The organism is Curtobacterium poinsettiae, from assembly GCF_047226435.1.
In the GTDB taxonomy this organism is placed as follows: domain Bacteria; phylum Actinomycetota; class Actinomycetes; order Actinomycetales; family Microbacteriaceae; genus Curtobacterium; species Curtobacterium poinsettiae.
Genome location: NZ_CP178434.1, coordinates 622,176 through 679,456, shown reverse-complemented (window position 1 = coordinate 679,456; position 57,281 = coordinate 622,176). Strand labels below are relative to the sequence as shown.

Genomic DNA, 57,281 nt, shown 5'->3' with positions numbered 1-57,281 from the left:
GCGCGACCAGCCGTCGGACGGGAGGCCCGTGGCGGCCCCGCCCCGCGCCTCCCGTCCGCAGTCCCCACCACCACGGCCACGCAGGACGCCGTCGTGTCGGCAACACGCCCCCTGGCGCGCGAGACGCCGCCGCATTCGGCGGCGTCTCGACGACACGACGGCGTCTTCCGGCACCCGCACCCGCGACACGAACGCACCCTGTCCCCCGTACTGGGGACCCGGCCGGCACCGAACGCGCGGAACGACCAGGACCCGGCAGTTTCCTGTACCCCGCGGCGCATCGTCGTGTTGTGTCGAGGACATGCCAGGACAGACCCGTCGATCCGACCGACCGCACCGAATGACGGACATGACTGTCGACGTGATCCTGCCGTGCCTCGACGAGGCGGACGCCCTGCCGAAGGTCATCGCACGACTCCCCACGGGCTACCGGGCCATCGTCGTCGACAACGGATCGACAGACGGATCGGCCGACGTCGCCCGCGCCCACGGGGCCCTCGTCGTGACCGAACCCGTCAAGGGGTTCGGTTCGGCCTGCGCCGCCGGCGTCGCCGCGGCGACCGCCGACTTCGTCGCGTTCTGCGACGCCGACGCCTCGATGGACCCCGCCGAACTCCCGCCCCTGGTCGACCGCGTGGCCAGCGGCCGCGTCGACCTGGCACTCGGCCGCCGCGTCCCGACGGGCCGCGGTGCGTGGGCTCCGCACGCACGCTTCGCGAACCGCGTCCTCGCCGTCCTCATGCACCGCGCGACCGGTTACCGCCTGCGCGACCTCGGCCCGATGCGCGTGATGCGCCGCGAGGACCTCGTCTCCCTCGACCTGCGCGACCGTCGCAGCGGCTACCCGCTCGAGATGGTCCTGGCCGCCCACGCGGCCGGCTGGCGCGTCGACGAGTCCGACATCGGGTACGCGCAGCGCATCGGCGACAGCAAGGTGACCGGCACGCTCCGCGGCACCGTCAACGCGGTGCGGGACATGTCCCGCCTGCTCCGTGCGTACCGCCGGGAGGCCCGTGTCCGGGTCGTCGCACCGGGACCGCTCCGGCAGGCGGCCGAGTCCGCCCCCGTGGCCGAGGAGGCCCGCTCGTGACCGCCGCCGACGCCCACGGCACCGACGCTGCGCGCGCCGACGTGACCGTCGCCGTCGTGGCGAAGGAGTGCCTGCCCGGCAAGGTGAAGACCCGGCTGACCCCGGCGCTCTCCCCCGAGGGCGCCGCACGTGTCGCGTCCGCGAGCCTCGGCGACACGCTGGCGACCGTCCGGGCCCTGCCCGCGGCGCGTCGTGTCCTGTTCTTCGACGGCGACGTCGTGCCGGCGTCGGCCGACGGCTTCGAGGTGCTGCACCAGCCCGGTGGCGGTCTGGACGAGCGCCTCGGGTTCCTCTTCGACGCCGTCGACGGCCCGCTGCTGCTCGTCGGCATGGACACCCCGCAGGTGTCCACCGCGGACCTCGCGCCCGTGTTCGACGATGCTGCCCGCGATGCCTGGTTCGGCCCGGCCGAGGACGGCGGCTTCTGGTCGCTGTACCTGCGACAGCCCACCGGCGACCTGCTGCGCGGCGTGCCGATGTCGCGCGACGACACCGGAGCCGTGCAGCTGGCACGACTGACCGACGCCGGCCTCGACGTGGGCGTGCTCGGCGAGCTGCTCGACGTCGACACCATGCCGGACGCCGAGCGGGTCGCCGACCTCGCACCCGACTCCGACTTCACCCGGGCACTCCGTGCCGAGACCGTGGGGAGCACCCGATGACCATGCACGCACCCGTCTCGTTCGGTGCCGGCGGCGGCGAGCCGTACGCCCGTGCCCTGCGCACCGACGGCCACCTGCGCCTCACCGACGCCGACCGTCCCGACGCCGTCACCACGATGGACGTCGGCCGCTGGAGCGCCGCCGCCGACCGCGTCGACCGCTCGCTGCTCGACGACGTCGACGGCGGGGTCATCGACATCGGCTGCGGTCCGGGCCGGATGCTCGTCGCCGCACGGTCCCGGGGCATCCCGGCGCTCGGCGTGGACGTCTCCGCCGAGGCCGTCGCCATAGCGCAGCGCTCCGGCGGCACGGCCCTGCAGGGCTCCGTGTTCGACGCCGTACCCGACGAGGGCCACTGGGACACCGCGCTCGTGATCGACGGCAACATCGGCATCGGGGGCGACCCCACGGCCCTGCTCGCCCGTTGCCGTGCGATCGTGCGCGCCGGCGGCCGGGTCATCGTCGAGACGAACCCCGAGGTCGCGGCCGACCGCGTGTACACCGCCCGGGTGGTCGACGCCGACGGCAACGAGAGCGCCGGGTTCCCGTGGGCCGAGGTCGGGCTCGACGCCCTGCACCGGCACGCAGCCGAAGCCGGACTGGTCGCGCGGCAGAGCTGGACGGCCGAGGGCCGGAACTTCTGCGAGCTGCTCGCCTGACCGGACCGTGGCACGATCGACCGTGACATCCGTCACGGTCGATCGTGACACCGGGGCACATCCGCTCCGCGCCCCGCGCCGTTTGACTGATCGGACCCGCCGTGCTGACCCCGCGCGGCCCGATCGAGACGAGCTCCGTGCGGAAGTCCCTACGCATCACCCTGATCACCCTCGGCGCACTGGTGGCGGTCCCGGTCCTCGCCCTGGCGACGACGACGGTCGTCAACGTCGTCGCGACCCACGTCGAGGCATCCGAGATCGACGACTACGGCGAGCGCGTGCCCGTCGACGGCAAGCAGATGAACGTCGTCGTCCGCGGCGCCGGCACCACGTCCGACACGGGGACGATCGTGCTCCTGCCGGGGCTCGGCACCGCCGCCCCCGGGCTCGACTTCGGGCCGCTCATCGACCAGCTCGCCCGCTCGCACCGGGTCGTCGCCGTCGAACCCTTCGGTACCGGGCTGAGCGACCAGACCGACGTCCCGCGGACCGCGGCGAACATCACCCACGAGGTCCACGAGGCCCTGCAGCACCTGCACGTCGACCGGTACGTGCTGATGGGCCACTCGGTCGCGGGCATCTACGCCCTGCCCTACACGGAGCGGTACCGCGACGAGGTGACCGCCTTCGTCGGCATCGACAGCAGTGTGCCGCGGCAGTCGAGCTGGGACGAGCCGATCCCGACCGGCACGATCGTCGCCCTCGATCGGCTCGGCCTGCTGCGCGCACTCGGCGGAGCGTCGTCGGACACGTACGGCGACGCCTACGACGACGGGACGAAGCGCCAGATGCAGCTGCTCTCGGCGAAGAACGGTGCCGCCCCGACGATCATCGACGAGATGCGGCACGCGCCGGAGAACTTCCGGTCCGTCGAGGACTCGCGGTTCCCCACCGACCTGCCGGTGCTGTTGTTCGTGCGGACCAACGACGACGACGTGCCGAACTGGGTCCGGCTGCACGAACGTCAGGCCGCGAGCGTGGAACACGGCCGGGTCATCGGACTGGTCGGCGACCACTACCTGCACCACACGTTGTCGGAACGGATCGCCAGGGACACCGACGCGACCCTCGCTACCCTGGGCGCGTGACGCAACCCGGGCAGGAGCGGCCCCGCGCCGACGCCGACGTCCGGGTCGTCCACTGGTCCTCGGTCGCGTCGCTGTGGCTCGTGGTGCTGGTGGGCTGCGGCGCGCAGGTCCTGATCGGCACAGACAGTCCGCCGACAGCGCGGACCCCCGTGCTCGTCGTGCTCACCGTCGCCGCGACGGTGGCGGCGCTCGCATCGATCCCGCTGCTGCTCCGTCCCGCCGGTGCGGCGTCGGCGCGCCACCCGGCCGTGCTCGCCCTGCTGGTGCTCGCGGTCGCCACGTGGGTGGTCTCGCTCGTCCCGTCGGCGACCGGCTCCGCGTGGTCGTTCACCCTGGCGATCGCGGGCGGCACGGTCGGCTGCCTGCTGCGGGGGTGGGCCCGGGTCACCGTGCTCGCCGGCACCGTCGTCCTGCTGGTCGGGGCAGCCGACGCCCGCGCCGAGCCCGCCGAACTCGTCCTGGTCGGGACCCTCGCGCTCTTCGCCTTGATGCCGCTCAGCGTCGTCTGGATCCACCGTGTCGTGCTCCGGCTCGAAGCCGCACGTCGCACCGCCTCCGACCTCGCCGTCGCCGAGGAACGACTCCGCTTCGCCACCGACCTGCACGACATCCAGGGCCACCACCTGCAGGTCATCGCGCTGAAGAGCGAGCTCGCCGAACGGCTGCTCGACGCCGACCCCGAGCGTGCCCGGGGTGAGCTGTCCGACATCCGGACCGTGGCGCGGGAAGCGCTCGAGGACACCCGGGCGCTCGTCGGCGGTTACCGCACCGTGACGGTGGCGGTCGAGGCCCGGAACGCCGCAGCTGTCCTGCGGTCGGCGGGGGTCGGCTGCCGCGTGCGACTCGAGACCGCCGGCATGCCCGACGCGGTCGGCGCCCTGTTCGCCGTCGCGATCCGCGAGGCCGCGACGAACACCATCCGGCACAGCCACGCCAGCACCGCGTCGATCGAGCTGCTGCGCGACGGCGACGCCTGGGCCCTCACGGTGGCGAACGACGCGCCGCGGTCGTCCGAACGGCCGGGCACGGGGACCGGGACCGGGACCGGGACCGGGACGGGCATCGACGGGCTCCGGCAGCGCGTCACGCCACACGGTGGGACGGTCCACGTCGACCGGCGTGCGGACCGCTTCACCCTGGTGGTCCGCATCCCGGCCCCCGCACGAGCGGTGGTGTCCACGTGATCAGGATCGTGATCGCCGATGACGAGGAGCTCATCCGCGGCGCACTCGTCGCCCTGCTCGGCCTGGAACCCGACCTCCAGGTCGTCGCCGACGTCCCCGACGGTGCCGCAGCGGTGGCCGCAGCCCGGAGACACCTGCCGGACGTCGTCCTGCTCGACCTCGAGATGCCCGTCCTCGACGGCATCGAGGCCGCTCGTGCACTGTCGGACACGATGCCCACGATGATCGTCACCCGCCACGCGCGGCCGGGAACCCTCCGACGTGCCCTCTCCGCCGGGGTCCGCGGCTTCGTCCCGAAGTCCACGCCGGCCGCCCGGCTGGCCGAGATCATCCGCGACGTGGCGGCGGGCGAGCGGTACATCGACGCCGGTCTCGCGGCGGCTGCGCTCAGCGAGGACGAGAGCCCGCTCACCCCGCGCGAGGCCGACGTCCTGCGCTGCACCCACGACGGACTCGCGACGAAGCAGATCGCCCGGGAGCTCTCGCTCGCGCACGGCACGGTCCGCAACCACCTGTCGTCGGCGATCGCGAAGCTGCACGTCGACAACCGCGTCGCAGCGGCAGCCGCGGCCTGGGACCGAGGGTGGATCTGACCGATCCGCCCTTCTTTTGCATCATGCAAGACAACGGGGTAGAGTGGTGGTCATCCAGCCGACGGCGTCGCGGTCGCCGGCTCGGTGACCCGCGGACCTCGGCACGACGACGAGGAGCACCCATGCAGAACCGTCAGAACCCCCTGGGCGGCGCCTACGTGACCGGCCTCGAATCCCGCGCCGAGCTCGGCGCCTTCACGGGCGACGCGACCCGCAGCCCCGTCGGCAGCTACACCGGCACCGGCATCGGCCGCGCACTCGGCCGCTTCGTCGACACGCAGTTCCGCCGTCCCGGCACCGCGACGTCCTCGTCGCGCACCGTGACCGGCTCGTTCCGCACGGCGACGGGTTCGTTCCGCACCGCCTGAGGCACCTGCCTCCACAGACTGCGAGCGGTCGTCCACCCCGGGGGTCCCCCCTCAACCCGGGTGGGGCGGCCGCTCGCTCGCGTCCTCGCCGGAGTCTCGCGCACTTCCCCCGAACGCGTCAGGGCCGCCGATGCCAGGATGGACGCATGAACGACCGCGCCGGCACCCCAGCGACCGCAGACGACCTCGTCGACCTGGACGAGCTCCTCGCCGCCTACCACGACCGAGTGCCCGACGTCTCGATCCCCGAGCAGAAGGTCGTGTTCGGCACGTCCGGACACCGCGGGTCGTCGCTCGACACCGCCTTCAACGACACCCACATCGCCGCCATCACGCAGGCGATCGTCGAGTACCGCCGCGAGCAGGGCACCGACGGCCCGCTCTTCATCGGCCGCGACACCCACGCGCTCTCCGCCCCCGCCGAGCAGACCGCTCTGCAGGTCCTGGCCGCCAACGGCGTGCGCGTGCTCGCCGACAGCGCGGACGGCTTCGTGCCGACGCCCGCGCTGAGCCACGCGATCATCCGCTACAACCGCGCCGACAACCCGGACACGGCGGACGGCATCGTCATCACGCCGAGCCACAACCCGCCCCGCGACGGCGGCTTCAAGTACAACCCGCCGCACGGTGGCCCCGCGGACAGCGACGCCACGAGCTGGATCGCGAACCGGGCGAACGCGATCATCGAGGGCGGCAACGCCGAGGTGCAGCGCACCGAGGACGCCGAGCCCGAGCGCTACGACTTCCTCAACACGTACGTGGCCGACCTCGAGAACATCATCGACATCGCGGCGATCAAGCAGGCCGGCGTGAAGATCGGCGCCGACCCGCTCGGTGGCGCCTCGCTGCCGTACTGGAACGCCATCCGCGACCACTACGGCCTCGACCTGACCGTCGTGAACCCCGAGGTCGACCCCACGTGGGCGTTCATGACCCTCGACTGGGACGGCAAGATCCGGATGGACCCGTCGAGCCCCTCGGCGATGGCCTCGGTGCTCGCCCGCAAGGACGACTTCGACGTGCTCACCGGCAACGATGCCGACTCCGACCGGCACGGCATCGTCACGCCCGACGGCGGGCTGATGAACCCGAACCACTACCTCGCGGTCGCGATCGAGTACCTCTACGCGCACCGACCCGAGTGGCGCGACGACGCCGCGATCGGCAAGACGCTGGTGTCGTCGAGCATCATCGACCGCGTCGCCGAGTCCCTGGGCCGTCGCCTGTGGGAGGTCCCGGTCGGCTTCAAGTGGTTCGTCCCCGGCCTGATCGACGGCTCCGTGGCCTTCGGCGGCGAAGAGTCCGCAGGTGCGTCCTTCCTGCGCACCGACGGCACCGCGTGGACGACGGACAAGGACGGCATCATCCTGGCGCTCCTGGCGTCCGAGATCGTCGCCGTCACCGGCAAGACCCCGTCGCAGCTCTACGCCGAGCTGACCGAACGCTTCGGCGCCCCGGTCTACCAGCGCGTCGACGCCGCGGCCTCGAAGGAGCAGAAGGCCCGCCTCGGCAAGCTCGACGGCGACGCCATCACCGCGGACACCCTGGCCGGCGACCGGATCACCGCGAAGCTGTCGAAGGCCCCGGGCAACGACGCGGCCGTCGGCGGCGTGAAGGTCGTCACCGACAAGGCCTGGTTCGCCGCGCGGCCGTCGGGCACCGAGGACGTCTACAAGATCTACGCCGAGAGCTTCGTCGGGCAGGAGCACCTCGAGCAGGTGCAGCGCGAAGCCAAGGAGATCGTCGACGCGGCACTGGGCGCCTGACGCCCTCGTCGGTCGGGCTGCGGGACTCGGTTCCCGCAGCCCGACCGCCGGAACCGAACCGGGCCTCCAGGCCGTGCGCCGCAGGGGTGAACCGGGCGTACCGTGACTGCCGATCCACTCAGGAAGCGGTCTCGGTGTGACCGAGCACTTGCGGCAGTTGTAACTTTGCAGGCAGCGCAAAAATCGTTCTGCCAGCGCATCGGTACCCGGGAGACCCTGCTCATGACCCAGACGGCGACCGCACCCGCGGCCCCCACCACGGCGTCCAACGTCGTGATGACGCACCGACAGATCCTGTTGGTGATCTACGGCCTGATGGCCGGCATGTTCCTCGGCGCCCTCGACCAGACCATCGTCGGCACCGCGATCCGCACCATCGGCGACGACCTGCACGGCCTCGACCAGCAGGCCTGGGTCACCACCGGGTACCTCATCGCCTCGACGGTGACGACCCCGATCTACGGCAAGCTCTCCGACATCTTCGGTCGCCGGCCGCTCTTCATCACCGCGATCGGCATCTTCATCGTCGGCTCGTTCGCCGCGTCGTTCTCGGACTCGATGCTCATGCTCGCCGGGTTCCGCGCGCTGCAGGGCCTGGGTGCCGGTGGCCTGATGTCCCTGCCGCTGGCGATCATGGGCGACATGCTCGCCCCACGCGAGCGGGCGAAGTACCAGGGCTACTTCCTGGCGGTCTTCGGCATCTCGTCGGTCATCGGGCCGCTCGTCGGTGGTGTCTTCGCCGGCGCCGACCAGCTGCTGTTCATCGCCGGCTGGCGCTGGGTCTTCCTGATCAACGTGCCGATCGGCGTCATCGCGCTGTTCATGGTGCTGACGTTCCTGCACCTGCCGAAGTTCGGCAACCGCGGCAAGCCGCGCATCGACTGGTGGGGCGCGACGCTCGTCATCGTCACCCTCGTGCCACTGCTGCTCATCGCCGAGCAGGGCCGCGAGTGGGGCTGGGACTCCCCCGCCGCGTTCGCCTGCTACGCCATCGGTGCCCTCGGCCTGATCGCGTTCATCATCGTCGAGCGGGCCATGGGCGACGACGCGATCCTGCCGATGAAGCTGTTCGGGTCACGGGTGTTCTCGATGTCCGCGATCCTGTCGGTGCTGGTCGGCTTCGGCATGTTCGGCGCGATGCTGACGATCCCGCTCTACCTGCAGATCGTGAAGGGCGTGACCCCGACCGAGTCCGGGTTCGCGATGCTGCCGATGGTGCTCGGACTGATGATCTCGTCGATCGCCTCCGGCCAGATCATCTCGAAGACCGGCAACTACCAGGTGTTCCCCGTCACCGGCACCGCGTTCACGGCCGTCGGCTTCACCGTCCTGACGTTCCTGACCGCCGACCGGCCGCTCTGGTTCCTGATGCTCGGCATGTTCCTGATCGGCCTCGGGCTCGGGCAGCTCATGCAGACGCTGACCCTCGCCGCGCAGAACTCGGTCTCCCCCCGGGACATCGGTGTCGCCACGAGCGCCGCGACGTTCTTCCGCCAGATCGGCGGCACCATGGGTACCGCCGTCCTGCTCTCCGTGCTGTTCACCCTGATGCCGACCAACATCAGCGCCGCCATGCAGAACGAGTCGGACCTGAAGAGCGCGCTCAACGCCGCGATGACCCCCTCGGTCGCGAACGCCTCGAAGAACCAGGGCGTGATGGACGAGATCTGGACGAAGATCGTCGACCCGGTGCAGCAGAACGTGCAGGACGGCCTCGACCAGGGCACCGCGCAGGCGAAGCAGGCAGCCGACGCCGCCGTGACGAAGCAGGTGACCGCAGCCGTGCAGCGGCAGGTCGCCGCGGGCACCGTCCCCGCAGCCGCCGCGGACACGATCATCGCCCAGCAGGTCGACGACGCGAAGCCCGCCGCCGAGCAGCAGGCGCTCGAGACCGCCGCCACGAAGGCGAACGCCTCGGTCGTCGACGGGAAGCTGCAGATCGACTACTCCGACCGGGCGCAGCGGGAGAACGTCGTCGACCAGGTCGCGCCGGCGCTCGTCAAGCAGCTCAAGAGCGGCGACTCGGCCGCGAACTCCTCCACCGACTCGGCGACGAGCGACACGTCGTTCCTGAACGGGGCCGACCCCCGTCTCAGCCGTCCGTTCCTGGTCGGGTTCAGCGACTCGGCCGTCCGCGTGTACTACGTCGGACTCGCGGTGATCCTGCTCGCGTTCGTGCTGACGTGGTTCTTCCGGGTGCCGCCGCTCCGCAAGACCTCGGCGTTGCAGGAGCAGGCCGACGCGGCACGGACCGCCGACGCCGCGGCTGCTGCTCCGGGCGCCGGGCCGGAGCCGACGGTGCCGGGTGCGTCCTCGCGCGACGTGCCGACCTCACCGGACGTGACGCCGCAGCCCCGGTCCGCTCGGGCGCCCGGAGCACCGGACGGTGCGGACGACACCCGCGCGCCGCTGCCGAACGCCACGACGCACGGTGCGCACTCAGCGGCTGCGCCGGTGGACAAGCCCCCGACGACGACCGGTGCCATCCGGACCCGGGCTGCGCACGCGGCGACGGCCGTGGAGCCGGACGCCCCCGGGGCCGCAGCCGATGCGGCGGAGGCGAGCCGGGCCTCCCGGCCGGACGCTGACGACGTGCACGCACACGGGCGGCACTCGGCCGAGTAGTCGGCGCGGGCGCCCGCCCGCTGATGCCGAACGACGAGGTCGCTGTCGCACGACAGCGACCTCGTCGCATCTGCGCGGGTGCACCCGTCGCGGCCGCGAGAGCGACTCCGTCGCCTCAGACCGCCGGCGCCGCGTCCCCCGCCGCTGCCGCCGGTGCTCCGGCAACCTCGAACGAGGCCCCCGGCAACCGCTTCCGCATCACGTCGATCGCCGACGGGTTGTCGTCCACCAGCACGTACCGCCGCCCGAGCGCCTGTGCCACCGCACCCGTGGTCCCGCTGCCTGCGAAGAAGTCGAGGACCCAGTCGCCCTCGCGTGAGGACGCCTGCACGATCCGCCGCAGCACCCCCTCGGGCTTCTGCGTCGGGTAGCCGGTCTTCTCACGGCCGGTCGGCGAGACGATCGTGTGCCACCACACGTCGGTGGGCAGCTTGCCGCGCTCGCGCTTCTCAGGGGTGACGAGCCCCGGTGCCATGTACGGCTCGCGGTCGACGGCCTCGGAGTCGAACCAGTACCGTGCCGGGTCCTTCACGTAGACCAGGATCGTGTCGTGCTTCGTGGGCCACCGGGTCTTGGACTTGGCGCCGAAGTCGTAGGCCCAGACGATCTCGTTCAGGAACGATTCGCGGCCGAAGAGCGCGTCGAGCAGCACCTTGGCGTAGTGCGACTCGCGGTAGTCGAGGTGCAGGTACAGCGTGCCGTCGGCGGCGAGCAGGCGCCAGGCCTCGATGAGGCGGGGCTCGAGGAACGACCAGTAGTCCTCGAACCGGTCGTCGAAGCGCATCAGGTCGCCGCGCACCCGCTCGTAGGTCCGGCCGTGGAACCCCATCACGGGGCCGTCGGCCTTCGGCACGGCGGACGTCGCGTGCCGGCGCTGGTACCGGCCGGTGTTGAACGGCGGGTCGAGGTACACCAGCGTGAAGGAGCCGTCCGGGTACGCGGGGACCACATCGAGGGCGTCGCCGAGGACGACGCGGTCCGGGCCTCGGTCGTCTCCCCTGCGCACGGACCCATTGTCGCGCACCGAGCAGGCACGCGGCGCGCGGCGCAGGCCTCCAGCACAGAGCGCACGCCCAGGCCGCGGCGTACGGTCGACTGCATGGCAGCAGCACCCGAGGTCCGCAACGACACCGACAAGCAGCAGTACTCCCTGGTCGAGGACGGCGAGGTCATCGGCTTCGCGGCGTACGAGATCGACGGGGACGAGATCCGCTTCGTGCACACCGAGGTCGATCCCGAGCACCGCGGCGGCGGGCACGCGTCGATCCTGGTGCAGCACGCGCTCGACGACGTGCGTTCCGGGTCGTCGCGACGTGTCGTCGCGCAGTGCAGCTACGTGCACGCGCGGATCGAGCGGCACCCGGACTACCAGGAGCTCACGACCCGCTGAGCGAGCAGCACGACGCGCAGAAGCTCAGTACGACCGGTCGTGCGTCCCCGCGCGTGCCTCGTGTCGCCCGGCGCTCCGCACCGTCGGCACCCGGATGAGCACGTTGCCGCTGAGCAGGTCGTGGTCATCGTCCGCCGGTGACGGTGCCTGTTTCGGCAGGCGCGCCTGCCGTTCGTACTCGGCTTGCGTCTCGTGCCGGGTCGGTGCGAACACCTCGTCCAGCATCCCGACCATGCCTCCGGATCCGCCGCTCCGCTGAGATTTGTTCGACAGGTCGATCCACCCCAAGCGATCGGCGATCCACACCACGACGGCCACAGCGGCCACCGCCCCCATGAAGATCAACCAGTTCACGGCAGCGACGCTACGTGGGCCGGGCGACGAGCGGATCAGCCGCGCGGGGGATTCCCATCATCCACACGTCTGGTTCATGAGATCGAGGCGCACACTCGAGGCAGCGGCGGCCGGGACGTCCCCCCTCAGCTCCGGCCGCCGCGTCACCGGACACATCGGCGTGACATGATGACGCCGTGCTCGACGACGCAGACCGGGACCTCATGCGGGCGTTCGCCCGTTACATCGACCACGCGAACGAACTCGCGGGGACTGAGCAACGTGCGGTCCTGACGCCGATCGGCGAACGGGTCCGCGACCACCTGGGTGTCGATCCGCAGTCGATCCCGGTGGTCACCGAGGAACTCCCCGACCACCGCCTGGTCGACGCGGACATCGCGCTCGAAGCCCTCACCGGCGCGCGCCCGGATGCGCTGATCGGCATCGCGGGCGACGACTCCCGGTTCCACAGCTCCGTCAGCGAGTTCCTCGCGAACCAGCACATGCAGTGGGCACCGGGGCCGGTCAGCTACACCGACCGCGCCACCGGCCCGGACACCACGCGCCGAGTGGTGTCCCTGGGCCTCCGCATGCTCGTCTTCGACGGATCACCCGTGGCGGTCGTCCAGCGTGCGGCCAACCCGGAGTACGGCCGGGCACGTGCGACGCTCGAGGTCATCGCGGCCGACCAGGACGCCGCCGCGGCGTTCCTGCGGCGCCTCCGCGCACTCATGATCGAGCGCAGCGTCCTCCGCGGCCAGGTCCTGTCGTTCGTGCGCTCCGAGTACGGCGCCGACGCCGGCGCGACGTTCCTGCGGCGCCCCGACATCGCCGCCGACGACGTCGTGCTGGCCGACGGCGTCCTGGACGAGGTGGTCGACCACGTCGTCGGGATCGGCGACCAGCGCGAGGCGCTCCTCGCTGCCGGGCAGCACCTCAAGCGTGGTGTCCTGCTGTACGGCCCGCCCGGTACCGGCAAGACCCTGACGATCCGACACCTGCTCACCCGGACCGAGGGCGTGACGGCGGTCCTGCTCACCGGTTCGAGCATCGCGGCGATCGGGGCGGCGGCGGAGATCGCGCGGACCTTCCAACCGTCGATCGTCGTGCTCGAGGACATCGACCTGGTCGCGATGGAACGGCACGCGTCGCCGCAACCGCTCTTGTTCGAGGTGCTCGACGCGCTCGACGGCCTGGACGGGGATGCCGACGTCGCCTTCGTCATGACCACGAACCGCGTGTCCGTCCTCGAACGTGCCCTGGCCGACCGGCCCGGACGTGTCGACCTCGCCGTGGAGATCCCCCTGCCGGGTCTGCCGGAGCGCCGGCGGCTGTTCCGTCGGTACGCCGGCGCGCTGCCGTTCTCGGACGAAGCCCTGGCCGGTGCCGCCGAGCGCGCCGAGGGGACGACCGGCTCGTTCGCGAAGGAGCTCATGCGTCGGAGCGTCCTCGGCGCGGCCCTGCGCGGAGCCGAACCGGAGGACGGCGACCTGGTCGCCGCGCTCGACTCGCTCCTGACCGAACGGTCGGCACTCACCCGGAAGCTGCTCGGCGTCCGAGGCGAAGCGGACGACCACGAAGCGGACCACGAATCGGACGACGACGAGGCGGACGACGAAGCGGATGACGACGAGGCTGGCGATCCGGACGACGACGACGACGGCTCCGCCGACACCGGCCGGTGGGTGGCCTACGCCCCGCTCGCCCGCCACAGCTTCCGCCCGGGACCGGTCGACGGCCGGGTCGACCTCACACTGCGGTCCGACGACGAGGACGACGAGCGCTGAGGCTCACGGCACCCGCTCGAGCCACTCCTTCGTCGCGAACTTCGTCCGCACCAGTTCCTGCGCCCGCTCGCGCTCGGCCTCGGTCACGTGTCCCTCGGTCGCCCCGTACAGCCGGGTGAAGGTGCCGATCAACCGTTCGATGATCTCGGCGCGGGACAGCCCGGTCTGTGACCGCAGCGGGTCGACGCGCTTGGCGGCACTGGTGGTGCCCTTGTCGCTCATCTTCTCGCGCCCGATCCGCAGCACCTGCACCATCTTCTCGCCGTCCATGTCGTAGCTCATGGTGGCGTGGTGCAGCAGCGACCCGGTGCCGAGACGCTTCTGAGCGGCCCCGCCGATCTTGCCCTTGGTCGAGGTGATGTCGTTGAGGGGCTGGTAGTACGCCTCGATGCCGAGCGACTTGAGCGCCTCGATCACCCATTCGTCGAGGAACGCGTACGAGTCGGCGAAGGTCATGCCCTGCACCAGGTCGGACGGCACGTAGAGCGAGTACGAGATGACCGCACCGGCGTCCATGAACATCGCGCCGCCGCCGGAGATGCGTCGGACCACCTGCACGCCGTACTTCTCGGCGCCGGCCGGGTCGACCTCGTTCTTCAGCGACTGGAACGAGCCGATCACGACGGCCGGCTGGTCCCACTCCCAGATGCGCAGGGTCGGGCCACGGCGTCCGGCGCCGACCTCTTCCGTGAGCACCTGGTCGAGCGCGAGGTGCTCGTTCGGGCTGATCGGCCCCTCGTGCACGATCTGCCAGTCGTGGTCGCGCCAGGTCGAGGCCCGCGAGAGCGCACGGCGCACCGCGACACCGACGGACTCGGGCGTGAAGCCGAGCAGCACCGCATCGGTCGGCAGGGCCGCCCGCACGGCTGCGGCGATGCCCGCGGCGTCGGTGGTGACGGGGAGCCCGTTCACGGCCGCGTCGATGAGCGGCAGCGCGTCGTCGGGTTCCAGGAAGAAGTCACCCGCCAGGCGGAACTGCTGGATCGTGCCGTCGACGGCCTCGAGGTCGACGACGACCAGCTTGCCTCCGGGGACCTTGTACTCACCGTGCATGCCGCAACCCTATTCCGGACGGCCGACGGCCCGGCAGTGGGCCTGCCTGGTGACGGCCTGGAGGCGCGTGGCGGCGCCGCCACGGGCCTCCAGTCCGTCGCCGGCCGCGTCGCAGGACCCGGCGAGCGCCGTCAGCGCAGCAGCTTCTCGAGGTACTCCGACGATTCGCGTTCGGACACCTCGCGATCGTCATCATCAACGTAGGTGTACTCGTACTCCTCGACCTCTCCGGTCGCGACGTACCCCAAGCGCTCGTAGAGCCGGCGGGCAGAGGGGTTGTCGACGGCGACTCCGATGCGGAGTACTCCTCGGTCCTCCGCTGCGGCCTCGCTTGCCGCGATGATCGCTGTCCCGACACCCTGACCCCGGTACCGAGCATCGACTCGCAGGTTGCGGAGCTCGGGTCGGGGTCCCGCTGTCACCTCGCCAGAGCCGACCGGAACCCCGTCGACCCAGGCGACGAGCACCGACAGCGCGCCCCGCACCTGTTCGGTGTAAGCGCTCCGGACGTAGTTCCGGGTCGGCGGTTCGCGGGCTTCGATCGAAGCGAGCGACGCCTCGTCAAGGCGTCTGACAACGACTTCGCTCATGAGACCTTCTCTTCTGGACTCGATGCCCCTGCCTGCTCGACGTCAGGCGCATTCCTCGGCTGCGTCAGCGCGCGGTCACCCGGTCGAGCCATGCGACCAGGTCGCCGATGACCTCGGCGCGGTTCGTCTCGTTGTACACCTCGTGGCGCGCGCCCTCGTACACCTGCACGGTCACGTCGGACAGTCGGCCGCGTCGGCGGTACGCCTGCGCCAGACGCTCGATCGAGCGCGGACCCCCGAGGGTGTCGTCGGAGCCGACCTGCAACAGCATCGGGAGGTCGTGCGGGATCCCCCGCCGCGGCACGCCGAGCAGCCGGAGGGTGTCGGCGAGCCCGAACAGCCCGATGACGTCGGCCTCGACCGCCAGGGGGTCGACCGCCATCGCGTCGATGATCTTCCGGTCGCGGGTGAGCCACTCGTACTTGGTGGGCCCGGACCCCGCGTGCCGGGCGTTGAGGTCGCCGCTGTTCATCCAGCCGGGCAGCCGGTAGGCGCTCGCGGACAGGACGACGCCGTCGTAGCGGTCCGACGAGGTGTTCACGATCCGCTGGGCCATCAGCGACCCCCACGAGTGCCCGAGCAGCACGAGCGGCAGCCCGGGTTCGTCGGCCCGCGCGACCGCGCTCATCTGCTCCACTGCGGCGATCGCCGCGCGCAGCCCGCCGGGGCCGAGCCGACCGAGCTTGGCGTGGTCGCCGTCCCACTGGGCAAGGCCCGTGCGACCGTGCCCGCGGTGGTCGTTCGCGTGCACGGTGTAGCCGGCGCGCACCAGGTCCTGCGCGAGCGGCTCGTAGCGGAGCCCGTGCTCGCCGACGCCGTGGGCGATCTGCACGATCCCCTTCGGCCGCGCCGCACGCCAGGTCGAGTAGACGATCTCGACGCCGTGCGCGTCGGTGAACGAGGCGTCGCCGCGAGCGGCGGAGAAGGTGGGCACACTCGCATCCTTTCAGACACTGCCATCCTCGCAGACGCGCTCCATCCCGGACCTGTTCACCCGGCGTTCACGCAGGGGGTTCGAGGTGTGGCCTAGCGTCCTGCGCATGGACGTCATCGTCATCGTCACGCTCGTGATCGTCGTGGCCCTCGTGTTCGACTTCACGAACGGCTTCCACGACACCGCGAACGCCATGGCCACCTCGGTCGCTACCGGCGCGCTCAAGCCCCGGACGGCGGTGATCATCTCCGCCGTGCTCAACGTGGTCGGCGCGTTCCTGTCCACCGAGGTCGCCAAGACCGTCTCGCAGGGGATCATCCGCGAGGGGCAGGACGGCATCCACATCTCCCCCACGATGATCTTCGCGGGGCTGGTCGGCGCGGTGCTCTGGAACCTGGCGACCTGGTACGTCGGGCTGCCGTCGTCCTCCACGCACGCGCTGTTCGGCGGCCTCATCGGTGCCTCGATCATCGGCGCCGGGCTCAACTCGATCAGCTGGGCGACGGTGGTGTCGAAGGTCGTGCTGCCGGCGCTCCTCTCCCCGCTCATCGCCGCGGTGATCGCGCTGGTCGCGACCTACCTGGCCTACGTGCTCACGAAGAACGCGACGACCCACGGTGCGGCGACCGGCTTCCGGCACGGGCAGACGATCTCGGCGTCGCTGGTGTCGCTCGCGCACGGCACGAACGACGCGCAGAAGACGATGGGCGTCATCACGCTGACACTCATCGCCGCGAACTACCAGGCCGCGGGCACCGGTCCGGCGCTCTGGGTGATCCTGGCCTGCGGACTCGCGATCGGCCTCGGAACCTACATGGGCGGCTGGCGCATCATGCAGACCGTCGGCAAGAAGATCTCCGACGTGCAGTCGCCGCAGGGCTTCGCCGCCGAGACGAGTTCCGCCGCGACGATCCTCATCTCCTCGCACCTGGGCTTCGCGCTCTCGACGACCCACGTGACGAGCGGCGCGGTCGTCGGGTCGGGGCTCGGCAAGAAGCTCGCCGACGTGCACTGGTCGGTCGTCGGACGCATCGTCGCGGCCTGGGTCATCACGCTGCCCGCCGCCGCGGTGGTCGGAGCCCTCGCGACCTGGCTCGCGTCGACCTCGGCGTTCGGGCTGGTGCTCGTCGCGGTCCTCGCCCTGGCTGCTGGGCTCACCTTCTACGTGCTGGCGAAGCGCAAGCCGGTCTCGCACGAGGACATCACCGCCGACGCAGCCGGGCCGACCGAGCAGCCCGAGCCGCAGCCGACCGGCGCAGCGAACTGAGGGGAACGACGATGGACATCGACTTCACCGCGATCGGCACGGTCGCCGGCGTCGGCTTCGTGGCCGCTGTGGGCCTGGTGCTCGTGTACACGCTCGGCCTGCGGCTGCTCGGCACCGGGCAGCCGGACGACGCCGGCGGCGAGCGCACGCAGTACTCCGACGAGAGCCCCCGCTCCGGGCACACCCCGCCGGCGGCACTGGCCGGTGCCGTGCTGTGCTTCGCGCTGTGCATCGCCGCCGTGCTGGCGGGCATCTGGCTCACGATCCCCCAGTTCCACTGAGTTCGTTCCTTCCCAGAACACCCGCGATGACTGGTGGAACCGGGCGTACCTGGTCAGAACTCCCGACCAGGTACGCCCGATCCGACCAGGGACGCCCCGCCCCGCGCCAGCCCCACCTGGGATGATCGAGCGGTGACCAGCCACCGCCTCGACGCCACGGTCGACTCCGCCGTCGACGTCTTCACCGCCGAACGCCAGCCGGTCCTGACCGTGGAACCGGGCGACACGGTGACCGTCCGTACCCTCAGCGCCGCGGGCTACACGGGACGCCAGCCGGGCCCGGGCCTCGACGCCCCGACCCTGATCGACCCGCGCCGGGGGCACTGCCTGGTCGGGCCGATCGCCGTCGCAGGAGCACGTCCGGGGATGGTCCTGGCCGTGCGCTTCGACGAGCTGGTCCCCGACGACTGGGGGTACACGGCCTCGGGCGGGGTCGACTCCCCCGTCAACCGCGCGCTCGGCCTGACCGACCCGGCGTCGCGCGGCCCGCTGCTCTGGGACATCGATGCCGCCGCTGGCGTCGCCGTGAACCAGCTCGGCCTCGGGGTCCGGACGGCACCGTTCCTCGGCGTCGTCGGGGTCCCGCCCGAGGCCACCGGCGAGCACTCGACGATCCCGCCCCGCACGGTCGGCGGCGGCAACGTCGACTGCCGTGAGCTGATCGCCGGCTCGACCCTGTACCTGCCCGTCACGGTGCCGGACGCTCTGCTCCAGGTCGGCGACGGGCACGCGGCCCAGGGCGACGGCGAGGTCTCCGGAACGGCGGTCGAGTGCGGCATGACGACGACGATGACCCTGACGCTCCTCGATGTTGCCCCGGTCGAGGGTGTGCACGCCGACACCCCCGCGGGACGCATCACCTTCGGCTTCGACGCCGACCTGAACGTCGCCACCGCCACGGCGCTCGACCACATGGTCGACTGGATCGCCGGGCTGCACGGGATCGGCCGCGCCCAGGCGCTCGCGATGGCGAGCGTCGCGGTGAGCATGCGCATCACGCAGGTCGCGAACCGCACCTGGGGCGTGCACGCGCTGCTCCCGCACGACGCGATCCTGACGGACGCACGGCGCTGAAGGCCGGGAGGCCCGCCCAGCGCGAGCCGACCGGCGCACGCTGGGTGGGCCTCCCGTCCGACGTTCCTTCCCATCGCACCCGCGCTGGGAAGCGGGAACGGGCGTCCCTGGCCGGGAGAACCGACCATGGACGCCCGTTTCGACCAGGTACACCCGAGAACCAGTTCGTTCGCTGAACTAATGAGCTAGGCTAACGACCGATGACCGACGCCACCGACCTCCGCATCGCGGTGAACCGGCTGTCCCGCACCCTCCGTGCCCAGAAGGCCGACTCGAGCGTCACCGACGCGCAGTTCTCCGCCCTCGCCCGCCTGCACCGCGACGGCGCCATGACCCTGGCCGACCTGAGCCGGCAGGACGGCGTGACCCCACCGTCGATGACCAAGACCATCGCGGTGCTGGTCGACCGGGGGCTGGTGTCGAAGGACGGGCACGGCGACGACCGCCGCAAGGTGCTGCTCGGTGCGACGCCCGCCGGAGCCGCCTTCGTCGAGGAGACCCGACGTCGTCGCGACGGCTGGCTCACCCCGCGACTCGCAGCACTCACCGCCGACGAGCGGACCACCCTCGCCGACGCCACCGAGATCATGAGGAGGCTGGCCCAGCAGTGACCGCCATGTTCCGCTCCCTCGCCGGACGCAACTACCGCATCTGGTTCGCCGGGGCCCTGGTGTCGAACGTCGGCACCTGGATGCAACGCACCGCCCAGGACTGGATCGTGCTGACCCAGCTCTCCGACAACAACGCCGTCGCGGTGGGCATCACGATGGCCCTGCAGTTCGGCCCGCAGCTGCTGCTCCTGCCCCTCACCGGCCTCGCCGCCGACCGGTTCGACCGCCGGAAGATGCTCATGCTCACCCAGGGCCTGATGGGGCTGCTCGGGCTGGGGCTCGGCGTCATGGTCCTCACGCACACCGCCACCCTGCTCGCGCTGTACGGCTTCGCACTGGCCCTCGGCATCGTCGCCGCGTTCGACGCCCCGATCCGGCAGGCCTTCGTCTCCGACGTCGTGCAGGGCGAGGACGTCTCGAACGCCGTCGCCCTGAACTCCGCGTCGTTCAACGCCGCACGCCTGATCGGCCCCGCGGTCGCCGGTGTGCTCATCGCGGCGATCGGCTCCGGCTGGGTGTTCGTCATCAACGCCGGGTCGTTCCTGGCCGTCCTCGTCGCGCTCCGCTTCGTCGATCCCGCACAGCTCGCCGAACGGGTCCGAGCCGGCCGTGGGAAGGGACAGATCGTCGCCGGCTTCCGGTACGTCCGCACCCGGCCGGACATCGTCGTGGTGCTCTGCATGATCTTCGTCGTCGGCACGTTCGGCGTGAACTTCCCGATCTTCACCTCGACCATGGCGCGGGTCGAGTTCCACCAGGGCGCCGGCGAGTTCGGGCTGCTCAACTCGGTGATGGCGGTCGGCTCGGTGCTCGGCGCGCTGCTGTCCGCCCGCCGGGACAAGCCGCGGATGCGCACCCTCGTGCTCGCCGCCGGCGGGTTCGGGCTCGCGTGCACCGCCGCCGCCCTCGCACCGACGTACTGGACCTTCGCGATCGTGCTGATGTTCGTCGGGCTCGCGTCGCTGACCTTCATGACGACCGCGAACGCCCTGGTGCAGACCACGACGAAGCCCGCGATGCGCGGCCGCGTGATGGCCCTGTACATGGCGATCTTCGCGGGCGGCACCCCCATCGGCGCCCCGCTCGTCGGTGCCGTCGCCGACGCCTTCGGGCCCCGCTGGGCGATCGTGGTGGGCGCGGCATCGGGCTTCGTGGCGCTCGCGATCGCACTCGTGTGGCTCGTCCGGTACCAGCGGGTCCGGTTGCGCTACGACGCCGACTCGCGGCTGCACCTGGCGATCACGCACGCCGTGCCGGTGGTCGGCTCGCGTGCCGCGCTCCGCCGCGAGCTGGAACGCGACGAGACGCTCGCCGACCGCTCCAGCGCCGTCTGACGGACCGGCTGACGACCTGCGCGTCGGCCAGCGGTCCGCGACGCCACCGACCGTCGGACGGGAGGCCCGTGCCGGCGCCGCCACGGGCCTCCCGTCCGACGCGTCCCACGTCCACGGCCGCGGTCGCGGTCGCGACGCACTGACCGGCCCCGTTCCGTCGCGCGCGCGCCCGGTCGGGTCAGAGCACGGGCGCGGACGACGCGAACACGCGCTCGTCGAGTGCGGCGGCGACGCGGTCGGCCGCCGCCGCCAGGCGTTCCCCGACGTCCCCCGCCACGGCGAGCGCGGACTCCTCGGGGATCGCGTCGAGCAGCGCGCGGACCTCGTCGAACGCGGCGACCTCGTCCGCGACGCAGGACGGGGCGACGTCGGCCAGGCACTCGGCCGCGCGGTGCACCGTGAAGCGCAACGACCGCGGGCTGTGCACGTCGAGGAGCAGGAAGGCTGCGGCGTCGGACGGCACCGGCGCGTGGTCACGGCCGCGCAGGAACGCTTCGCCCGCGCCGCACGCCCGGAGCGCCGCCGTCCACGAGGTGACCGAGTCCGGTTCGAGCAGCCGGGACGCCAGGAGCCGTGCCGTGGAGGCGCAGCGGGTCAGTGACCGACCGAGGGTGAAGAACTCCCACACCTCATCCCGGCTGGCATCCCCCTCGACGACCCCGATGGCCAGGGCACTGCGCTCCCGCACCCAGCCCAGGAACTCGTGCGCGCGGTCGGGGGCGATCTTCCGGGGCATCCGCGACCGCGTGACGTCGAGGCAGTCCCAGAGCTCGCTCGAGACGACCTCGCGGGCACGGCGTGCGTGGTCGCGGGCGACGGCGACGGCGGCGGCGATGGACGCGGGTTCGTGCCGGTCGAGTGCCAGGGCGTCGACGGTGGCGGCGCGGTCCGGGTCGTTCGCGGGGCCCGTGGTGCCGATGATGCTGCGGAGCTCGGTGGACACGAGCCGGTCGTCGTCGAGGGTGCCTGGTTCCCGGCGGGCGACGTAGACGTCGAGCAACCGTGCGACGACGTCGGTGCGCTCCACCGCGCTCCCCACGTGGAAGACGTTCCCCGCGAGGCGGCTCAGCACGGCTGCTCCTGCATGTCGAGAACCTAACGAGCCGGCGTTGCCGGGGTGTTACGGAACCGCGTCACGGGTGTTGCAGGTGTCCCCTCTCCGCGCTCGCTAGACAATCTAACTAGAGCGTCTAGCATTGGTGCATGACGTCCGAGGTGATGACCAGCACCGCGGGGTACTGGTACGAGGACTCCGCGGTCTCCGCCGTGGACGTCCTCAACGCCCTGCGGCGGTACCGGACGGCCGAGAGCGCAGCGCAGCGCCGTGCGCGTGAAGCACTCGGGATCGGCGAGAACGCGCTGCTGGCGATCCGGTTCCTGATCGACGCCGAGCACGACGGCCGCACCGTCAACGCGAAGGACCTCGCCGAACGGCTCGAGATCACCGCGGCGTCGACGTCAGCGCTCGTCGACCGGCTCGTCCGCAGCGGTCACGTCGAACGGCACGCCGACCCGAACGACCGCCGTGGCGTGATCCTCACCGCCACCGGCACCTCGATGCGGCACGCGCTGCGCGTCATCGAGGAGCTCGACGCCCGCGCGCTCGAGGTCACCGAGCACCTGCCGAGCAACGAGATGGCCGTCGTCGTGGACTTCCTGGACGAGATGGTCCGGGTCGTGGACGAACTCGACGTCACGCCCGACCACTCCCGTCGCGCGTAACCTGGCCCGCATGGACCCTCGTGGCGAGCACCACCCCGAGGACGACATGCCGTTCGCCGAGCTCGATTCGCGCGCCCGTGCCGACGCCGCACTCCGGCGGATCCAGGCCGGCTCCGATCCGGCACGCGAAGCCTTCGACCTCGCCAACACCATGAACGACGAGGCCGTGGGGCGGCTCACGAAACGTCTGCGGCAGTTGTTCCGGCGGGGTTGATCCGACGGGGTTGATCCGGCGGGGTTGATCCTCGCCGGCTGACCGATCGGTCGTTCCACCTGCGCGCGTCTGTGCCTCAGAACGCGGTGCCGACCGCGGCGATGTCGTCACCCCCGTGCCCGGCCGCACTGGCGTCGGCGTACACGCGCCCGAGCGCCTCGAGCAGCGTCGTCGACACCCCTGCGGTCCGGGCGGCATCGGTGATGAGTCCGATGTCCTTCCGCAGCCCGTCGAGAGCGAACTGCGCGGGGAACTCCCGAGCGATCATCGCGGCACCCTTGGTGTGGGCGTAGGCGGAGTCGCTCGCGCTGCCCTCGATGGCCTGCAGGAAGAGCGCAGGGTCGAGGCCCAGGGCAGCCGCCAGGGCCAGGGACTGCCCGGTCGCCGCGGTGATCGAGGCGATCCAGGCGTTCGCGGCGAGCTTGAGCGCGGTGCCGTCGCCCACGTGGTCGCCAGCGCGGACGGTCTTCGCACCGATCGCGTCGAGCACGGGGTCGACACGGTCGAGCAGGTCCGCCGGGCCGGCCGCGAGCATCGTCAGCTTGCCCTGCTCGGCGGGGGCCTTCGTGCCGAGCATCATCGCCTCGACCAGGGTGATGCCGTACTTCTCCCCCAGCTGCACGACCGTCGCGGTGCCGTCGACCCCGATCGTCGAGGCCTGCACCCACACGGCGTCGGTCGGGGCCTCACCGGCGGCCTGCTCGAGGACGTCGACGACGGCATCGGTGTCGAACAGGGTGAGCAGGACGACCTCGGCGTGCTCGACGGCACTGCCCGGGTCGGTCGCCACCGTCGCGCCGTGGGCACCGAGGGGTGCGGCCTTGTCGGCGCTCCGGTTCCAGACCGTGACCTCGTGACCCTCGCGCAGCAGCGATCCCGCCACGCCGGCACCCATCGCACCCGTCCCCAACACCGTCACTCGCACGCGCGTCTCCGTCCTGGCGCGACACCGTGCCGCGACCGTCCCGACGCTACGCCCGACGCCGTCAGAGGAGCCCGCGAGCCTGCAGCCAGGCGGCGGGGTCGATCGGGATGCCGGCCACGATGACCTCGAAGTGCAGGTGGGCGCCGGTCGAGACACCCGTGTTGCCGACGGCCCCGAGGCGGTCCCCCGCGCCGAGGACCTGCCCGGGTGGGACGTCGATCGCCGACAGGTGCCCGTACCGGGTCGTGGTGCCGTCGGCGTGCTGCAGGAGGACCTGGTTGCCGTAGCCGCCGAGGGCCCCCGCGGAGACGACCCGGCCGGGCAGTGCGGCGACGACCGGGGTGCCGATGGGCGCGGCGAAGTCGACACCCTGGTGGTTCGACGAGCAGGCCGCGCAACCGGCGACCCAGCGGGGGCCGAAGCCGCCCGCGTCCGGGACCGAACCGATCGTGGGACGGACGGCACCGCCGGTGGGGTCCGGTCCACCCGGCACCCGGAGCGCCGCGGCAGCACGGCCGACCGAGAAGTCGTCGCGGTCGGCCGCCGGACCAGGGGCGCCGTCGGCGACGAAGTGCTGCATGCCGACCACCGCCGACGTCGCTGCCGACGGGGCCGGAGCGGCGACGACGATCTGCGGCGAGCCGACCGCCACGAACAAGCACGTGACGGCGGTCACCGCCCCGGCGGGCAGGGTCCGTCGGGCGCGGACCCGGATGGACACGAGGCTGCGAAGACGACGGGCAGGAGCAGCGGTCGGGGCGGGCTGGGTGTTCTGGGTTCTTCGGGTGTTCTGGGTTCTTCGGGTGGAAGCCGGGGTGACGGGAGGGGACACCGCCACCCCGGCGGCTCGGAGGGTGCCCCGGTGGGCACCGTGTCGTGCACGGCGCCGTGGGGACACCGTCGGTCGGGCTGCGGCGCGACGCTCGGCACCGCGGGGACGACCGGGCAGGCCGTCGTCGAGGGTCGTCATCGCGCGGGGGCCGACCCGGTCAGACGCGGACGACGCCGTCGCGGGCGATGCGGTCCAGCTCGCACACGACGGCGTCGACGATCGCACGGGTGATCGCGTCGGCGACGGTCTCGACCAGGACGAGGTGCTCAGGGCGGATCGTGACCTCGGTCACCAGGGCCGACGCCACCCGCACCGGGATCTCGTCGATCGCGGCGACGAGTGCCGCCGGGACCAGTGCGGAGTCACCGGGACGGACGGGCGCGGACATCGGCGAGGTCGGCACCGGGGTCACGACGGCGCGCGCCGGTACAGGAGTGGTGGACGGAACGTCGGCCTGATCGCGACGCTGGGCGATGGAGTCGAAGAGCGGGGTGGAGGACATGCTGCGGACGGTCCGATCTGATCTCGTGGCTGGTCGTTCTCGGGCGACCGGCGATGGGGACGTGCCGAGCGGCACGTCCCCATTCAACCATCGATATTTCAGATGTGCAATAGTGACCGGACAGTCGAGTGCTCAGTCGGGATCGACGGCGGCCGCGGTCGGGTCGTCGGGCTGCAGCGCTCGTCGCACCCGCTCGACGATCGTCGCGGGCGGGTTGTTGTAGGCGTTCGCCGGTTCCTGGCCGCTGAGCTCCTGGATCGCCGCCATCACCGCATCGGTCGCGTGACGCCGGGCACGACCGGACGATGCCTCGCCGAAGGACGACAGGTCGATCGGTCGGCCGAACTCGATCGTCACCCGGGCGAGCTTCGGCAACCGTGACCCGACCGGCTGCACGTCCTCGGTGCCACGCAGCGCGACGGGCACCACCGGGGCACCGCTCGTCAACGCCAGCCACGCGACCCCCGTGCGGCCCTTGTAGATCCGGCCGTCGAGCGACCGCGTGCCCTCGGGGTAGATTGCGAACGCCTCACCCTCCTGCAGCCGTGCGAGACCGAGGTCGAGGGCCTGCTGTGCCGCTGCACCCGCACCGCGCTCCACCCCGATGGCGCCGATGCCACCGAAGAACGCGCGGGACACCGCTCCCTTGAGGCCGGTCCCCGCGAAGTACTCCTGCTTCGCCAGGAACGACACCTTGCGCGGCGCCATCAACGTGATCGCCGGCGAATCGATGAAGGAGCGGTGGTTGCTCGCCAGGATCACCGCCCCGCGCTTCGGGACGTTCCGACGACCGATGATCTTCGGGCGCCACAGCATCCGGGCGAGCGGGGTCACGACCGCACGGCTGAGCACGGTGGCGAACTTCGTCGAACCGGACACCGGACCTCCTCGTGGTGACGAGCTACCGAGTGTAATGAGGCGCACGGCAGGCACATGCCCGGAACGGCATCCAGTGGCGGAAGGGGCTCAGTCGGCCGCGGCGACGACGTCGAGGACCGCGCGCCCGTACCGTTCGAGCTTCGCCGCACCGACCCCGGAGATCTCGCCGAGCTGATCGATGTCGGCCGGACGAACGGCGGAGATGCCCCGGAGCGTCGCGTCGTTGAACACCACGTACGCGGGGACGCCCTGCTCGCGTGCCTGGGCTGCACGCCAGGCACGCAGGGCCTCGAACAGGCCGACGGCTTCCTGCGGCATGTCGGTGACGACCGTCCGTCGGCTGCTGCGGCCGGCCCGCGGAGCCTTGACCGGGTCGCGACGCATGCGCACCTGCACCTTGCCGGTCAGGACGTCGGCGCTGGTGGGGCTGAGGACGACCGTGCCGAAGCCGTCGCCCGACACCGCGGCGTAGCCCTGGGCCAGCACCTGCCGTGCGACGGCACGCCACTCGCCCTCGGACAGATCGGCGCCGATGCCGAAGGTCGCCAGCGTGTCGTGTTGGAGTTCCTGCACGCGGGGCGACCGCTTGCCGATCAGGATGTCGACGAGGTGCGAGACGCCGTACCGCTGGCGGCGCTCACGCTCGAGCCGCACCACGGTGGACAGCAGCTTCTGCGCGGGGACGGTGCCGTCCCACGACTCCGGCGGCGCGATGCACGTGTCGCAGTTGCCGCACGCCGTGCTCTCCTGCCCGAAGTACGCGAGCAGCCGCACCCGGCGGCACTCGATCGTCTCGCACAGGCTGAGCATGGCGTCGAGGTGGGCGCTGAGCTGCCGGCGGTGTGCGGCGTCGCCCTCGGACTGGTCGATCATCCGCCGCTGCTGCACGACGTCGTTCAGGCCGTACGCGAGCCACGCGGTGGCCGGCAGCCCGTCACGACCCGCACGGCCGGTCTCCTGGTAGTAGCCCTCGACCGACTTCGGCAGGTCGAGGTGCGCCACGAACCGGACGTCGGGCTTGTCGATGCCCATGCCGAACGCGATCGTCGCCACCATGACGACGCCGTCCTCGCGCAGGAACGTCGACTGGTTGCGGGCGCGCACCCGGGCGTCGAGGCCCGCGTGGTACGGCAGGGCGTTGATCCCCTGCTCGGCCAGGGCGGTCGCGGTGCGCTCCACCGAGTTGCGGGACAGGCAGTACACGATGCCGGCGTCGCCGCTGTGCTCGGTGCGGATGAAGGTGAGCAGCTGCTGCAGCGCGCCGGTCTTCGGTTCGATGCGGTACTGGATGTTCGGCCGGTCGAAGTCGGCGACGAAGTGCGCCGCGTCGTCGAGGCCGAGCCGTGCGGAGATCTCGCGGTGGGTCTGCGGCGTCGCGGTGGCGGTCAGGGCGATGCGCGGCACCGTCGGCCACCGCTCGTGCAGGACGCTCAGCTCGAGGTAGTCCGGGCGGAAGTCGTGCCCCCACTGGGCGACGCAGTGTGCTTCGTCGATGGCGAACAGCGACACGCGCGCGCGGTCGAGGAGCGCTCGGGTGGACTCGAGCCGGAGCCGCTCGGGGGCCAGGTAGAGCATGTCGACCTCGCCCTGCACCACGGCACGCTCGACCCGGGACCGTTCGTCGGGGCCCTGCGTGGAGTTGAGGAACGCGGCCCGGACGCCGTTCGCCGCCAGGGCGTCGACCTGGTCCTGCATCAGGGCGATCAGCGGCGACACCACGACCCCGACGCCGTCGCGGACGAGCGAGGGCACCTGGTAGCAGAGGGACTTGCCGCCACCGGTCGGCATGAGCACGAGGGCGTCGCCACCGGTCACCACCTGGTCGATGATGGCGGCCTGCTCGCCGCGGAAGTCGTCGTAGCCCCACACGCGGTGCAGCACGTCGAGCGCAGCGGCACGGGGTGCGGAACCGGCAGCGGGAGCAGGCACGGCAGCGGGCGCGGGCGTGGTGCTCATGCCACGAGCCTACGGGCGACCGGCGACACCCACCGCACTGTCCACAGCACCGTCCGTGCCGGACTCGCCACGGTGGTCGGAACCGGCCACGTCGTCGGAGCGGGCCGGCGTGGTCGCCCAGCCCGTGCCTCCAGGCCGGGTCCAGCGGACGCCGCCCGCCCAGGCCGGGGCCACACCGCGGAACCGCGGCGCCTGCCGCCCGGCGAACCGGCGGTCCAGTCCACGCCACCACGCCAGGAACTCGACCATGGCCCAGAACGCGAGCGACGTGACGAGCGTGGTGAGCGTGCCCTGCCAGGTGCCGTTCGCGTCTGACGAGGTCAGGTCGATCCCCGACCAGCCCGGCGCCTGCAGCACGAAGATCATGATGTTGTTGCAGGCGTGCTGCAGGACCGTGGCCTCGAGCCCGCCGGTCCGGAGGACGATGATCGCCGCGATCAGGCCGAACGAGCCGACGTCGAGGATGCCCCAGACGTTGTAGCCGTTCGGGATGTGCAGCAGCGCGAACACGACCGTCGAGACCGCCACGGCGATGACCGTGCCGACACGACGCGGGATCCATGACGCGATCGTCTGCATGAGGAAGCCGCGGAAGATGTACTCCTCGGCGGCGCCCTGGAACGGGACGAGCAGGACGACGAGCACGATCGTCAGGGTGAGGGTGCCGAGCGAGACCGTCGACTGCCCGATGGCGTCGTGGTTCCAGGCGAAGCCGCCGTCGGTCGTGATCATCCCGCCGTCCCAGAACAGACCGGTCTGCAGGACGAACATCGCCGCGGCGATGACGAGCGTCGGCAGCAGGCACCACGCCGTCCAGGCCCACCGGACCCGGAACCGGGTCGACGACAGGATGCCGGCCGGTCCGATCCGCGCGATCTTCACCGCGAGCAGGATGCCCGGCAGCAGGACCACGAGCGAGACGAGCGACAGGGACAGGATCAGCGGGTCGGTGGGGTCGAGCTCACCACCGGCCAGGTCGTCCTGCAGGTCGATCAGGGCCTGCGGCCCCTGCGTCGCGCCGATCGGGACGAAGTACGCGACCGCGATGACGATCTGCGACACGACGTACCACCCCACCAGGAACGCGAGGGCGACGAGTGGCCGCCACCACCTCCACCGTCCGTCGATCCGGGGCAGGCGCTGGTAGGGAACACTCACGTCCCGCAGGCTACCGGGCCAGGCAGGATGGGAGCCGTGCTCACTGTCCTGTTCGGTCTGTCCGGCGCGGTCGTCTACGGCTTCGCCGACTTCCTGGGCGGACTCGCCTCGCGCCGGGTCCGCCCGGTCGTCGTCACGGCGGTGGCCGCCGCGATCGGGATCCTCCCGCTGCTCGTCGGGCTGGTCGTGGTCGGAGGCGTGTTCTCGTGGCCGGCCGTGGTCTGGGGTGCGGTCGCGGGGCTCTCCGGGGGCGTCGGCGTGCTCCTGCTGTACGCGGCACTCGCGATCGGGCCGATGAGCGTGCTCTCCCCCGTCACCGCCGTCTTCGCGGCCGTCGTGCCGGTGCTCGTCGCGGTGCTGCGCGGCACGGTGCTGTCGCCCGTGGCCACCGGCGCGCTCGTGGTCGCGGTCGTCGCGGTGGTCCTGGTCGCGGTGGTCCGGGATGCCTCGGGCGCGCGACCGACCGCCCGCGGGGTGGTCGCCGCCGCCGTCGCCGGGTGCGGCTTCGGCGGGATCGTGCTGGCCTACGACATGACGCCGTCCGACTCGGGCGTCGCACCCCTCGTGGTCGCGCGGGTTCTGCAGGCGGTGCTGCTGGGTGCGGCGGCGCTCGTCGTCGTGCTCCGGACGGTCGTCGTGCCGCCGCCGGGAGGCCCTGTGCCCGCTCCGACGTCGGCCCGCCCCGACGGGGCTGCCGCGGCCCCCGGGCGTCGGCCGGGTCGCGCATGGGGTCCACGGCTGCTCGTCACCGTGGCCGCCTGCGGCGTCTTCGACGCGATGGCGAACGTGTTCATCCAAGCCGGGCTGCACAGCAGCGACGACCCGGCGACCCTGCCCGTCGTGAGCGTGCTGAACGCGCTCTACCCGATCGGCACGGTGGTGCTGGCCGGGGTCGTACTGCGGGAGCGGTTGACCGCGCAGCAGTGGATCGGCATCGTGCTGGCGTTCGTCGCGTCGGTGGCGCTGGCGCTGGCGTAGGGCGCGGGTCGCGGCGGGGCCGGGCGGGCCGGGCACGGTGCCGAGTCGTTCGAACCGTGCGAGGTTGACCGCCCGGTGCGGACTTGCAGCACCGCACCGAGCCGCCAACGCCGCACCGGATGGGCGAACCCGCACGGTGCGACGGGCGGGAACGGTCAGACGTCGGGGATCAGGCGCTTGCCGAGCGAGACCGTGCGGTCGTCCGTGTAGCCGAGGGACGCGTAGAACCCGAGCACCTGCTCGTTGCCGGCACGCACCTGCAGGTTCAGCTTCGGGCAGCCGAGGTCGGTCAGGAGCCGCTCGAACTCGGCCATCAGGGTGCGACCGAGGCCGGAGCCCTGCAGGTCCGGGCGCACGGCGAGGTAGTTCACCCAGCCGCGGTGCCCGTCGAAGCCCGCCATGCCCGCAGCGACGACGCCGGCGTCGGTGTCGGTGCCGCGCTCGGGCTCGGGCTCGGGCTCGGCGACCAGGAAGAGCTCGGGCTGGACGGTCAGCTTGCGGGCGATGTCGCGGCGTGGGTCGTTCCAGGGTCGGACGAGCCCGCACGATTCCCACAGGGCGACGACCGCGTCGGTGTCCTCGGTGCGGAAGGGGCGGATCCGGTACTCCATGGGCCCCACGTTAACGGGGGTGGGGAGAAGGTCGTCACCGACCTGTCGCCGTGATCTGATAGACCTGTCCGACCACCCAGCCGATCAGGAGCCCCGTGACCGCAAACGACACCCTCCCGACGCGCCGCAGCGCACGGGACGACGCAGCCGGTTCGCGGTCCCGGCGATCCCCCCGCAGACGGCAGACGGTGGGCGGCGCGATCGTGTCGCTCATCGCCGAGTTGCTCATCATCGCGGGCGCCGGAACCGGCCTGTACGTCGTGTGGACGGCCTGGTGGACCGACGTGGTCGCCGTGAACGAGCAGACGAAGCTCGTGCAGGGCCTCGACCAGGTCAAGACCCCCAAGGTCGAGGGCACCGAGCACCGCGGCACCGCTCCCGTGCTCGCCGAACCCCCGGCGTTGTCGGACGTGTTCGGGACGATGCAGATCCCCCGGTTCGGCAAGGACTACAACCGGCCGATCGGCGAGGGCACCGATCGTGAGAAGGTCCTCAACACCATCGGACTCGGGCACTACCAGGACACCGCGATGCCCGGCGCTCCCGGCAACTTCGCCGTCGCCGGACACCGTGTCACCTACGGCAAGCCCCTGAACCAGATCGCGGAGCTCAAGAAGGGCGACTCGGTCGTGGTCCGGGTCACCGACGCGAAGAAGAAGTTCGACGTCTGGTACGTCTACAAGGTCACCGACAGCCAGATCGTCACGCCCGACAAGATCGAGACGATCGCGCCGGTGCCGAACAAGCCGGGTGTGGAACCGACCGCCCAGGACCGCTGGCTCACGCTGACCGCCTGCCACCCGATGTGGTCCGCGGCCGAACGGTTCGTGACGCACGCGAAGCTCGACTACTGGATGCCCGCTTCCGAGGGCACCCCGAAGGAACTCTCGGAGACCGTCAAGTGATCTTCCCCCTGGTCTGGCGGCTGCTGCCCGGCCCCACCGCCCTGAAGGTGCTCGAGCTGCTCGTGCTCCTCGTCGCCATCGTCTTCGTGCTGTTCCAGTGGGTGTTCCCCTGGATCGCGGCCGACATCCTGCCGCCGCCGGACGGCACGGTGGAGTCGACGCCGACCCCGTAGACCGCGTCGGACCAGACGGGACCCGGCCCCGGGCCGCGATCTGTCAGACGGTGGTCGTCACCCTCGACCCACCGGTCGGGGTGCGTCGCACGGCGATCCGCTCGGGGATCCGCTGCTTGAGCTCCTCGACGTGGCTGACGATCCCGACCTGTCGCCCGCCAGCGGTCAACCGTGACAACTGCCCGATGACGTCGTCGAGGGTCTCCGGGTCGAGCGTGCCGAACCCCTCGTCGACGAACAGGGTGCCGAGCGAGACCCCGCCGGCCTCGGCCTGCACGACGTCGGCGAGCCCGAGCGCCAGGCACAGTGACACGGTGAACGTCTCGCCGCCGGACAGGCTGCGGGGATCACGGACGGTGTCGGTCGTGTGGTCGTGCACGGCGAGGGCGAGCCCCGTCCGTCGCGCGCGGGACCCGGACTCCCGCTCGTCGGAGGTCTCGAGCGTGAAGCGTCCGGCGAGCATGCCGCGCAACCGGTCGTTCGCCGCGGCCACGACGTCCTCGAAGCGACGCATGAGCACGTAGGTGCCGAGCGTGATGCCGGTCGGGTTCACCGATGCCACACCGTTGGCGACGTCGGCGAGCCGGACGACCGCGCGGCTGCGGGCCGAGGTCTCCTGTCGTGCCCGGACGGTCCGGTCGACCTCGGACGCACACTGCTCGACGGCCTCGGCACGGTGGGCCGCGGTGACCGCGAGCCGGGTGGCCTCGTCGAGGTCGGCCGTCACCCGGACCCGCTCGGCCTGCGCCGCCTGCAGGTCGAGGTGCTCCGGGTCGTCGTCGGCGGCCGCGACCACCGCGGGGTCCTCGAGCCCCGCACGGACGACGGCGCGTTCGGCGTCGGCGGCACTGATGCTGCTGCGGAAGCGTGCCACGGTGTCGGGGTCGAGCCGGCCCGCTCGTGCTGCAGCGACGTCGGGGAACTCCTGCTCGTCCAGGACCCGGGCGACCTCGGTGTTCCGCTCGTCACGGGCACGGGCGGCAGCCGCTGCGCGGTCGTCGGCATCGGCGAGGGCGCGGAGCACCGTCAGCCGAGCGTCGAGCTCGTCGACGACGACGCGGAGCGAGCCCGACGAGCCAGCGCTGTCACCGTCACCGTCACCGTCACCGTCACCGTCACCGTCGAGCAGTGCACCGAGCCGCTCGATCGCTTCCTGCACCGATCGCAGGTCGGCCTCGAGCCGCTCGGCGTCCGAGGCCGTGGTCGATGCGAGCACGGTGCGCCGGGCGTCGAGGTCGTTCCGCTCACGCTCGAGCGCCCGGGTCGCGGAGTCGTGCGCCGTCCGCTCGCGCTCGTGCTCGAGCACGAGTGCCGCTGCGTCGTGCGCCGCACGGACCCGCTCGTCGGCGGCGACCGACATGGCGTCGAGGGCGACGGTGTCGACGGCGCCGACCACCTCGGTCAGCCGCAGGTGCTCCGCACGCTCGACCGCCAGCTCGGCTGCGGCGTCGGCGAGCTGCTGGTCGGCCAGCCGTGTGGCGTCGCCCGCGGACTCCACCGCGCCGATGGTCGGGTGGTCGTCCTGCGGCGCGGCCACCGACGGGTGCGCGGTCGATCCGCAGACCGGACACGGGTCCCCGGGGGTGAGTGCGGCGCCGAGCTCACCGGCGAGCCCCGCGATCCGGCGCTCGCGCAGGGTGCGTTCGGCGTCGAGCGCATCGGTCGCGCGGCGTCGGGCACCGGCCACGACCCGCTCGGCCTGGGCCACGCGGTGCTCGGCGCGGTCGCGGGCGGCCAGGTCGGCGCGGAGCGACTGCACACGAGCGACCTCGTGCGCCGCGGCGTCCGCGTCGGCAGCGGTCGTCGACGCGGACCGGGCGGCCTCGACGATCCGTGCGCGTTCCGCCGGCCGGGCTTCGAGCGCGGTGTCGAGGGCGGCGAGGTCGTCGGTGAGCCGTGCTGCGGTCGCGGTGGCATCGGCGATCGCGGTGCGCCGGGCGTCCGCCTCGGCCTCGACCGCGACGAGGTGCCGGACGCCGGACAGCGCGTCGGTCAGCGTGTCGCGGCGCCGGACGATCTGCTCGGCGTCGACGGTGTCGAGCTCGTGCTCGTCACGCAGACGGGAGGCTGCCGCTGCGGTGTCGTCGGCACGCGCGATCGCGGCGTCGAGACCGTCGGCCACCGCCGCGACCCGGGCGGCGCGCTCCGCCGTCGCCACCGCGGTCCGTGCGCGTTGGATCGCGGGAGCGTCGTCGTCCAGGAGCGTCTGTCGCCGCAGCAGTGCCGATCGGCGCTCGAGGGCGGCCGCACGCGCCGTCACCGACCGTTCGTGCTCGGTCGCCGCCGTCGCGGCCGCAGCGGCAGCCGTCCGTGCTGCCCCGGCTGCGTCGGCCGTGGCACGCAGGGACACAACCGTGCCGGGGACGACGGTCTCGTCGGCGTCGTCGAGACCGGCCGCCTGGGCGAACCGGGCCAGGGCGTCGCGGACACGGTCGTCGGCCCCGTCGACCTCGGCCTGCACGGCCCGGCGGCGGGCGGCGAGTTCGTCGGCGGTGCGGTCGTAGACCTGGGTGCCGAACAGTGACTGCAGGAGCTTCCGGCGGTCTTCCCCCGGGGATCGGAGGAACCGGGCGAACTCGCCCTGCGGCAGCACCACGGTCTGCAGGAACTGCGCGCGGTCGAGCCCGACGATCCGGGCGATCTCGACCGCGGCTTCGGGGATGCGGGACGACATCGGTTCACCGACGACGTCGTCCGGCGCTGCGAGCCGGAACAGCTGCACGGACGCCTGCTGCTTCACCGTGCCGGTCCCCCGCTGCTTCGGGCGGTCGTACTGCGGCGTGCGTCGCACCCGGTAGGTGCCGGCGCCGGTCTCGAACACGAGCTCGACGAACGGCTCGACCGCGGGGTCGGCGTGCTGGCTGTGCAGCCGGTCGGAGCTGGCGTCGGACCCGGCGAGGCCGCCGTACAGGGCGAACACGACCGCGTCGATGATCGTCGACTTGCCGGAGCCGGTCGGCCCTTCGAGCAGGAACACACCGGAGGCGGCGAGCGCCGCGAAGTCGATGGTCACGAGGTCGGGGTACGGGCCGATGGCGCGGAGTTCGAGTCGGTGCAGGTACATCAGCGGTCCCCCTCGCGCTGCAGGGCGAGCGCCGCGGCCTCGTACGCCTCGGTCAGCACGGCCCGTTCGTCGTCGTCGGGTGCCCCGCCGGTGGCGAAGGCCACGAAGTCGCCGGCGACCTCGACCGGGTCGGACGTCGCGGTCACGGCCCGTGCGGCGGTGGCGGCCGGTCGGTCCGCCGGTTCGTGGGTGATCGCCAGGGCGTGCGGGAAGTGGTCCTTCACCCGGGCGTACATGCGCTCGGGGTGCACGGTGTCGGTCACCGCGACGCGGACCCAGGCGTCGGCGTCGGTCCGGAACGCCCCGGACTCGATGGCGTCGATGCTGCCCCGGACGTCGACGAGTCGCCGCGGGACCGGTGTCGGGACGAGTTCGACGGTGACGGCACCGGCCGCGTCGAGCTCGGCGATGGTCACGGACTTCCGCTGGTGCCGCTCGCCGAACGAGAACGCCAGCGGCGACCCGGCGTACCGGATCCGGCCGTCGTCGCCGACGCGCTGCGGGCCGTGCAGGTGCCCGAGGGCGACGTAGTCGAAGCCGTCGAACACGGACTCGGCCACGCGGTCGACCCCGCCGACGCGGATGTCCTGCTCGCTGTCGCTCGGGTCGGCACCCCCGACGAACGCGTGGGCGACGACCACGCTGCGGGTACCGGCACGGGTCGCGAGGTCGGTGCGGATCCGTTCGGTGGCGGCGTGGACGACGGCGTGGTGCGAGCGGGCGAGGGGTTCGTCGGGGACCGCGGCCAGGGCGTACCGGGTGAGGTCGGGGTGCAGGTACGGGATGCCGTACACGGCCACCGGGCCGTCGTCGTCGGCCACGAGCACGGGGTCGGCCACGTGCGCGGGCTCGGCGAGGATGCGGACGCGCTGCCCCATCACCCCGGCGCCGAAGCCGAGCCGAGCAGCGGAGTCGTGGTTGCCCGGGGTGAGCACCACCGTGGTGGTCTCGGCGAGCCGCTCGAGCACGCGCGAGAGCATGCGGACGGCGTCGACGGGCGGGATCGCACGGTCGTAGACGTCACCGGCGATGACGACGAGGTCGACGGCGCGCTCGCAGGCGAGGTCGACGAGCCAGTCGGTGAACGCGGCCTGGTGCTCGAGCAGGTCCGCACCCAGCAGTGTGCGGCCGAGGTGCCAGTCGCCGGTGTGCAGGATGCGCATGCGGCCACGGTAACGCCGTCCGGGGACATCCAGGGGCACCCCGCGGTGCCCTGTGGACGGCTCAGGTGGTCACACAGCTCGCGGATGCCATGCCCAGGACCGCGACGACCTTCACCTTGACGGTCGGCGTGCTCGTCGCCGTCCAGTTGTTGCCGAGGTTCGTGCGGAGGTTGAGCGTGTACGTCGTGCCGAGGTTCAGGAGTCCGGCGCCCCCGTAGACCATCGAACGGGCCCCGGCGAGCGTCGTGCTGGCCACCTGCGTCGTGCCGTTCATCAGGTCGAACGACACCGGCACGGTCGCACCGTTGTCGTAGGTCCAGGCGATCGTCACCGTGTTCGACCCGGCCGGCACGCAGGTCAGGGTGGGGACACCGGTCGCCGTGCCCGCCGTGAAGTTCGCGGTCGGTGCGACGGTGGTCCGCGACCACGGGGCCGCGTCCGCCGTCCCGGGCAGCAGCACGCCGGCCGCCGCGGCGAGCACGAGCACCGCTGCGCCCCCGCCGAGGCGGCGCAGCCGCCGCCTGCGACGGACCCGTCGACGCAGGGCGCGACGGGTGAGGACGGTGGACGCGGCGGACGGGAGGCCCGTGGCGGCGCCGTCGGGCGCCTCCAGGCCGCCGTCGGTACCGTCTGCCGACCCGGTCGCGCCGTCCGGACCGGCCGCGTCGTCGGGGCCGTCGGCCGCGTCGTCGGCGTCGGCGTCGTCTGCGTCGACGAGCCGCCGGAGCGACCCGTCGATGGTGCAGAGCGCGAGCACCGCGGTCAGGCCGAGTGCGAGCATCGCGACCAGGCCCCACTCGCCGGCGCTGATCCACCGGATCGGTGCGCCGATGAACGGGATGCGCAGGAAGGCGATGCCGTGCACCGCGGAGCGCTCGATCGGCGTCGAGTCCTGCTGCGGGTTGGCGTCACCCTTCGTGACCATGGTGCCGCGGGAGCCGTCCTGCACGTACCGGTGCATGCGCATGTGGTCCGCCTGGTCCGGGTCGTCGGCGAGCAGGACCTTGCCCATGGCGATCTCGCCCGAGCCGACCGGCCGTGAGACGACCACGTCACCGGGGACGATCCGCGGCTCCATCGAGCCGGTCATCACGGTGGTGGGCTGCCAGCCGATGAGCGCCGGCGCAGCCGCCCAGAGCGCGAGGCCGAGCAGCGTCGCGACGACGCCGCGGGCAAGGGAGGCGACGACGACGCGCCCCCACTCGACGGCGTCACGGACCGCTGCGTGCGGTGCGGGACCACCGTGCACTGCGATGCTGCTCATGACTGCCTTCGACCGGGGGCGCGTTGCGGGGAGGGAACGGACGGGGCGGGTTCGGCCCCGGCCCCGACTCAGCTGTTCTGGGCCTCCCAGGTGAAGCCGAGGGCTGCGGTGCCGCCCTGCACGGTGTTCGGCGCGGTGCTCGAGACCGTGTAGGTGACGCGGTAGACGCGCGTCTCGGACGCGGTGCCGGTCGGGGTCCAGCTGCCGACGCCGGTCGCGTAGTTGGTCGAGGCGGCGCCGAAGCCCGCGACGGTGCCGCTGTAGAGCGAGCTGCCGGTGGCGGCCGGGGTGAAGCCGGAGCAGGAGCCGAAGCCACCGCCGGTGCCCTGCTCGACGGTCAGGTTGACGTTCGCTGCCAGGTCCTTCGTGGTCGTGACGTTCGTGCCGTACAGCTTCACGGCCGAGGGCAGCGAACCGGTCGAGGTCACCGTGATGCAGTTCGCACCGGTCGAGCCGGGCTTCAGGTTGCTCGCCGTGAACAGCGCGGTGTTGTTGTCGTCGTCGGACAGGGCGACACTGCCCGCCGTCCAGTTGTTCGTCGGGTTGACGGTGGTCGAGGAGAAGGCCGCGTACGAGGCCGTCGAGACGACGACCCCCGAGGCGACGAGCGCGGCGGGGATGGCGATCCAGGCGGCGAGGCGGGCAGCACGAGGCGTGACACGAGACATGGTTGGACTCCGTGAGGATGAGGTCTGATCGGTGGTTCGGACGGGCCCGCGGTGGTTGGTCGCGCTACGTGCCGAGGTGGTACGACGATCAAGCTACTTCGCCGTCGAGCAGCTCTCAATACCCGGGATGCCCCCATTGATGGGGGTATCTTGACGAGTGAGTTACTTGTTGACTGAAGTTCCACCCCTGCACCCGAGAAGAGCCCCCATGACGGACACCGACCAGGTCGTCCTCCCCCAGCGCGCACCCGCCGTCCCCGCGGCCAGGATCGCGCCGCGCACGCCCCCGGCACCGGTGTCGCCCGACGTCACCGCGGCCGACCCGGCAGGCACCGACGCCGACCTCCCACGACTGCTCACCGCGTTCCGCGTGCTCCAGATGCAGCACGCGCGCGTTCTGCACCACGAGAGCACGAGCCGCGGACTGAACGCCACGGACACCCGCTTCGTGTTCTTCCTCAACGCAGCGGGCGGCCACGGCGTGACCCCGAAGCAGGCCGGCGAGTACCTCGAGCTCACCACCGGGGCGATGACGTCGCTCATCGACCGGCTCGAGAAGCACGGGCACCTCGAGCGCCGCCCGAACCCGGAGGACCGCCGGAGTGTGCTCCTGCACCTCACGCCGTCGGGCACCGCGGTCGCCCGCGAGGTCGGCGCCGTCTACTCGCAGGCGTTCCAGCAGGTCGTCGCACCGTCCGACCGCGCCGTCGTCGCCGCTGCCTTCGAGGGGTTCGCCGCGGCCCTGGAACGCCACCACCGGTCGTCCACCGTGTGAGCGCGGGTGTCACGGCCCGCGCGTAGCGTGAGCGCCATGACCCCCTCCGAACTCCTCACCGAAGCGTTCTCCCGCATCCCCGAGACCGTCGAGCGGGCCGTCGACGGGCTCTCCGAAGACCAGCTCGCAGCACGACCGGCAGCCGGGGCGAACACCCTGGCCTGGCTCGTGTGGCACATCGCCCGCGGCCAGGACGCGCAGATCGCCGACCTCGCCGCCTCCGAGCAGGTCTGGACGGCGGACGGCTGGTACGACCGGTTCGGCCTGCCGTTCCCGGCCGAGGCGCTCGGGTACGGCATGTCCCGCGACGACGTCGGCCGGGTGCGAGCCTCTGCCGCATTGCTCACCGGGTACCTGCGAGCGGTGCACGAGCGCACCGTCGCGTACCTCGGCACGCTCGGCCCGGACGACCTCGACCCGGTCGTCGACGACGCGTGGGACCCGCCCGTGACGGCCGGCGCTCGGCTCGTGAGCATCCTCGACGACTGCACGCAGCACGCCGGCCAGGCCGGCTTCGTGCGCGGGCTGCTGTTCTTCAACCGCTGAGCGCGCGGGGCGCGCGCTCAGCGCGTTCGCGCGCGTCCAGTGCTCGGTCGCGCGCATCCAGTGCGCAGAAGACGACGAGTCTGCCGCGGCGACCCGACGTCCTGTGCTCGCTCGACGACGGACTGGAGGCCCTTCACCAGCCGGTGACGGGCCTCCAGTCCGTCAGGTGGTCGTGTCGCGAGCGACGCCGTGGGCATCGTGGTCCGCAACGCGGTGGTGGCGCACGGAGCGAAACCCGCCGGCCCCACCACTCCCGCCGAGGGCGGACTACGTCCGCCCGTACGACCGCAGCCGGAGACTGTTCGAGACGACGAGCGTCGAGGACAGCGCCATCGCGGCGGCGGCGATGAGCGGGTTGAGCAGCCCGGCCGCGGCGAGCGGGATCGCGGCGATGTTGTAACCGAACGCCCACACGAGGTTGATGCGGATGGTCCGGAGGGTCGCGCGGGAGAGCTGCACTGCGTCGACGACGGCGCGGAGATCCTCGCGGACGATGATGACGTCGGCGGCCTTCAGGGCGATGTCCGTGCCCTCGACGACGGCGACGCCGAGGGTTGCGGTGGCGAGGGCGGCGGAGTCGTTGACACCGTCGCCCACCATGGCGACGTGGTGCCCGGCCGCCTGCAGCTGGGCGATGCGTTCGGCTTTCTCGTCGGGCAGGACGCGGGCGATGACCTCGTCGATGCCGACCTCACCGCCGACAGCGGACGCCGTCGTCTCGGAGTCCCCGGACAGGAGGACGGTGCGGAGGCCGAGGGCTCGCAGCTGCGCTACGGCCTCGATCGCGCCGGGACGGAGCGCGTCCCGGACGGTGAGCACTGCGGCCACGTCGCCGTCGACGGCGACGAGCACCACGGTGGCGCCGGACGCTTCGCGGTCCGCGACGACCGCGGCGACCCGGTCGCCGACCCGCACCCCCGCGGCTTCGAGCAGCTGGGACCGGCCGATGACGCAGGCGCGGTCACCGACGGTCCCAGCTGCTCCCAGTCCGGCGTGCGCGGTGAAGTCCGCGACCGGCTCCAGGGTGCCGAACCGGCTGCTGGCTGCGGCGGTGATCGCCGCCCCGATGGGGTGCTCTGACGCTGCTTCGAGGGCGCCGGCGAGGGCGAGCGCCGTGTCGGCGTCGGTGGTGAAGGTGTCGACCGCGGTGAGGGTCATCCGGCCGGTGGTGAGGGTGCCGGTCTTGTCGAAGACGACGGTGTCGATGCGACCGCTCGCCTCGAGGGCACTGGGGCCCTTGATGAGGATGCCGAGCTGGCCCCCGCGTCCGACGCCGACCATGAGCGCGGTCGGCGTCGCCAGGCCGAGCGCGCAGGGGCAGGCGATGATGAGGACGGCGACACCGTTCGCGATCGCGGTGCCGGGAGCCGCGCCGCTGACGAGCCAGCCGGCGGCGACGAGGATCGCGATGCCGATCACGACGGGTACGAACACGCTGGTGACCCGGTCGACGGTGCGCTGCACCGCGGCCTTGCGGCGTTGGGCGTCGTCGGCGACGGCGGCCATCTGGGCCAGGCGGGTGCGGGTGCCGACGGCGTCGGCGCGGATGACGAGCCGACCACCCTGGACGAGGGTGCCGCCGATGACCGTGCTCCCGGCCGTTGCCTCGACCGGGACGGACTCGCCGGTCATCGCGGACACTTCGAGCGTCGCGGCGCCGTCGGTGACGGTGCCGTCGACGGGGATGCGGCCGCCGGGGCGGACGACGACGAGGTTCCCGACCCGCACGGCACTCAGCGGAACAGTGCGCTCGGTGCCGTCGGTGACGACCTGCGCCTCGGTGACGCCGAGGTCACCGATGGCTTCGAGGACATCGGCGGCACGTCGGCGGCTGCGGCTCTCGAAGTAGCGGCCGGCGAGCTGGAACGTGACCATGCCGGCGGCGACGTCGAGGTAGATCGAGTCCGCGCCGGCGGGAGTCCTCCCGAATCCGAGCCAGTACCCGGGAGTGGTGGCGGGGTCGACGAGGAGCGTCCAGAGCGCCCATCCGAAGGACACGACGACGCCGAGCGAGACGAGGGTGTCCATGCTGGTGCTGCGGTGCCGCAGTCCCCGGAGGGTGGCCCTGTGGAACGGCCACGCAGCCCAGGTGACGATCGGGACGGCGAGGAGGACGCAGAGCGCCTGCCAGCCGGGGAACCGCCACGCAGGGACGAGCGCCAGGATGATCGTGATGTCGCACAGCGGGATCGCCAGCAGTGCCGCGACGGCGAGGCGGCGGCGGAGCGTCGTGGTGCGGGTCTCCGCGGCGCGGGCGGACCAGGCGTCATCGCCCGGGGTGTGGACGGCGGCGGTGTAGCCGGCGCGCTCGACCTGCGCGATCGCGGTCGCGGCATCGGCGATCCCCAGACCGGCGACCGTGGCGCGTTCGGTGGCGAAGTTCACGGACGCAGTGACGCCGTCGAGCTTGCCGAGCTTGCGTTCGACCGCGTTGGCGCAGGCGGAGCAGGTCATCCCGCCGATGTCGAGTTCGAGCCGCTGCTCGGCTCGCTGGTCGGTTCGGGACGGGGTGGTGGTGGTCACGGCTGCTCCCGGTGGTCGGTGACGGTCAGCGCCGGACGGTCGTCGGCGCGCTCGTGCTCGTTCGTCGAGCCGGGCCCGGTGGACCGTGTCGGATCGGCCCGCTGTGCAGGTGCGGTGGTGTCGCGGGTGGTGAGCTTGCTGAGCATGGCGTTGTACTGCTCGTGGTCGTCGTCGAGGCCCCGGTCGGCGTGCCGGTCGATGCGCTTGGCCTGTCGAGCGTCCTGCTTGGCCCACTGGGTGACGAGGGCGATCACCACGACGATCAGCGGCAGCTCACCGGCGGCCCAGGCGACGCCACCGGCGACGTACTGGTCGTGGGCGAGACTGCCGATCCACGGGATGTCGAGGTACTGGAAGTACGTGCCTGCGAGCAGGGTGTCGCTGGTCATCACGACGACGCCGAAGAACGCGTGGAAGGGCATCGCTGCGAGGACGAGGCCGAGCTTGCCGATGTGCGGCAACGGACGGGGCGGTGCGTCGACGCCGATGATGAGGGCGTAGAAGACGTACCCGATGGCGAGGTAGTGCAGGGTCATCGCCTGGTGCGCCCAGTGGTACCGCATCGCCCAGTCGAAGAACGGGGTGAGGTAGATGCAGTAGTACGAGCCCACGAACACCGCCAGGACGTACACGGGGTTGTACGTGACCCGCAGCAGCTTCGAGTGGGTCACCGCGACGAGCCACTCGTGGGGGCCGGCGAAGGCATCGCGACGGTGCGCGGTCGTGGCGCGGAGGAACAGGGTGATGGGTCCGCCGAGGACGAGCAGCAGCGGGCCGAGCATGTTCAAGCTCATGTGCAGGCCCATGTGCACGGCGAACGACGCCGACGAGTACGGGCCGACCCCGGACGAGGTGGTGATGATGACGGATGCCCAGCCGAGCATCCAGGCGCTGGTTCGGCCGTTCGACCAGAGGTCTCCGCGCTTCCGGAGTCGGATGACGGCGGCCGCGTACGTGGCGATCCCGGCGATCGCGATGACGAGGAAGAGGATGTTCACCCGGCCGGCGGTCCACAGGGTGATCGGGGTGAGGGGTGTGTCGACCTGGTACCCGAGGAAGAGCTGCTGTCCGTCGGTGGGGACGAAGTACACCGGCGGTGGGATCCGCGTCATGACGACGCCGATCGCGGCCGCGACCAGGAGCACCGCCAGGAGCACGGCCGGGGCGGTCGGGGTGGCGAACCAGCTCCTGCGGAGGAGGATCGGTCCGGCCACCGCGGCGACGAGGAGCAGCTGGGCGGCGAAGAGCACGCCGGTGGGCGCTTCCCACGGCGGCGTGCCGGCGAGTTCGACTGCGGCGATGATGATCGACCCGACCGTCCAGGTGATCCAGCCGGTGAGGGCGAGGATGCGGTGTCTGCGGATGGTGGCGGTGCCGGGACGGCTCACTCGCCACCGGCGGGCACCGGCAGCCGTGGCGCCGGTCCAGATGCCGAGCGCGGGGGCGGCGAACATGGCGGCGTCCCCACCGAAGTCGTGGTTCGGGCCGACGAGCACCTGCGTCACCAGCACGGGGGCGAGGAGCCCGATGACGCCGATGCCGGTCAGGAGCAGGGTGCTGACCCAGCTGCGGACGAGGTACGCAGCGATGAGGATCGCGACCGCGATGCAGGCGACGACGATCCACGCGCCGGGGAGGTAGCTGGCCTGCACGAGGTAGCCGATCGCGCCCGGAGTCAGGAGCTTCGTCACCGGCTGCCCGCTCGCGTCTGCGGCGTCGACGGGGACCAGCAGCACCGCGGCGACCAGCCAGACGGTGGCGGCGGTGCGGACGATCGCGAGGTCGCGGTGGTTGTCGATGACCGTGCGTGACCGGCGCGGCGTGAGGAACACGGCAGCGGCAAGGCCGCCGGTCGTGAGGCCGCCGGTGACGTCGGCGGTGAGGCGGAGCACGGCGCTGAGCATCGAGGTGAGCATGCCCGGGTAGCCGCGGCTCAGCCGGTCGTACGAGGAAGGACCGAGCATCGCGACCGCGACCACGACGATGGCGACCGCGATGACGGCGCCCACCCACGGCGATGCGCGCCTGAGCACACCCGACCGCCCCACGGCGGGCACGGTCGTCGGCCGGTTGCGCGTGGCCGGGGTGGCAGCGGCCTGGGTGTCAGGCACCGGCGAGCTCGTAGCCTGCCTCGTCGACGGCTTCGGCGATCGCTGCCGCATCCGGCCGGGCCGGTGCGGTGACGACGACGAGACCGGTCGCGGCGTCCGCAGTGACGAGCTCGACGCCGGCGATCGCTTCGAGTTCGCCGGTGACGCGGCGTTCGCAGTGCTCGCAGGTCATCCCGACGACGTGGTACTCGAAACGCTCCATGCACCCATTCTACAAAACGTAGAACGGGATGCGAGTCGAGGTCAGCGGGATTGCAGGACCGGGGCCGGGTGGCGGCGGTGCGGCCAGCTCTTCACCGGCGAAGCGGCGAGGCGTGCGGCGCGGAGCTCGAGGCCCGGGCTCGGGTCGATCCGGTTCATCAGCGTCAGTGCATTGCAGACGGTCGCAGGTCCGCAGATGCGGGCGGCGGTGTCGTCTGCGACGAGTTCGATCAGCAGCGCGACCGTTCGACGGAACTCCCGGGCAGTCCGGAGTCGTGGGAACGCGGCAGCGTTCAGCGCAGCGACGCGGCCGATGAGGTCATGCCGTCCGAGTACGTGCGCACGTTCGTGCTCGACCACGGCGCGGACACAGGCAGGGGGCATCGCGTTCTCGACTCCGGTCGAGATCAGCACGCGCCCGTCAGCGGTGGAGCAGGCGATCGGATCCGACGTGTGCAGGTACGCGATCTCGTGCCCGCCGATGTGCTCGGTCCGCACGGTGGATCGGGCGACGAGCAGCGACACCGCGACGTCGGTGCGGCGCTTCGCGGCCGAGATCGGTTCTGCGTTCGCGGCGAGGAGCGCGGCGACACCACCGGCGACGCCGAGCCCGCACCAGGCGAAGAGGCCGGCGGCGGGAGCGCCGATCCCGTGCGCGTGCGCATTCGTTGCGACGACGACCGACGCGATCCCCACGCTCAGCAGCAGCGAGCTCGCGGCGACCGTCAACGCTCCGAGCCAGAGGTGGAGCGCGACCTGCGGACGGTGCAGCCACCAGGTGCCACGAGTGAGGATGCTCGGAGCCAGCACGGTGACGACAACCGCGAGCGCCACGAGGCCGAGGACGGCGATCACAGCACCGATCCTCCCGTCACGCGCCCGTGCGGTCGATGCCGGCTCCGCCGAGGGCAGCACGCAGCACGTCCAGGTCATCCGCACCGAGCGAACCGGTGAAGCGCTGCAGGACCGCGGTGCGATCACTCGACCGACCGAGCACCTCCGTCATCGAATCAGCGGTCTCGGCAGGGTCCGCCTTCGTCGCCCGGTAGGCCTTCGATGCCGGGTCCCGCTCGACGAGCCCCTTCCGCTCCAGCCTGGCGAGGACGGTCAACACCGTCGTGGAGGCCAGTGGGCCGACCTCTACTGCGAGCGCATCGCGCACCTGCCGGCCGGTGTGCGCCGCATCCTGCGCCCAGAGCAGCTGCAGCACACCCGACTCGAGGGACCCGTGCGCACGACGCGGACTCATCCGCGCGCCCCGAACTCATCGACCATGCGGCGATTCTACATACAGTAGAAACTGGCTTCTACAACTTGTAGAGTGGCGCCGCCACCCGCCGCGATGAAAGGTCCACCCCTCGTGTCACACAGCCTGCCGCTGTCCGTCCTCCTCACGGTGCTGTTCGCCGTGACGGCAGTCGGGTACCTCGGCTTCGCCTTCCGCCCCGGCAGCAGCGGTGTCGCACGGGTCAGTGACGTCTTCCACGTGCTGATGAGCGTCGCGATGCTGGCGATGCCGTGGGCCTGGGGGATGACCCTCGCGCCGCCGACGCTGCAGATCCTCGTGTTCGGCCTCGCGACGTCGTTCTACCTCGTCCTCACGCTCGGCAGCAGCCGGTACGGCAGCCACGAGCACCACGGACCCGGCGGCTCCGGGCGACTGGTGCTGGGCTACCACGTGGTGATGATGGCGGCGATGACCCTCATGGGCGTGATGATGCTGCCCATGGCCGGCGGGGCTTCGATGTCGATGCCGGAGATGGACATGACCGGCAGCGGCCACAGCATGCACACCTCCTGGTCGGGATGGACACCGGTCTCGTGGGTCCTCGTCGTCGTGTTCGCGATCGCGACCGTCTGGATGCTGGTGCGGCTGATCGCGTCAGCGCGTGTCCGCCAACACCCCCTCGCACGCCTCGACGGCGTGCTCTTGCTGCTGATGAGTGCCGGGATGGCACTCGCGTCCATCCCCACGAGCTGAGGAACACCGCACCATGACCGCAACCGCCGATCGGGACACCACTGCGCCCGCGTCCGCGCCGTCGACGGCGCAGCCGCGCCGGAACCCACAGCGGGGCTGGTTCGGACCGTTGTTGCTGCGCCTGCACTTCTCTGCCGGGCTGTTCGTCGGACCGTTCATCCTCATCGCCGCGCTCTCCGGCGCCGTGTACGCGCTCGGTCCGACGATCGAGCAGGGCATCTACCGACACGAGCTCACCGCACCCTCGACCGCTGCCGCGAAGCCGCTGGCAGACCAGATCGACGCCGCGCAGGCCTACATCCAACGGCACCACCCCGAAGACACCCTCGCCGCCGTCCGCCCGGCACCTGCGCCGGGTGCCACGACGCGGGTGATGTACGCCGAGGCTGGGCTGATGGACTCGCAGAACCGTGCGGTGTTCGTCGATCCCGGCACCGCCGAGGTCCGCGGTGACCTCCTGGTGTACGGCACCTCCGGGGCGTTGCCGTTCCGCACCTGGGTGGACACGTTCCACCGGTCGCTGTTCCTCGGCGACGTCGGCCGCCTCTACAGCGAGACCGCGGCGTCGTGGCTCGGCGTCGTCGCCCTCGCCGGTCTCGGCCTGTGGGTGATCCGGATCCGGAAGACGCGCGCCAAGCGCGACCTGGTCCGCCCCGCACGTGGTGTCCGCGGCTACCGGCGGGTCTTCTCCTGGCATGCCTCCACCGGGGTGTGGCTGCTCCTGGGCGCGTTGTTCCTGTCGGCGACGGGCATCACCTGGTCCCAGTACGGCGGTGGCAACGTCGACCAGCTCCGCTCCGCTCTCAGCTGGGGCACACCCGCACTGACCACCTCCCTCTCCGACACCGGCACGGCGGCTGGTGGCGGTGAGCACGCCGCCCACCACGGCGGCTCCGCCGCATCGACCGATGCGGGACCGGCAACCGTCACCCCGGTGCTGTTCAATCGAGTCCTGGCCGCTGCGAAGGCTGCGAACATCCACGCGTCCGAACTGCAGATCACCCCGCCGGCGACGGCGGATCAGGCGTGGACGGTCGCGGAGATCAAGCGGTCCTACCCCACCGCGGTGAACTCCGTCGCGATCGACCCGCGGGACATGCGCGTGGTGTCCGAGACGAACTTCGACACCTTCTCCCTCCCCGCCAAACTCACCCGGTGGGGCATCGACACGCACATGGGCACGATGTGGGGGTTGCCGAACCAGATCCTGCTGTTCGTCACGGCGCTCGGGATCGCCGCGATGGTCGTCTTCGGCTACGTGATGTGGTGGCAGCGCCGCCCCACCGGGAAGCGTGTCGGGAACGCACCGGCCGCGGGTGCCCTGAACCGGGCGCCGTGGTGGGGGTCCGGGCTCGTCGCGGTCGGCGCGATCGTCATCGGCGCGTTCCTGCCCGCGCTCGGTGTCACCCTGCTCGCGTTCGTCGTCATCGACGTCCTCATCACCAACCGCTCGGCCCCGCCCACCCCTGCCGCACCCGGCGAGTAGGACCGCTCGTGCAGAGCGGTCGCACCTGCCCGGTACCGGGTCCGGACACGACCGTCACCCGGTGCGGATCCCGTGTCGACGTCAGTGGAGCGCTGTGGAGAGCACGTCTGCCAGGTGGGGCAGGTCCGTCCGGAACGACCACTGCACGGTGTTCCAGTCGTGTCCGCTCCCCGGGGCGAACCCGACGCTGGTGTCCGCGCCCGCTGCCCGTGCAGCGTCGGCGAGGACGCGGGCGTCGCGGCTGAACGCCCCGTCCGCCGACCCCGCGGTGAACCAGAACGTGCGCCCGTGCAGGTCGTCCGCCCGCATCTGCGCGATCGGACCGGCGGCCTTCCACGCGCTGACCGACCCACCGAACGCCCGGTCGGCGCTGTGCTGCGGATTCCGGTCGATGGGCTGCAACTCGCTGGAGACCGCGAGCACGGCCCCGAACCGGTCGGGGTGCGCGGTGGCGAACTGCATGGCGCACGTCGCCCCCTGCGAGAAGCCGGTGAGGCCCCACGCACGGCGGTCCGGGGTCACGGGGAGGTGCGCCGTCAGCCACCGCGGCACGTCCTCGGTGACGTAGGTGGCTGCGTTCCCGAGGTCCGAGTCGACGCACATCGTGTTCAGGCCGGGCGAGGAGAGCTGGTCGACGGAGACGACGATCGGCGCGCGGCCGTGGTGGGCTGCGGCGTAGCCGTCGAGTGCGCTGCCCATCCGGCCCGCGGTGAACAGGTCACTCGGAGCCCCGGGTTGGCCGGAGAAGGCGAGGACGACGGGCAGGGGCGCCGGATCCCTGACCAGGGCGGCGGGCGGGAGGTAGACGACGGCGGGTCGAGCGGGGAACCCCGATCGCTCACCGGGGATGTCGACGGTGCGGACCTCGCCGGTCGTGGGCATCGTGGCGGCTGGGGCAGCGGCGAGGTCGAGCTCCGGGAAGGGGTCCGTCTGCACGACGGTGCGGAGCGTCGGGTACATCGCGAACTCGACGTTCACGCCGAGGGCGGACGACAGCAGTGCGGTCGGGAGCAGCAGGACGGCGAGGGCCCGACGCCAGCGGCCGCCCTGCACCAGGCCGACGACGACCGAGGCCAGCGCAGCGGCGGCCACGACGAACCACAGCCGCGTCACGGGACTCATCGCGACCCCGAACAGGTTCACCAGGTCGCTGAGGACCCAGCAGACGATGAGCACCACGACGGCCGTGGCCGCGGCGACGCCCGCCCGGACTCCGGCCCGACGCCACGCGACACGGGATCGCCAGCCGCCGACCGCGGGGAGCAGGACGACGACGCCGAGCAGTGCGAACGCCACGTCCAGCGGGACGAGCAGCGTCGGAGCCTGCAGCTGGGTGGCGAGCAACCGGTCGGCCGGGCTCACCGCTTCGACACCGCCCGTGCGGGAGCGGGCTTGCGGACGGTCGAGCGGTGTGCCTGGCGCAGTGCCCAGAGGTGCTTCGGCCGGAGGCCTGGGACGTACGCGCCGGCCAGGGCACGTCCGACCCGCGGCACGTGCAGCGGCGTCGGGACCACGATCCAGAGCGCCTCGTGCCGAGCGCCGAACTTCTCCTTGAAGCGCTGGAGCGACCGGAACCCGTACACCGGCTCGAGGAGTCGGGCGACGAGGACCGATCCGAGGGACACGAGGGACCGTGCGCCGTCGTGGGGTGCGAGCGGGGTGCCGGAGAGGCTGATCATCCGCAGGCCCGCGTCGCGTGCCCGGATCGCGGTCCGGACGATGAGGAACTCCATGACCCCCGGCATGCCGTCCTCGCCACGGCGCATGACGTCGAGCGTGTAGCCGGCCAGTCCGCCGTGCTCGTACACGGGCAGCCAGCTCGTGACCGCGGTGACGTGTCCGTCGGCCGTCACAGCCAGCATGAGTCGGACGTCGGGGTCGTCGAGCTCGTGGAAGCCGCCGAGGGTGAACTCCATCTCCGGCAGCCTCCGGTCGGTCGCCCACCGCGTGCAGATCGCCTCGACCTCGGCACGTTGTGCGTCGGCGAGCGCGTCGAAGGTCGTCCACTCGTCGCGGACCCCCTCACGGTCGGCCCGGTTCGAGGCCGTCCGGAGGTCCTGCCGCTTCTTGCCGCGCAGGTCGAACGTGGCGACGTCGAGCACCGACTCGACCCCCACGGGCAGCGCGGTCCACCCCTCGGCGGCGAGGATCTGCCGCACCGGTTCGTGCACGCTCGTGAACGCTGGCACCCAGCCGTTCCGGTCGCAGAAGGCGGTGAACGCGGACACGACCTCAGCGCGGTCCGCCGCGCTGCACGCCGGGTCCGACACGGTGAGCGCCACGTCCCCGCGGACCCGGTACGCCACGGCCCCGCGTCCGTCCGGGTGCGTCCAGGTGGCGTTGCCGCGCCAGGTACCCATGTGGCCGAGGGATCCGGCATCGCCGACGCGCAGCATGTCGACCAGGGCACCGCGGCCGTTGGTGGCGGCACGGAACCGCGAGCGGACGAGACGGCCGCGGAGCGCCAGGACCGTCAGCAGCACCATCGCCGGCACGAGCCAGGCGCCGAGCAGCGTGACCTGCCACTCGATCGCGTCCAGCCCGAGTCCGCGCCACTGCACGGCGTCGTCGGTCATCGGTTCGATGAGGAACACGTCGGCGAGGACGGCGGTCAGCGTCACGAGCACGCCGACGGCGAGCACGATGCCCGTGCGCCGGCCACGCTGCACGAGCCAGGCGGACACCAGCAGGAGCAGCCCGACGATGACGACCGCACGGTCGCTCATGGCGTCGGCGAACACCGAGAGCACACCGTCCGGGTCCGGCACGACAGGGGTCACCAGGGTGCCCGCGCCGAGCGCGATGAGCGTCGCGACCACGCAGGTGCGTGCGCTGACCGTGTCACGCGCGTTCGGCGCGTCCGGACCGGAGGCCCGGCGTACCACGAACGAACCGGCTGCGGTGCCGAGCAGGGTCGCCAGGGCACGGGCGAGGTCCGACCCGTGGCCGGCGAAGAGCACGAGCGTGAGGACGACCGTCCAGAGCGCGGCTCGCGTGCGCCACCGGTGCTGCGCGGGCATCGCTGCCGACGCGGCACCGAGCAACGCGGCGGCGACGATCGACGGGGCGAAGAGCGGCTGTCCGACCGCGAGTTCGGCGTGCGCCTCGCCGAGCGCTGACCCGATGCTGACGGTGAGCAGGGTTCCGAGGACGCCGAGCGCCGGCGCCACCACGCCGATCACCACTGTGCGGATGGATCCGAGGGACCGTTCGGCGAGCACCGTCGTCAACACCACGAGGACCACGGCGAGGCACGCCACGGGCGGGTGGTGCGGGAAGTCGGGTTCGGCGTGAGCGATCCGCGCGCTCACCAGGAGCACGGCCGTCGCTGCGGCCACGGAGACGGAGACGGGGAACCGGCGGAGTCGTCCGACGAGCGCTGCGGGTGTCACGTGATCATTGCATCGGTCCTGCTCGCCCGTGTCATCAGTCGGCGGCATGAGCGCGGCGGCTCCCTGTCCTCCGAGAGGATGACCCGTGCGCCAGCTGACGTCGCGGCCGAGCCGCGGACCGGACCCGGCGGGGTCGTCGGTCGCACCGCGTAACGGACGGGAGGCCCGGTACCAGCTGGTACCGGGCCTCCCGTCCGTCGTGTGGTCGCGACTAGCGCGCGGCGAGCTCCGACACGATGCCGTCACCGGGTGCGGCCTGCACCAGGTCCGCCTCGATCTCGGCGCGCTCGAGGATGCCCTCGATCTTGCGGATGCGGCCACGCGGGACGATCGTGACGACCGTGCCCTCCTTGCCGGCACGACCCGTGCGGCCGGAGCGGTGCATGTACGCCTTGTAGTCGTCCGGGGCGTCCGCCTGCACGACGAGCGAGACGTCGTCGACGTGGATGCCGCGGGCGGCGACGTCGGTGGCGACGAGCACGTTGACGCGGCCGCTGGTGAGCAGCTGCAGGTTGCGCGTGCGGCGCGACTGGTTCAGGTCACCGTGGAGCGAGGTCGCGCGGATGCCGGCGTCCTCGAACTGGTCGGCCAGACGCTCGGCGTAGGCACGCGTCCGGGCGAAGACGATGGTCTTGCCGTCGCCGGCGACCAGTTCCTCGAGCAGACGGTCCTTCTCGCGCTGCTCGACCACGAGGACACGGTGGTCGATGGTCGAGGACGCCTGGTCCTCACCCGCGACCTCGTGCACGCTCGGCTCGTGCAGGAACTGCTCGACGAGCGCTGCGACCTGGGTGTCGAGCGTCGCGCTGAACAGCAGCTTCTGTGCGCGGTTGCCCTGCGGGGTGACCTCGGCCGTGGCTGCGAGGATCTCCTGCACCGGCTCGAGGAACCCGAGGTCGCACATGTGGTCGGCCTCGTCGAGCACGGAGATGATGACCTCGCTGAGGTCGAGCTTCCCCTTGTTCATGAGGTCCTGCACACGGCCGGGGGTGCCGACGATGATGTCGACGCCGCGCTCGAGCGCGCCCTCCTGGCGGCCGTAGGGGACGCCGCCGTAGATCTGCGTCGTGAACAGGCCGACCGAGCGGGCGATCGGCTGCACCGTGCGGTCGATCTGCAGGGCGAGCTCACGGGTCGGCGCGAGGATGAGCGCACGCGGGGCGCGGCCCATCTTGCGCTTCGTGCCGCCGCCGTGCTCCATGAGCTTCTCGACCAGCGGCGCACCGAAGGCGATGGTCTTGCCGGAACCGGTCCGGCCTCGGCCGAGGACGTCCTTGCCGGCGAGCACGTCGGGGATCGTCGCCGCCTGGATCGGGAACGGGCTCGAGGCGCCGAGCTCCTGCAGGGCCCGGGAGATGTTGCCGCCGATGCCGAGGTCGCCGAAGGTCACGCCCTCGACGTCGGACGCGATGGTGGCCTCGGCCTGGAGCTTCTCGAGCTTGACGTCGTCGGCCGGCACGAACTTGCCACGCTCGGGCTCGTCGAACGAGCGGCGCGGGGTGCGGTCGTCGCGGTCGAACGAACGACGCGGACGGTCGTCGTTGTCACGACGGGGCGCACGGTCATCGCGGTTGAAGCTGCGCGGGGCACGCTCGTCACGGTCGAACGAACGACGCGGGCGGTCGTCGTTGTCACGACGCGGGGCGCGATCGTCACGGTCGAAACGACGCGGGGCACGCTCGTTACGGTCGAAGCGACGGGGACGGTCGTCGTTGTCACGACGCGGGGCGCGATCATCGCGATCGAACGAGCGACGCGGGCGGTCGTCGTTGTCACGACGCGGGGCACGCTCGTCACGGTCGAAACGACGCGGGGCACGCTCGTCACGGTCGAAGCGACGGGGACGGTCGTCGTTGTCGCGACGCGGGGCGCGATCATCGCGATCGAACGAGCGACGCGGGCGGTCGTCGTTGTCGCGACGGGGCGCGCGGTCGTCACGGTTGAAGCTGCGCGGGGCACGCTCGTCACGGTCGAACGAACGACGCGGGCGGTCGTCGTTGTCACGACGCGGCGCACGGTCGTCACGATCGAAGCGCCGCGGGGCACTGGGCCCCTGCGAGCCGGTTCCGGCGCGACGCGGAGCTTGCGGAGCGTCGGGACGGCCGTGCGAGTAGGGAGCATCACGGTTGTAGCCGCGACCACCACGGTCGTCGCGATCGGGGCGCCGCTGGCCGCCGCTGTCTCGCGGCTCCCAGTTCGGACGGGCCGGACGCTCGCCCTGCGACGCGCGACCGCGACGCTCCTCGGCGTCCCAGCGCTGCTTCTGACGCGGCTGCGACGAGTCGGCGGCGCGGAACCCCCGGTGCTTGCTGCTGCGGGCGGCGGGGGTGCCGTTCGGGTGGCGGACGCGGTCGGAGGCGCGGTTGTCCGCGCCGCCCTTGTTGTACGGGGCCATGGCTACTTTCTCGGGTGCGCAACGTACCGCAGCGCCCGACAGCGACATCGGCGGGGGCTGCTTGCGGAGAGGGGGTTCATCCCGTCGCGAGTCGACGTGATTCCAGCCCTCGAGCAACACACACCCAGCAGAATTTCCGTGATCACAATGTCACGACGTCGAAGGCCGACCGATCGAGTCTACGCGAGCCGCTGCCCTGACGCCAGCCCCGATGCGAACGCAGGCCGGTCGGGCGGGGTGATCCGTGCCTCCTGGCCGCACCGGACACGACGCGTCACGGCGAGCCCAGCCGGAACAGCCGCTGCAGCCCCCACCCGGTGACGCGGACGAGCGCCTCGACCACGATCCCACCGCTCATCTTCGACTCGCCCCGCTCGCGCTCCACGAAGGTGATGGGGACCTCGGCGACGACGGCACCGGCCCGGACCGCACGTCGGGCGAGGTCGACCTGGAAGCAGTAGCCGGCCGAGGCGATGTCCTCGGCGACGAGCGAACGGAGGAGGTCCGCGCGGATCGCGCGGTAGCCCCCGGTGAGGTCGCGGACCCGGACACCGAGCGCGATCCGACTGTAGAGCGAACCGCCGCGCGACAGGGCGATCCGGTGCCACGGCCAGTTCACGACCGAGCCACCGCGCACCCAGCGCGAGCCGATGACCAGGTCGGCACCCGCCGCACAGCGTTCGAGCAGCCTGCCGAGTTCTTCGGGCCGGTGCGAGCCGTCGGCGTCCATCTCGACCAGGACGTCGTGGTGGCGGTCGAGCCCCCAGGCGAACCCCGCCAGGTAGGCGGCACCGAGGCCGGCCTTCTCGGTGCGGTGCAGGACGTGCACACGCTCGTCGTCCCGGGCGAGGGCGTCCGCGATCGCGCCGGTGCCGTCGGGGCTGCCGTCGTCGACGACCAGGACGGCGACCTCGGGACGTGCCGCGAGGACGCGGGCGACGACCGACTCGATGTTCTCGCGCTCGTCGTACGTGGGGATGACGACGAGCGTCCTTCCACGGGCACTGCGAAATGTCAAGGATTACCCCGTTGGTGTCTGAGTTGGCTTGGATATCAGCACAACGTATACGCAACACCACGACGGAGGCCAGCATGCGAGCGCGCACGGTGACCCGCACACTGCCCGACTGCCTCATCACCCTCGCGCTCTACGCACTCGCGCGGGTGGTGACGACCGTCACGCTCACCGTCGGCTTCGCGTTCACCGATCCGGTCGGGTTCGGCGACACGGCCGACCCGAAGGGGTTCTTCGAACGCTCGACCGCCTGGGACGGCCAGTACTTCCTCGAGATCGCGCGGCAGGGCTACCCGAGCACACTGCCCGTCGACGACACCGGCGCCGTCCAGCAGAACGCCTGGGCGTTCCTCCCGGTGTTCCCGGCGCTCGTGCGGGCGGTGAGCGCGACCGGCGGCGACCCCGCGGTCGTCGCGGTGCTGCTGGCGACGGCGTTCGGCGGCGCGGCGTCCGTCGCACTCGTGGCCCTGCTCCGTCCCCACGTCGGCCGGACCACCGCGCTGTGGTCGGGCGTGTTCTTCGCGTTCGGGCCGATGTCGTTCGTCTTGCAGATCGCCTACGCCGAGTCGCTCGGCCTGCTGCTCGCGTTCGCCGCACTCATCGCGATGCAGCGCCGGCACTACTGGACGGTCCTGCCGATCGTCACGGTTCTCGCGTTCACCCGGCCCGGGGCGCTCGCGATCCCGTTGGCGCTCGCGCTGCACGCCGTGCTCCGGCTCGTGCAGCGCGACGCGGTGCCCGTGCGGGAGCGTGTCGCGATCGTCGTCACCGGCCTGGTCACGGCAGCGGCGGGCCTGGCGTGGCCGGTCGTGGCGGCGCTCGTCACCGGGGTTCCCGACGCCTACTTGCAGACCGAACTCGCGTGGTGGCGGCTCCACCTCGACGTGCACCACTTCGCGCCACTGACACCGTGGTTCCTGCAGGCCGACCGGTTCGCGGGCACGCTCGGCGTGGTCGCTGTGCTCGTCGCGGTCGGCGCGACGGGATGGTGGCTGTCGTCGCGCTCGACGCGCCGGATCGGCTCGGTGCCGCTGCTCGGCTCGGCCTCGTACCTGCTCTCCCTGTTCGCGACGTTCTTGCCCCAACAGAGCTTGCCGCGGCTGCTGCTGCCGGCGGCCCCGCTGCTCGGTGCGCCGCTCCTGCACCGCACCGCGCTGCGACGGGGCATCGTGCTCGGTGGCTGCGTGCTCGCGCAGCCCGCGGCGGTGTGGGTGCTGTTCCTCACCCACAATCCCTGAGCCGGTGGGTCAGGACTCGGCGAGCCGACGACGCTGCTCGGCGACGTCGAAGTCGGCCTTCGGCCACGACAGGTGCATGTCCTCCAGCGCCCGGAGCAGGAGCTGCTGCACGGCGAGGCGTGCGTACCACTTCCGGTTCGCCGGCACGACGTACCAGGGCGCCTGCGGGGTCGACGTGCGGTCGAGGGCGATCTGGTACGCCTGCTGGTAGCGGTCCCAGAGCAGACGGTCGTCGATGTCGCTCGGGTTGAACTTCCAGTGCTTGTCCGGACGGTCGAGCCGGTCACCGAGACGCTCGCGCTGCTCGTCCTTCGAGATGTGCAGCATCACCTTGACGATGGTCGTGCCAGCGGCGGCGAGGCCGTCCTCGAAGGCGGTGATCGCGCCGTACCGCCGCTCGATCTCGTCCGGCGCGGCGATGCCGCGGACGCGCTGGGCGAGCACGTCCTCGTAGTGGGAGCGGTCGAACACGCCGAGCTGTCCGGCTGCCGGCAGCTGCTTCTCGATGCGCCACAGGAAGTCGTGCTCGCGTTCCTCGGCCGTCGGGGCCTTGAAGCCGGCGTAGTGCACGCCGTTCGGGTCGACCGCGCCGACGACGTGCGAGACGATGCCGCCCTTGCCCGCGGTGTCCATCGCCTGCAACACGAGCAGCACCCGGCGCTCGTCCCCCGCGGTCGACGCCGCGTACAGGCGCTCCTGCAGGGCAGCGAGCCGCGAGGCGCCCGCGGCGAGCGCTTCGAGGCCGTCGATCTTGCGACCGGGGAAGCCCGGCGTGCCGTCGGGGTCGACCTGGTCGAGGCGGAACCCGGGTTCGACACGCAGCAGCGGTTCGGGATCGGCGTTCCAGGCCTTGCGACTGCTCACGGGTCCTCCTGCGGTGCTCCGGTCGGCGACTGCCGTGCTCATCCTCGCACTGCCGGGTGACGCCGGTGCAGCCGGTCTGCACCGGGAGCGCAGTCCGGGGGTCGCCCGCTCGGGGGTCGCCCGCTCGGGGGTCGTCCGCTCGGGTTCCTCCGTTGGGGTGACGTGGGCGGTCGCCGGTGCGGCTAGCGTGGACGTGATGAAGTCCGGCCGCCGCTCAGTGCTCGCGCTCGTCGCCGCGGTGGTGGCGCTCGGCGCGATGGCGTCCTGCAGCACGGATCCGGTCGGCGACGAGAACGCCACCGTCACCGCGGACAGCGTCATCTACCCGCTGTCGCTCCGGTACCACGGCATCGATGTGGTGGCCGACGTGCCCTACGGCACTGACCCGCTGCAGCGCCTCGACGTGTGTCTGCCGGCCGACAGCGAGCCCGCGACGACGGCGACCCCCACCGCGACACCGTCCGCCTCGGCCACCGCCGACCCGGAGGCGGTCGAGGCCACGACCGGACGCCCCGCGGTCCTGATGATCCACGGCGGCAGCTGGTCGCACGGCGACAAGGCGACGGCCGCGTACCGGTCCGTGTGCAAGTACCTGGCGTCCGAGGGCTTCGTGACGTTCAACGTCGACTACCGGCTGGCGCCGACGGATCCGTTCCCTGCCGGGCTCGACGACGTCCGACGTGCGCTCGACTACGTGTTCCGCCCGGCGACGCTCGAGACCTACGACGTCGACTCCCAGCGCGTGGGCGTGTTCGGTGGGAGCGCCGGCGGCAACCTCGCCGCGATGCTCGCCGTCACCGACCACGACTCCGCCGCGTACGCCGACGGCGACCGGATCCGCGCCGTGGTCGACCTGAGCGGGCCGACGAACCTGACCACCCGGTCCACCGAGCCCGACGGGGTGTCCGCGGCCTTCCAGCGCAAGCAGCTGCTCTACCTGGGGTGCCGGTCCTACGCCAGGTGCCCGGCGGCCACCCGGGCGTCGCCGGAGTTCCACGTCACCTCGGACACGGCGCCGTTCTTCATCGGGCACTCCACCGACGAGTTCATC

At 72.0% G+C, this 57,281-nt stretch carries 54 protein-coding genes (1 of these 54 only partly in view); 27 read left to right on the top strand and 27 right to left on the bottom strand.

The window, feature by feature from the left end; translation table 11 throughout:
* Positions 1-340 precede the first annotated feature (340 nt).
* The 9 genes from ACL00U_RS03260 to ACL00U_RS03220 all read left to right on the top strand — a co-directional run bounded on the left by ACL00U_RS03260 (position 341) and on the right by ACL00U_RS03220 (position 10,035).
* Positions 341-1,090: a glycosyltransferase family 2 protein gene (locus ACL00U_RS03260; protein ID WP_017886175.1), complete on the top strand. Its 750-nt coding sequence runs from the start codon at positions 341-343 to the stop codon at positions 1,088-1,090.
* Entirely contained in the window at positions 1,087-1,752 is a 666-nt protein-coding gene (locus ACL00U_RS03255) for a TIGR04282 family arsenosugar biosynthesis glycosyltransferase (RefSeq protein WP_159557410.1), read from the top strand. The genes ACL00U_RS03260 and ACL00U_RS03255 overlap by 4 nt, the downstream gene beginning before the upstream one ends.
* Positions 1,749-2,411 (top strand): class I SAM-dependent methyltransferase, encoded by a 663-nt coding sequence (locus ACL00U_RS03250; RefSeq protein ID WP_159557408.1) that lies wholly within the window; start codon positions 1,749-1,751, stop codon positions 2,409-2,411. Before ACL00U_RS03255 ends, ACL00U_RS03250 begins: the two co-directional genes overlap by 4 nt.
* 137 nt (positions 2,412-2,548) lie before the next feature.
* A complete protein-coding gene (locus tag ACL00U_RS03245) occupies positions 2,549-3,499 on the top strand; it encodes an alpha/beta fold hydrolase (RefSeq protein ID WP_412873815.1) in 951 nt (316 codons plus the stop codon).
* Entirely contained in the window at positions 3,496-4,683 is a 1,188-nt protein-coding gene (locus tag ACL00U_RS03240; RefSeq protein WP_412873814.1) for a sensor histidine kinase, read from the top strand. Before ACL00U_RS03245 ends, ACL00U_RS03240 begins: the two co-directional genes overlap by 4 nt.
* A complete protein-coding gene (locus tag ACL00U_RS03235; RefSeq protein ID WP_412873813.1) occupies positions 4,680-5,276 on the top strand; it encodes a response regulator in 597 nt (198 codons plus the stop codon). The genes ACL00U_RS03240 and ACL00U_RS03235 overlap by 4 nt, the downstream gene beginning before the upstream one ends.
* Positions 5,277-5,398: 122 nt before the next feature.
* Positions 5,399-5,644 (top strand): hypothetical protein, encoded by a 246-nt coding sequence (locus tag ACL00U_RS03230; protein ID WP_071251544.1) that lies wholly within the window; start codon positions 5,399-5,401, stop codon positions 5,642-5,644.
* A gap of 146 nt (positions 5,645-5,790) precedes the next feature.
* Positions 5,791-7,410: a phosphoglucomutase (alpha-D-glucose-1,6-bisphosphate-dependent) gene (gene pgm / locus ACL00U_RS03225; protein ID WP_412873812.1), complete on the top strand. Its 1,620-nt coding sequence runs from the start codon at positions 5,791-5,793 to the stop codon at positions 7,408-7,410.
* A gap of 222 nt (positions 7,411-7,632) precedes the next feature.
* Positions 7,633-10,035 (top strand): DHA2 family efflux MFS transporter permease subunit, encoded by a 2,403-nt coding sequence (locus ACL00U_RS03220; protein WP_412873811.1) that lies wholly within the window; start codon positions 7,633-7,635, stop codon positions 10,033-10,035.
* A 115-nt stretch (positions 10,036-10,150) separates the two neighbouring features.
* Here ACL00U_RS03220 and ACL00U_RS03215 read toward each other — a convergent pair whose 3' ends face one another.
* Positions 10,151-11,041 carry a DNA-methyltransferase gene (locus tag ACL00U_RS03215; protein ID WP_031259284.1) on the bottom strand — a complete coding sequence of 297 codons (891 nt, stop codon included), beginning with the start codon at positions 11,039-11,041 and terminating at the stop codon, positions 10,151-10,153.
* A 93-nt stretch (positions 11,042-11,134) separates the two neighbouring features.
* Between ACL00U_RS03215 and ACL00U_RS03210 the strand changes: the two genes are divergently transcribed.
* A complete protein-coding gene (locus ACL00U_RS03210) occupies positions 11,135-11,425 on the top strand; it encodes a GNAT family N-acetyltransferase (RefSeq protein WP_412873810.1) in 291 nt (96 codons plus the stop codon).
* Positions 11,426-11,449: 24 nt separating this feature from the next.
* Here ACL00U_RS03210 and ACL00U_RS03205 read toward each other — a convergent pair whose 3' ends face one another.
* Entirely contained in the window at positions 11,450-11,779 is a 330-nt protein-coding gene (locus tag ACL00U_RS03205) for a hypothetical protein (protein WP_017886186.1), read from the bottom strand.
* Between the two features lie 176 nt (positions 11,780-11,955).
* On the opposite strand from ACL00U_RS03205, the gene ACL00U_RS03200 reads away from it, so the two are divergent.
* Positions 11,956-13,545, top strand: coding sequence for an AAA family ATPase (locus ACL00U_RS03200; RefSeq protein WP_259551810.1), 1,590 nt, complete (start codon positions 11,956-11,958; stop codon positions 13,543-13,545).
* A 3-nt stretch (positions 13,546-13,548) separates the two neighbouring features.
* Here ACL00U_RS03200 and ACL00U_RS03195 read toward each other — a convergent pair whose 3' ends face one another.
* The 3 genes from ACL00U_RS03195 to ACL00U_RS03185 form a co-directional block, all read right to left on the bottom strand.
* Entirely contained in the window at positions 13,549-14,598 is a 1,050-nt protein-coding gene (locus ACL00U_RS03195) for a lipoate--protein ligase family protein (protein ID WP_042537820.1), read from the bottom strand.
* A gap of 131 nt (positions 14,599-14,729) precedes the next feature.
* Positions 14,730-15,188, bottom strand: coding sequence for a GNAT family N-acetyltransferase (locus tag ACL00U_RS03190; protein WP_056069263.1), 459 nt, complete (start codon positions 15,186-15,188; stop codon positions 14,730-14,732).
* 64 nt (positions 15,189-15,252) lie between these two features.
* Entirely contained in the window at positions 15,253-16,122 is an 870-nt protein-coding gene (locus ACL00U_RS03185; protein ID WP_052481680.1) for an alpha/beta hydrolase, read from the bottom strand.
* 106 nt (positions 16,123-16,228) lie between these two features.
* Here ACL00U_RS03185 and ACL00U_RS03180 point away from each other — a divergent pair, with 106 nt between their 5' ends.
* The 5 genes from ACL00U_RS03180 (at position 16,229) to ACL00U_RS03160 (ending at position 20,689) form a co-directional block, all read left to right on the top strand.
* Positions 16,229-17,389: an inorganic phosphate transporter gene (locus ACL00U_RS03180; RefSeq protein WP_056069266.1), complete on the top strand. Its 1,161-nt coding sequence runs from the start codon at positions 16,229-16,231 to the stop codon at positions 17,387-17,389.
* Between the two features lie 11 nt (positions 17,390-17,400).
* Entirely contained in the window at positions 17,401-17,670 is a 270-nt protein-coding gene (locus tag ACL00U_RS03175) for a hypothetical protein (protein ID WP_017886192.1), read from the top strand.
* A 132-nt stretch (positions 17,671-17,802) separates the two neighbouring features.
* Positions 17,803-18,744 carry an acetamidase/formamidase family protein gene (locus ACL00U_RS03170; RefSeq protein WP_412873809.1) on the top strand — a complete coding sequence of 314 codons (942 nt, stop codon included), beginning with the start codon at positions 17,803-17,805 and terminating at the stop codon, positions 18,742-18,744.
* 200 nt (positions 18,745-18,944) lie between these two features.
* Complete coding sequence (locus ACL00U_RS03165) at positions 18,945-19,355, top strand: MarR family winged helix-turn-helix transcriptional regulator (RefSeq protein WP_017886194.1); 411 nt, start codon at positions 18,945-18,947, stop codon at positions 19,353-19,355.
* The gene (locus ACL00U_RS03160) at positions 19,352-20,689 is read left to right on the top strand and encodes an MFS transporter (RefSeq protein WP_259575700.1); all 1,338 of its coding nucleotides are present in this window, start codon (positions 19,352-19,354) and stop codon (positions 20,687-20,689) included. The genes ACL00U_RS03165 and ACL00U_RS03160 overlap by 4 nt, the downstream gene beginning before the upstream one ends.
* A 178-nt stretch (positions 20,690-20,867) precedes the next feature.
* On the opposite strand, the gene ACL00U_RS03155 is transcribed toward ACL00U_RS03160, so the two are convergent.
* A complete protein-coding gene (locus tag ACL00U_RS03155; RefSeq protein ID WP_052481681.1) occupies positions 20,868-21,761 on the bottom strand; it encodes an alpha-E domain-containing protein in 894 nt (297 codons plus the stop codon).
* A gap of 131 nt (positions 21,762-21,892) precedes the next feature.
* Here ACL00U_RS03155 and ACL00U_RS03150 point away from each other — a divergent pair, with 131 nt between their 5' ends.
* Together ACL00U_RS03150 and ACL00U_RS03145 are read left to right on the top strand one after the other, a co-directional pair.
* Positions 21,893-22,411: a MarR family winged helix-turn-helix transcriptional regulator gene (locus ACL00U_RS03150; RefSeq protein ID WP_031259287.1), complete on the top strand. Its 519-nt coding sequence runs from the start codon at positions 21,893-21,895 to the stop codon at positions 22,409-22,411.
* A 10-nt stretch (positions 22,412-22,421) separates the two neighbouring features.
* Positions 22,422-22,625 carry a hypothetical protein gene (locus ACL00U_RS03145; RefSeq protein WP_017886198.1) on the top strand — a complete coding sequence of 68 codons (204 nt, stop codon included), beginning with the start codon at positions 22,422-22,424 and terminating at the stop codon, positions 22,623-22,625.
* A gap of 76 nt (positions 22,626-22,701) precedes the next feature.
* Here the strand turns inward: ACL00U_RS03145 and ACL00U_RS03140 are convergent, their stop codons facing one another.
* The 6 genes from ACL00U_RS03140 to ACL00U_RS03115 all read right to left on the bottom strand — a co-directional run bounded on the left by ACL00U_RS03140 (position 22,702) and on the right by ACL00U_RS03115 (position 28,877).
* Positions 22,702-23,538 (bottom strand): NAD(P)-dependent oxidoreductase, encoded by an 837-nt coding sequence (locus ACL00U_RS03140; RefSeq protein WP_056069767.1) that lies wholly within the window; start codon positions 23,536-23,538, stop codon positions 22,702-22,704.
* A 73-nt stretch (positions 23,539-23,611) separates the two neighbouring features.
* The gene (locus ACL00U_RS03135; protein WP_412873808.1) at positions 23,612-24,520 is read right to left on the bottom strand and encodes a M23 family metallopeptidase; all 909 of its coding nucleotides are present in this window, start codon (positions 24,518-24,520) and stop codon (positions 23,612-23,614) included.
* A 19-nt stretch (positions 24,521-24,539) separates the two neighbouring features.
* Positions 24,540-24,884, bottom strand: a complete 345-nt coding sequence (locus ACL00U_RS03130; RefSeq protein ID WP_412873807.1) for a hypothetical protein — start codon at positions 24,882-24,884, stop codon at positions 24,540-24,542.
* A 132-nt stretch (positions 24,885-25,016) separates the two neighbouring features.
* Positions 25,017-25,763 (bottom strand): lysophospholipid acyltransferase family protein, encoded by a 747-nt coding sequence (locus ACL00U_RS03125; protein ID WP_412873806.1) that lies wholly within the window; start codon positions 25,761-25,763, stop codon positions 25,017-25,019.
* An 87-nt stretch (positions 25,764-25,850) separates the two neighbouring features.
* Entirely contained in the window at positions 25,851-27,719 is a 1,869-nt protein-coding gene (recQ, locus tag ACL00U_RS03120) for a DNA helicase RecQ (protein ID WP_159557384.1), read from the bottom strand.
* 9 nt (positions 27,720-27,728) lie between these two features.
* Positions 27,729-28,877, bottom strand: coding sequence for a CPBP family intramembrane glutamic endopeptidase (locus ACL00U_RS03115; protein WP_259575699.1), 1,149 nt, complete (start codon positions 28,875-28,877; stop codon positions 27,729-27,731).
* A 36-nt stretch (positions 28,878-28,913) separates the two neighbouring features.
* On the opposite strand from ACL00U_RS03115, the gene ACL00U_RS03110 reads away from it, so the two are divergent.
* A complete protein-coding gene (locus tag ACL00U_RS03110) occupies positions 28,914-29,855 on the top strand; it encodes an EamA family transporter (protein ID WP_259575698.1) in 942 nt (313 codons plus the stop codon).
* A 155-nt stretch (positions 29,856-30,010) separates the two neighbouring features.
* Here the strand turns inward: ACL00U_RS03110 and ACL00U_RS03105 are convergent, their stop codons facing one another.
* Positions 30,011-30,466: a GNAT family acetyltransferase gene (locus ACL00U_RS03105; protein WP_194590321.1), complete on the bottom strand. Its 456-nt coding sequence runs from the start codon at positions 30,464-30,466 to the stop codon at positions 30,011-30,013.
* A 188-nt stretch (positions 30,467-30,654) separates the two neighbouring features.
* On the opposite strand from ACL00U_RS03105, the gene ACL00U_RS03100 reads away from it, so the two are divergent.
* A complete protein-coding gene (locus ACL00U_RS03100) occupies positions 30,655-31,371 on the top strand; it encodes a class E sortase (protein ID WP_017886208.1) in 717 nt (238 codons plus the stop codon).
* Positions 31,368-31,544, top strand: a complete 177-nt coding sequence (locus ACL00U_RS03095; protein ID WP_156463787.1) for a hypothetical protein — start codon at positions 31,368-31,370, stop codon at positions 31,542-31,544. The genes ACL00U_RS03100 and ACL00U_RS03095 overlap by 4 nt, the downstream gene beginning before the upstream one ends.
* Before the next feature lie 43 nt (positions 31,545-31,587).
* Here the strand turns inward: ACL00U_RS03095 and ACL00U_RS03090 are convergent, their stop codons facing one another.
* From ACL00U_RS03090 to ACL00U_RS03075, 4 genes are all read right to left on the bottom strand, one after another.
* Positions 31,588-34,608 (bottom strand): AAA family ATPase, encoded by a 3,021-nt coding sequence (locus ACL00U_RS03090; RefSeq protein WP_412873805.1) that lies wholly within the window; start codon positions 34,606-34,608, stop codon positions 31,588-31,590.
* The gene (locus ACL00U_RS03085; RefSeq protein ID WP_412873804.1) at positions 34,608-35,771 is read right to left on the bottom strand and encodes a metallophosphoesterase family protein; all 1,164 of its coding nucleotides are present in this window, start codon (positions 35,769-35,771) and stop codon (positions 34,608-34,610) included. Before ACL00U_RS03085 ends, ACL00U_RS03090 begins: the two co-directional genes overlap by 1 nt.
* A 61-nt stretch (positions 35,772-35,832) precedes the next feature.
* Positions 35,833-37,035 carry a S24/S26 family peptidase gene (locus ACL00U_RS03080; protein WP_017886211.1) on the bottom strand — a complete coding sequence of 401 codons (1,203 nt, stop codon included), beginning with the start codon at positions 37,033-37,035 and terminating at the stop codon, positions 35,833-35,835.
* Positions 37,036-37,103: 68 nt separating this feature from the next.
* Complete coding sequence (locus ACL00U_RS03075) at positions 37,104-37,703, bottom strand: hypothetical protein (protein WP_017886212.1); 600 nt, start codon at positions 37,701-37,703, stop codon at positions 37,104-37,106.
* A gap of 208 nt (positions 37,704-37,911) precedes the next feature.
* Here ACL00U_RS03075 and ACL00U_RS03070 point away from each other — a divergent pair, with 208 nt between their 5' ends.
* Positions 37,912-38,478 (top strand): MarR family winged helix-turn-helix transcriptional regulator, encoded by a 567-nt coding sequence (locus ACL00U_RS03070; RefSeq protein WP_201300449.1) that lies wholly within the window; start codon positions 37,912-37,914, stop codon positions 38,476-38,478.
* Between the two features lie 36 nt (positions 38,479-38,514).
* Complete coding sequence (locus tag ACL00U_RS03065; protein WP_071251564.1) at positions 38,515-39,024, top strand: mycothiol transferase; 510 nt, start codon at positions 38,515-38,517, stop codon at positions 39,022-39,024.
* Positions 39,025-39,291: 267 nt separating this feature from the next.
* Here the strand turns inward: ACL00U_RS03065 and ACL00U_RS03060 are convergent, their stop codons facing one another.
* From ACL00U_RS03060 to ACL00U_RS03040, 5 genes are read right to left on the bottom strand one after another with little or no spacing between them, the layout of a single operon-like run.
* Positions 39,292-41,547: a heavy metal translocating P-type ATPase gene (locus tag ACL00U_RS03060; RefSeq protein ID WP_412873803.1), complete on the bottom strand. Its 2,256-nt coding sequence runs from the start codon at positions 41,545-41,547 to the stop codon at positions 39,292-39,294.
* Positions 41,544-43,658, bottom strand: coding sequence for a cytochrome c oxidase assembly protein (locus ACL00U_RS03055; RefSeq protein WP_412873802.1), 2,115 nt, complete (start codon positions 43,656-43,658; stop codon positions 41,544-41,546). Before ACL00U_RS03055 ends, ACL00U_RS03060 begins: the two co-directional genes overlap by 4 nt.
* On the bottom strand, positions 43,651-43,860 hold the full coding sequence (locus tag ACL00U_RS03050; RefSeq protein WP_017886224.1) for a heavy-metal-associated domain-containing protein: 210 nt from the start codon (positions 43,858-43,860) through the stop codon (positions 43,651-43,653). Before ACL00U_RS03050 ends, ACL00U_RS03055 begins: the two co-directional genes overlap by 8 nt.
* Positions 43,861-43,901: 41 nt before the next feature.
* Entirely contained in the window at positions 43,902-44,714 is an 813-nt protein-coding gene (locus tag ACL00U_RS03045; protein ID WP_412873801.1) for a M56 family metallopeptidase, read from the bottom strand.
* Between the two features lie 16 nt (positions 44,715-44,730).
* Positions 44,731-45,108, bottom strand: a complete 378-nt coding sequence (locus tag ACL00U_RS03040) for a BlaI/MecI/CopY family transcriptional regulator (protein WP_259551779.1) — start codon at positions 45,106-45,108, stop codon at positions 44,731-44,733.
* Between the two features lie 111 nt (positions 45,109-45,219).
* Between ACL00U_RS03040 and ACL00U_RS03035 the strand changes: the two genes are divergently transcribed.
* Both ACL00U_RS03035 and ACL00U_RS03030 read left to right on the top strand, forming a co-directional pair.
* On the top strand, positions 45,220-45,840 hold the full coding sequence (locus ACL00U_RS03035; protein WP_056069318.1) for a DUF5134 domain-containing protein: 621 nt from the start codon (positions 45,220-45,222) through the stop codon (positions 45,838-45,840).
* A 13-nt stretch (positions 45,841-45,853) separates the two neighbouring features.
* Positions 45,854-47,326 (top strand): PepSY-associated TM helix domain-containing protein, encoded by a 1,473-nt coding sequence (locus ACL00U_RS03030; protein ID WP_412873800.1) that lies wholly within the window; start codon positions 45,854-45,856, stop codon positions 47,324-47,326.
* Between the two features lie 81 nt (positions 47,327-47,407).
* On the opposite strand, the gene ACL00U_RS03025 is transcribed toward ACL00U_RS03030, so the two are convergent.
* The 4 genes from ACL00U_RS03025 to ACL00U_RS03010 form a co-directional block, all read right to left on the bottom strand.
* The gene (locus tag ACL00U_RS03025) at positions 47,408-48,688 is read right to left on the bottom strand and encodes an alpha/beta hydrolase (protein ID WP_412873799.1); all 1,281 of its coding nucleotides are present in this window, start codon (positions 48,686-48,688) and stop codon (positions 47,408-47,410) included.
* The gene (locus tag ACL00U_RS03020; protein ID WP_412873798.1) at positions 48,685-50,718 is read right to left on the bottom strand and encodes a bifunctional lysylphosphatidylglycerol flippase/synthetase MprF; all 2,034 of its coding nucleotides are present in this window, start codon (positions 50,716-50,718) and stop codon (positions 48,685-48,687) included. The genes ACL00U_RS03025 and ACL00U_RS03020 overlap by 4 nt, the downstream gene beginning before the upstream one ends.
* A 211-nt stretch (positions 50,719-50,929) precedes the next feature.
* Entirely contained in the window at positions 50,930-53,113 is a 2,184-nt protein-coding gene (locus ACL00U_RS03015) for a DEAD/DEAH box helicase (RefSeq protein ID WP_412873797.1), read from the bottom strand.
* A gap of 274 nt (positions 53,114-53,387) precedes the next feature.
* Positions 53,388-54,131: a polyprenol monophosphomannose synthase gene (locus ACL00U_RS03010; RefSeq protein WP_412873796.1), complete on the bottom strand. Its 744-nt coding sequence runs from the start codon at positions 54,129-54,131 to the stop codon at positions 53,388-53,390.
* 74 nt (positions 54,132-54,205) lie between these two features.
* Between ACL00U_RS03010 and ACL00U_RS03005 the strand changes: the two genes are divergently transcribed.
* On the top strand, positions 54,206-55,366 hold the full coding sequence (locus tag ACL00U_RS03005) for a hypothetical protein (RefSeq protein WP_262118398.1): 1,161 nt from the start codon (positions 54,206-54,208) through the stop codon (positions 55,364-55,366).
* 9 nt (positions 55,367-55,375) lie between these two features.
* On the opposite strand, the gene ACL00U_RS03000 is transcribed toward ACL00U_RS03005, so the two are convergent.
* A complete protein-coding gene (locus tag ACL00U_RS03000) occupies positions 55,376-56,230 on the bottom strand; it encodes a PPK2 family polyphosphate kinase (RefSeq protein ID WP_017886234.1) in 855 nt (284 codons plus the stop codon).
* Between the two features lie 196 nt (positions 56,231-56,426).
* On the opposite strand from ACL00U_RS03000, the gene ACL00U_RS02995 reads away from it, so the two are divergent.
* Positions 56,427-57,281, top strand: the 5' portion of a protein-coding gene (locus tag ACL00U_RS02995; RefSeq protein ID WP_082046918.1) for an alpha/beta hydrolase. It continues 156 nt past the right edge of the window; only the first 855 of its 1,011 coding nucleotides appear in the window; the start codon lies at positions 56,427-56,429; the stop codon falls past the right edge of the window.

What these genes read in the sequence shown, in the direction of transcription:
- ACL00U_RS03260 (WP_017886175.1), top strand. Translation starts at nt 341, where the DNA reads ATGACGGACATGACTGTCGACGTGATCCTGCCGTGCCTCGACGAGGCG.
- ACL00U_RS03250 (WP_159557408.1), top strand. Translation starts at nt 1,749, where the DNA reads ATGACCATGCACGCACCCGTCTCGTTCGGTGCCGGCGGCGGCGAGCCG.
- ACL00U_RS03230 (WP_071251544.1), top strand. Translation starts at nt 5,399, where the DNA reads ATGCAGAACCGTCAGAACCCCCTGGGCGGCGCCTACGTGACCGGCCTC.
- pgm (WP_412873812.1), top strand. Translation starts at nt 5,791, where the DNA reads ATGAACGACCGCGCCGGCACCCCAGCGACCGCAGACGACCTCGTCGAC.
- ACL00U_RS03220 (WP_412873811.1), top strand. Translation starts at nt 7,633, where the DNA reads ATGACCCAGACGGCGACCGCACCCGCGGCCCCCACCACGGCGTCCAAC.
- ACL00U_RS03210 (WP_412873810.1), top strand. Translation starts at nt 11,135, where the DNA reads ATGGCAGCAGCACCCGAGGTCCGCAACGACACCGACAAGCAGCAGTAC.
- ACL00U_RS03195 (WP_042537820.1), bottom strand. Translation starts at nt 14,598, where the DNA reads ATGCACGGTGAGTACAAGGTCCCCGGAGGCAAGCTGGTCGTCGTCGAC.
- ACL00U_RS03190 (WP_056069263.1), bottom strand. Translation starts at nt 15,188, where the DNA reads ATGAGCGAAGTCGTTGTCAGACGCCTTGACGAGGCGTCGCTCGCTTCG.
- ACL00U_RS03180 (WP_056069266.1), top strand. Translation starts at nt 16,229, where the DNA reads ATGGACGTCATCGTCATCGTCACGCTCGTGATCGTCGTGGCCCTCGTG.
- ACL00U_RS03175 (WP_017886192.1), top strand. Translation starts at nt 17,401, where the DNA reads ATGGACATCGACTTCACCGCGATCGGCACGGTCGCCGGCGTCGGCTTC.
- ACL00U_RS03165 (WP_017886194.1), top strand. Translation starts at nt 18,945, where the DNA reads ATGACCGACGCCACCGACCTCCGCATCGCGGTGAACCGGCTGTCCCGC.
- ACL00U_RS03150 (WP_031259287.1), top strand. Translation starts at nt 21,893, where the DNA reads ATGACGTCCGAGGTGATGACCAGCACCGCGGGGTACTGGTACGAGGAC.
- ACL00U_RS03145 (WP_017886198.1), top strand. Translation starts at nt 22,422, where the DNA reads ATGGACCCTCGTGGCGAGCACCACCCCGAGGACGACATGCCGTTCGCC.
- ACL00U_RS03135 (WP_412873808.1), bottom strand. Translation starts at nt 24,520, where the DNA reads ATGACGACCCTCGACGACGGCCTGCCCGGTCGTCCCCGCGGTGCCGAG.
- ACL00U_RS03130 (WP_412873807.1), bottom strand. Translation starts at nt 24,884, where the DNA reads ATGTCCTCCACCCCGCTCTTCGACTCCATCGCCCAGCGTCGCGATCAG.
- recQ (WP_159557384.1), bottom strand. Translation starts at nt 27,719, where the DNA reads ATGAGCACCACGCCCGCGCCCGCTGCCGTGCCTGCTCCCGCTGCCGGT.
- ACL00U_RS03105 (WP_194590321.1), bottom strand. Translation starts at nt 30,466, where the DNA reads ATGGAGTACCGGATCCGCCCCTTCCGCACCGAGGACACCGACGCGGTC.
- ACL00U_RS03090 (WP_412873805.1), bottom strand. Translation starts at nt 34,608, where the DNA reads ATGTACCTGCACCGACTCGAACTCCGCGCCATCGGCCCGTACCCCGAC.
- ACL00U_RS03085 (WP_412873804.1), bottom strand. Translation starts at nt 35,771, where the DNA reads ATGCGCATCCTGCACACCGGCGACTGGCACCTCGGCCGCACACTGCTG.
- ACL00U_RS03080 (WP_017886211.1), bottom strand. Translation starts at nt 37,035, where the DNA reads ATGAGCAGCATCGCAGTGCACGGTGGTCCCGCACCGCACGCAGCGGTC.
- ACL00U_RS03075 (WP_017886212.1), bottom strand. Translation starts at nt 37,703, where the DNA reads ATGTCTCGTGTCACGCCTCGTGCTGCCCGCCTCGCCGCCTGGATCGCC.
- ACL00U_RS03070 (WP_201300449.1), top strand. Translation starts at nt 37,912, where the DNA reads ATGACGGACACCGACCAGGTCGTCCTCCCCCAGCGCGCACCCGCCGTC.
- ACL00U_RS03065 (WP_071251564.1), top strand. Translation starts at nt 38,515, where the DNA reads ATGACCCCCTCCGAACTCCTCACCGAAGCGTTCTCCCGCATCCCCGAG.
- ACL00U_RS03050 (WP_017886224.1), bottom strand. Translation starts at nt 43,860, where the DNA reads ATGGAGCGTTTCGAGTACCACGTCGTCGGGATGACCTGCGAGCACTGC.
- ACL00U_RS03040 (WP_259551779.1), bottom strand. Translation starts at nt 45,108, where the DNA reads ATGAGTCCGCGTCGTGCGCACGGGTCCCTCGAGTCGGGTGTGCTGCAG.
- ACL00U_RS03030 (WP_412873800.1), top strand. Translation starts at nt 45,854, where the DNA reads ATGACCGCAACCGCCGATCGGGACACCACTGCGCCCGCGTCCGCGCCG.
- ACL00U_RS03015 (WP_412873797.1), bottom strand. Translation starts at nt 53,113, where the DNA reads ATGGCCCCGTACAACAAGGGCGGCGCGGACAACCGCGCCTCCGACCGC.
- ACL00U_RS03005 (WP_262118398.1), top strand. Translation starts at nt 54,206, where the DNA reads ATGCGAGCGCGCACGGTGACCCGCACACTGCCCGACTGCCTCATCACC.